This is a genomic window from Amycolatopsis sp. (assembly GCF_025464955.1).
Classification (GTDB): domain Bacteria; phylum Actinomycetota; class Actinomycetes; order Mycobacteriales; family Pseudonocardiaceae; genus Amycolatopsis.
This window is the reverse complement of the sequence record NZ_JAODNM010000030.1, coordinates 227,632-269,125: the sequence shown is the minus strand read 5'-3', so window position 1 is coordinate 269,125 and position 41,494 is coordinate 227,632. Positions and strand designations below refer to the sequence as shown.

Below are 41,494 nucleotides of genomic sequence, written 5' to 3'. Positions count from 1 at the left end.
GGCGAAGAACCTCTTCCCCGGCAGCTGCACGCAGTTCAACACAGTCAAGGCCGCCTGGGACGCGATCAGCGTGCCCGCCCAAGCCGGCGACCCGACCTGCAGCGCGACCGGCACCGTCACCGTGGCCAGCCCGGGCAACCAGTCCAGCTCCATCGGTACCGCGGTGAACGTGCCGCTTACGGCCAGCGGAGGCACCTCGCCGTACAGCTGGACCGCCAGCGGCCTGCCGGCCGGCCTGTCGATCAACGCCTCCACCGGCACCATCTCGGGCACCCCGACCACCGCCGCCACCTCGAACGTCACCGTGACCGCGACGGACAGCGCCGCCCACAGCGGTACCGCCACGTTCAGCTGGACGGTCGGCACCACCGGCGGCAGCTGCTCCGGCCAGAAGCTGGGTAACCCCGGCTTCGAATCTGGCAACACCGTGTGGACGGCCAGCAGCGGCGTCATCGGCCAGAACGGCACCAGCCAGCCGACCCACGGCGGCACCTGGAACGCCTGGCTCAACGGGTACGGCTCCGCACACACCGACACGCTCTCGCAGTCGGTGAGCATTCCGGCGGGCTGCCACGCCAGCTTGACCTACTACCTGCACATCGACACCGCTGAATCCGGGTCGACCGTGTATGACAAGTTGACCGTCACCGCGGGCACCACCACGGTGGCCAGCTACTCCAACGCCAACGCGGCCGCCGGCTACGTGCTCAAGACCGTCGACCTGTCCTCGTTCGCCGGACAGACCGTCGCCTTGAAGTTCGCCGGGGTCGAAGACAGCTCTGCGCAGACATCCTTCGTCCTTGACGACGGTGCTGTCACCCTGAGCTGATCCCCACAGTAGTTCGTAATTGTTCGTGAAGGCCACCTTCGCCGCGTCTCGCGCGGTGAAGGTGGCCTTCACGATTTCCGCGCTTGTGACGTAGTTTCCGCGCGAAGCGATGCATGTGCGGGTCAAAGTGCTCGACCGGCTCGGTCACCAATTCATCGAACGTCAGCCGACCTCACCGTGGCCACCGGGAGGCAGAACGAGACCGGATTTCCGATGCGACGAGAGAAGCATTGAGCCCTGAGCAGAGTCGAAGGGGACGAAGTAGGACACCAGGTGCATGGGCGGCTGATCCGGCGGCACGAGTCGGTACAACTGCCCACCCGAGTCGATTCAGTCAAGTACGGCGGCCCGATGCTCCGCCTCCACTGCGTCGACGGGCTCGATCAAAGCGACAGTCCGGGCGATCTCCTCGCGATATGCACGCACAATGCCAGACCCTAGTACTCCAGCCGTAGTTCGTGATGGTCATGGTTCGTGGGTCGATTGTCGCTGGTAGTGGCCCTGTTGGGCGCGGTATTGGTGACGTCTGCGCCACGTCGAGCAGCGGATCCGATGTGCGACATCAAGCACCGGTCGACTGATCAGGGTGGTGAACAGGTGGTGGATTTCGTTGCAGGTCAATGAGATCCACCCGACGGCCGCAGACTCGGGGCTGCGTTCGGCAGAAGCAACGACGGCAAGGAAGGCGTGGGCGAGCATCGCCATGACCGTCCAGCGGTGCCAGGAGGTCCACCGTCGGACCTGGTGCTGATCAAGCCCGGTGAGACCTTTGCCGGTCTGGAAGGATTCCTCGACCGTCCACCTCCTGCCCGCGACCTGCACCAGCATCCGCAGTGGCACCGGTTCGGGCGAGTAGCAGCGGTAGAACGCCAGTTCACCGGTGGTGCGGTGGCGGCGGATCAGCAACCACCGGCACCCGTTGGGCGCTTCGAGGTCGATGTCGGCGAAGGCCCAGTCGTAGTAGCGATACCCCTTCGCTCCAGCGCCGGCGGAGAGGCGTTGCCAGACGTGTTGAGGCAACCGCGCGGCTACACCATCAGCGCGCAACGTCCCTGCTGGGGTGCTGACGCGGCGGTCGCAGCCGATGGCGAGGACGTAGCCGACACCGCGCTTTTCGAGGTCCTCGCGCAGGCTGGGGTCGGCGCCGTAGACCTCATCCCCAGCGACCCACCCGGCCTGAACACCGGCGTCGAGGGCACGCCCGATCATGGTGGTCGCCAGCGCCGGTTTCGTCGCGAACCCAGTGTCGGCAGGGATTCCGGCGTCAGCGCAGCGGTCAGCATCGGTGGTCCAGGATTTCGGCAGGTACAAAGCCCGGTCGATGAACGCGTGCCCGGCGTCGGTGGCGTAGGTGAGGTAGACCGCGACCTGGGCGTTCTCGATGCGCCCCGCGGTGCCGGTGTACTGGCGCTGCACCCCGACGGTGTGGACGCCTTTCTTGAGGTCGCCGGTTTCGTCGACGACGAGCACCGCGCCGGTGTTGCCGAGGTGTTCGGTGACGTAGTCACGCAGATCGTCGCGGACCTTGTCGGCGTCCCAGACTGCTTTGCGCAGCAGGTGTTGCATGCCGTCGGGGGTGGCGTCGCCGCCGTGTTCGGAGATGGTCCAGCAGTTCTTGTTCGGCAGGTTTGAGAGGAGCCCGAGCAGGAGTGTTCGTGCTCGTTGGCGGGGTTCGACGCGGGTGAACCGGCCTGCGAAGCGGGTGACCATCTCCTCGAACATCACCGTCCATCGGTCAGGGTTTACGCTGGGGCCTGCGGCCACCAGCCGATCAGGGTTAGTCCACACAACCGACCATGATCAACTGGTGGCCGCACCTGCCTGCGGGCAGCCCACCAGCGACATCACGAAGTCCGGCTGGAGTATTAGGGTCTGCGCATGCGCTCCGGACTGTTGGTGCCGCGGGGGTGGTGGCTGGATCTCACGGGTCGCGGCCCGCCGGGCACCAGAACACCCTGATCGGCTTCGCCCTCAACGTCAAGGAGTGCTGGTAACCGATGGAACTGTACGCCCTGCCGGTTGGCGACTGCTCCTGTCCGTTCGAGGTGGTCGCGCCGGGCGTTTATGACGGGATGCGCGCGCACATCCCGGTCACCTCCTATCTGATCCGGCTGCCCGGTGACCAGCTGGCACTGGTGGACACCGGGATGAACCGGCTGCATGTGGACGATCCAGACCTGACGTGGCGAGGAAAACCGCAGGCGGCGATGCTCACGCCCGTGATGCGCCCGGAGGACAGCCTGCTGTACCGGCTGGCACAGCTGGATATCGCCCCGCAGGACATCGACTACGTGATCAACACGCACCTGCACTTCGACCACGCCGGCAACAACGACCTGCTGGGCAACGCCACGTTTTTCGTCCAGCGAGAGCAGTACGAGCTGGCGAAGGACAATCCTGCCTACCCCAACCAGTACTGGAACCTGCCGAGCCTGAGCTACGAACTACTCGACGGCGAGCAAGAGCTCTTCCCCGGTATCCGGGCGATCCCGACGTCCGGGCACACACCGGGCCACCAGTCGGTCCTGCTGCGCCTGCCCGAAACCGGCTCACTGATCCTCTGCGGCGATGCCGTCTACTGCCAGGAAAACTACGATCACGACTCATGGGGCAGCCAGGCGGACCCGAAGACCGCCCGGGAAAGCGCGCTGAAGCTACGTGCGCTGGCCGACGCCGAGCAGGCGACGATGTTCTACGGCCACGACCGCGAACAAGCCCGCACCATGCGCTGGGCACCGACCTCCTCGTACCGCTGAGCCTCCCCCATCGCCGATGTCCGAGGGCCGCTCGGCTCGGTCTTTCCCAGAGCTGGTCGACCCGGTCCAGACGCCGTCGCGCCACGGGACCGGCACCGTCCGCGCGTACCCGTCGCTCGCGAAGGCCATTCCGTTCGCACCACCGGCCACTGGGCACGTCCTGGTTTTCCTTACGGACAAACCTTTCCGCATCTCACACCCGGTCACCGGCCACCCCTTTCTCGCCGAGCGCCTCGGAGTGCGACTTCCATCATGCTCTAGGGTTGCGGCGATGCCTGACGAGCTGTGCGCTCGATGAACCGTCACTTGAATTCCCTTGCCCAGCCGCTCCGTCTGCGGCGGAATACCGGAGGAAGCACATGGCTCGCGCATTGGTGACCGGCGGCGCCCGTGGAATCGGCGCCGCGGTGGCGTCGGCACTGGCCGAAGCCGGGATGACCATCGCGGTCCACGCCCGGGCGGACATCGCCGCCGCGGAAGCCGTCGTGGCGAAGTTGCCGGGTGACGGGCACATCGTCGTCAGCGGAGACCTCGCCGATCCCGCCCAGGTCCGAGCATTCGTCACCGAGACGGCGTCCCGGCTCGGCGGGATCGACGTACTGATCAACAACGCGGGTATCTACACCGAACACCCGCTTCCCGTGACGTCCTACGAGGACTGGATCAGGAACTGGCAGCGTGTCATCGACGTCAACGTGCACGGCACCGCCAATGTCACGTGGTGCTTCGTGGAGCACCTGCGAACCCGCCCGGAAGGACCTGAAGGCGCCCGGATCGTCAACGTCGGCTCGCGCGGCGCGTACCGCGGCGAGCCCGACGCCCCAGCGTATGGCGCGAGCAAGGCCGCCGTACATTCGATGACCCAGTCACTCGCGGTTTCCCTTGCGCCATTGGGCGTCGTCGTAGCCGCGGTAGCACCGGGGTTCGTCAACACCGATCTGGCGGCCTCGGTCCTCGAAGGTGAACGCGGCGACGCTATCCGCGCGCAGAGCCCTTTCGGCCGGGTCGGCGAGCCCGAGGAGGTCGCCTCCGCTGTCGCGTGGCTCGCGACCCCGGGCGCCCGGTGGGCGAGCGGCGCCGTCCTTGACCTGAACGGCGCGTCCTACCTTCGGTAGCCGCCGGGTTCCCGAAGCCCCGCAGTCCTGGTGCGACGCACATCCCCACGCGGATCTGCTCGGCGTCTGCCCCCACGTCGCCCATCGGGCCCTCACCGGCGAACAGGCCCGCACCCTGCGCTGGGCCGCGGCCCAGCGCAGGCAACCGGCCACCACGGCCCGCAACTGCCCGGTCACAGCGCCCACTTGTCGATTTTACCGGGTTTAACGAAACGGAAACGACACGTTGCTAGCTTCCTGACATATCACAGTCCGGCCAATGATCTAGCAGGCTCAAAGCGGGACTTCAGGCAGTTCGGTCCCGCGCCGGACGACGTCGTCGGAACCAAAGGTGGAGCAGGCAATGCGCGCTACGACCGAGGGAAACCCGCCGGAACCCATCTCGCCCCGGCTCTCGCCGGGTGTGCCGCCGGCCTTGTCACGACGCCGCTTCCTGGCGATCGGCGGGGCTGCGGTCGGCGCGCTGGGAGCGACTTCGTTCCTCGCGGCCTGTGGAACCAGCTCAGGCAGCGCCGTCACCTCCAGCGGGCCGTCGGACACCCTGACCATGGGGTTGTACCAGGAACCGGACACACTCGACCCCGGTGCGTCCGGGCTCATCCTGTCCTCGCTGATCGCCTCCGCGATCTTCGACCCGCTGGTGTGGTGGCTGCCGACCAAGGACGGGGGAAAGCAGCTCTACCCCGGCCTCGCCACCAGCTGGCAGGTGTCGCCGGACGGCACCAGCTACACCTTCAAGCTGCGCCAGGACGTGGACTTCCACGACGGCACGCACTTCACCGCGGCCGCGGTGAAGGCGACGCTGGACCACATCACCGACCCCGCGACGAAGTCCCGCTCCGCGAAGGGCTCGCTGGGGCCGTATCAGGAGACCCGGATCGTCGACGACTACACCGCCGAGGTCCGCTTCAGCCAGCCCAACGCGGCGTTCCTGCACGAGATGACCACGGTCCTGTTCGGCATGTCCTCGCCGACCGCACTCAAGCAGTACGGGCCGACCGGCTTCGGCAGCCATCCGGTCGGTACCGGGCCGTTCAAGTTCCAGGAGTACGTGACCCAGGACCACATTTCCCTGGTGCGCAACGACAACTACAAATGGGGTCCCGCGGCCTTCGGCGCCGCCGCCCCGGCGAAGCTGAAGAACCTGAACTTCAAGATCCTGCTGGACGCCACCGCCCGTTACAACGCGCTGCGCACCGGGCAGCTCCAGATGGCCTGGAACCTCAACCCCAGCGACATCCAAAGCGTGCGCAGCACACAGGGACTCACGCACTACAACACGCCCTCCACCGGACAGCCCTACGGCTTCCCCATCAACGTCAAAAAGGGCCCCACCGACGACCTGCGGGTGCGGCAGGCGATCAACTTCGCGGTCGACCAGGACTCCCTCAACAAGACCGTGCTGCAGGGCGCTTACGAAGCCGCACACAACGTGCTGACTCCGTCGACCCCTGGCTACAACAAGGCCGACGACGCGATGTACGCCTACGACCCCGGCAAGGCGAAAGCATTGCTGGACCAGGCGGGCTGGACGGCCGCCGGCAGCGGCACCCGGACCAAGGGCGGTCAGCCACTCGAGGTGGAGATCCTGATCCAGTCCTCCAACGGCTTCGACCTGCCGACCCAGTATGTGGTCAGCCAGCTCAAGGCCGTCGGCATCGCGGCGAAGACCAGCTCGCAGCCGTTCCTCACCGCGGCCGCCTCCTACAACCAGGGCGTGCAGAACCTGTCCGCGATCTTCTACTACGACGTGGATCCCTACCTGCTGAACAACCTCGTGACTACCGAACAAATCCCCTCGGGGTTCAACTGGGCGCACTACAGCAATCCCGCTGTGGACAGTGGTATCGCGAAGGCCAACACGGTGGTGGCCGACGCCGCGCGTGTCGCGCAGTACCAGCAGGTCACGCACACCCTCATGGCGGACGCGGTGTTCCTGCCGCTGTGGAACGTCAGCGGGGTGTTCTCCGCGACGAGCAACCTGAAGGGACTCAACTTCGGGGTGACCGGATATCCGTTCTTCCACACGGCGGCACTGACCTGAGAGGAGCGGCCATGTCGCGGTTCGTCGCGTGGCGCCTGCTGATCGCGGTTCCCGTCCTGCTCGGCGTCAGCATCGTCGCGTTCCTCATCATCCATCTGATTCCCGGGAACCCGGCGCAGGCCATGCTTTTCGGGTCCAACCCGACACCGGCCCAGCTCCACGACCTCGAGGTCCGGCTCGGGCTGGACCAGCCACTGTGGCAGCAGTACGTCAAGTACCTCGGTGGGCTGTTCCACGGCGACCTCGGGACCTCGTTCGTGACCGGGCGTTCGGTCTTCGCCGAGATCGCGGCACGGGCACCGAGCACATTCCTGCTCAGCGGCGCCGCGCTGCTCATCGCGATCATCGTCGGTGTTCCGCTGGGCATTCTCGGCGGGGTCCGCCCGGGTTCGATCTGGGACCGGGTAGGCCGGGTGATTTCGGTGTCCGGTGTGGCGATTCCCTACTTCTGGCTCGCTCTGCTCTTCACGCTCATCTTCGCGGTACAGCTCAAGGTGCTGCCCGCCACCGGCACCCAGGGCTTCGGCTCCCTGATCATGCCGGCGGTCGCGCTCGGCTGGGGCTACGCGGCGATCCTCACCCGACTGGTCCGCAGCAGGCTGATCGAGGAGTACCAGGACGAGTACATCAAAACGGCCCGCGCGAAAGGCTGTGGCGAGGGCCGGGTGCTGCTCAACCACGCGCTGCGCAACGCGGTGATCCCCACGATCACCATGCTGGGCCTGCAGATCGGCAACATCCTCACCGGCGCGTCGGCGATCGAGGTGATCTTCGGCCGGCCAGGGCTGGGCAGTTTCCTGGTCCAGTCCATCGCCGCGAAGAACATCCCGGTCGTGCAGGGCGCGGTGTTGTTCATCGGTGTGGTGTACGTGCTCATCAACCTCGTGGTCGACGTGCTCGTGGGCGTGATCGATCCGCGGACGCGAAAGAAGGTGGCCGTGTGACGGCGACCGACCGGCAGGGCGCAGACGTGACGCCTGCCCCACTGCCCCGCCCGCCGGCCGCCCCGTCACGGCGCCGGTTCAGCGCCGCGACGGCGATGTTCGCCCGCGGTGGGCTGGTGTCCGGGGTCGTGCTCGCCGTGCTCGTGATCTTTCTCGTGGTGGTCGCGGTCTTTCCCGGGCTGATTGCCTCTGGCGATCCGACCGCTTCGGTTTCCGGAGCGTTCCAGCCGCCGAGTGGCGACCACTGGTTCGGCACCGACGACCTCGGCCGGGACGTGCTGACCCGCGCGGTGTGGGGAGCGCACCCGATCCTGCTGGCGAGTGTCGTCGGCATCCTGATCGCCACCGTCGCCGGAGTATCGCTTGGCCTGCTCGGCGGGCTGGCCCGTGGCTTCGTCAGCGGGCTGGTGATGCGCGTGCTCGACGTGATGCTCGCGCTGCCGGCGCTGCTGATCGCACTGATGGTGGTCGCGATCGTCGGCACCGGCGTGACGAGCATCGTGATCGCGGTCGGCGTGGCCTACATCCCCGCGTTCGCCCGCGTGGTCTACGGCTCGGTGCAACGCCTGCGCACCGCGGATTACGTCGCCGCCGCAAAGCTATTCGGCGCGAGCCGGCTGCGGACGGTGGTACGGCATCTGCTGCCCAACCTCGCCACCGAGATCGCCGTCGTGGCCAGCAGCGCGATCGGCTGGGCGGTACTGACGGCGGCGACCCTGAGCTTCCTCGGCTTCGGGGTGGCACTGCCGGCCCCGGACTGGGGCGTCGACCTCTCGTCGGGCGGGCAGTACCTGGAAACCGCTTGGTGGATCTCGACGTTCCCCGGACTGGCCATTACCGCGACCATCCTGCTCAGCAACTACCTCGGCGACTACGTGGGCTCGGTACTCGATCCCCGCCGCATGGTCCGCGTCCGGCGTGGATCGCTGCCGAACTAGAAGAGGGGAAATCGTGACTCTGCTCGAAGTCCGCGACCTGCGTACTCAGCTCCGGCGCGGGCGAGAGATCGTCACCGCTGTGGACGGCATCTCGTTCGACATCGCTCCCGGTGAGACCGTCGGCCTGGTGGGCGAGTCCGGCTGTGGCAAGACCATGACCGGCATGTCGCTCATGCGCCTGCTTCCCCCGCACGGCCGGATCACGGCGGGTTCGGTACGGCTGGCCGGGCGCGAGCTGACCGGGCTCCCCGAACGCGAGATGCGCCAGACCCGCGGGCGGGACGTGGCGATGGTGTTCCAGGACCCGATGACCTCGCTGAACCCGACGATGACCATCGGCAAGCAGGTCGCCGAGGCCGTCCGGCTGCATCGCAAAGCCAGTGCCGCCCAGGCGCGCGAACGTGCGGTCGAGGTGCTCGGGCTGGTCGGCATGCCGCAGCCGACACAAAAGCTGGGCGACTATCCGCATCAGCTCTCCGGCGGCATGCGGCAGCGGGCGATGATCGCGCTCGCACTGGCGTGTGAGCCGAAGCTGCTGATCGCCGACGAGCCGACCACCGCGCTCGACGTGACCATCCAGGCGCAGATCCTCGAACTGCTCGAGGAGTTGCGCGACCGGTTGTCGATGGGGGTCCTGCTGGTCACCCACGACCTCGGCGTCATCGCCGGTCGTGCCGACCGCGTGCTGGTGATGTACGCGGGGCGGATCGTGGAGTCCGGGCCCACCCGCGAGCTGTTCGCCCGGCCGCGCCATCCCTACACCGTGGCGCTGCTCGGTGCGATCCCCAGGCTGGACCAGGAACGGGGGGAGGAACTGCGCTCGATCCCAGGCATGCCACCGGATCTGGCCCGGCCACCCGCCGGCTGCCGGTTCGCGCCCCGGTGTGCGTTCGCGACCGACCAATGCCGCACTGAAGATCCTGCTCTCACCGGAGAAGCACACGCCTACGCCTGCTTCCATCCCCAACCAGCGAGGGAAGTGGCAACACGGACCGCGGGACGAAGCGAGCCCGCACGCGCGGCCGTGGAGCCGGGACAGCGGCCACTCCTCGAAGTGACCGACCTGCATCGGGAGTACCCGATGGCGGGCGGCCTGCTGCGGCGCCGAGCGGGTTCGGTCAAGGCGGTGTCCGGGATCTCGCTGGCGGTCGCACCCGGCGAGACCTTCGCGCTCGTCGGCGAGTCCGGCTGCGGGAAGTCGACCACCGGCCGCCTGATCGTCGGGCTGGACGAACCCACCGGGGGCACCGTCGCTTTCGACGGCGAAACACTGAACACGCGGCGCAACCGCATCCGTCCCAAGGACATGCAGCTCGTCTTCCAGGACCCGTCGGCTTCCTTGGACCCGCGGATGAAGGTCGGCGCGAGCCTGCTGGAACCGCTGGTGCTCCAGTACGAGGGTGACCGCCGGGACCGCGCGGCGCGGGTCGCCGAGATCCTCGACCAGGTGGGCCTGCCGTCACACGCGCTCGACCGCTACCCCCACGAGTTCTCCGGCGGCCAGCGCCAGCGGATCGGCCTCGCCCGAGCGCTCATGCTGCGCCCGCGGCTGGTGGTCGCCGACGAACCTGTGTCGGCGCTCGACGTGTCCGTACAGTCGCAGGTGCTCAATCTGATGAAGGCCTTGCAACGCGACATGGGCCTGACCTACGTGGTGATCAGTCACGACCTGTCCGTGGTCAGGTACCTCGCCGACCGGATCGGCGTGATGTACCTGGGCAAGCTGGTCGAGCTGGGCCCGGCGGAGCGGATCTACCGGCAGCCCGCCCACCCCTACACCGCCGGCCTGCTCGAAGCGATTCCCGAACCCGACCCGGACCGCGAGCAGGCCAAGGCGAAGCAGCCGATGCGAGGGGAACTGCCGTCGGCGATCGAGCCGCCGTCGGGTTGCCGGTTCCGCACGCGATGCCCGCTCGCGCAGGACATTTGCGCCACCGAGGAACCGCCGATGCGACCGATCGACGACGGCCAGACCACCGCCTGCCACTTCCCTTTGGTGGAACCGGCACCGGCTGCGCAGACCGTGGCTCCGCTCGCATGAGGAGCCCGGTCAGAAGAGCGACTGCAGCATCCCTCGTGAGGCGGAGATGTGCTGCCGCATCGCGCGCTCCGCCTTGTCCGCGTCACGGCTGCGGATGCCGGCGAGCAGATCGTCGTGGCTGAGCATCGCCGTGGGCCGCGCGGTCCGGGACGAGAAGTAGAAGCGCCAGAACCTGAGGTTGTGCATCAGCAGGCGCTCGACGGTGTCGGTCAGCAGCGAGTTCTTGAGCATGCGCACCAACGACAGGTGGAGCTCGTAGTCGGCCCTGAGGTAGCCCTCGGTCTGCGCGGCACTGCGGGCCTCGTCCGCGGTGGCAGCCAGCGCTTCCAGTTGCTCGATGTCCTCGTCGGTCGCGCGCCGGGCGGCGAGGTGAGTCGATCCGCACTCGATCGCCTCGCGTGCCTGGAAAAGGTCGAGGACGTCGTCGAGGGTGAACGCGGTGACCACGGTGCCCCGGCGGGGCAACACGGTCAGGAACCCGTCGTTGGCGAGCCTCGCCAGTGCCTCATGCACCGGCATCCGGCCGATCTCGAGCTCTTCGGCGAGCGACTGCTCGTTGACCACGCTGCCCGGCGACAGGCGCAGGTCGAGCAACATGTCCAATAGCTGCTGATACGCCCGGTCACTGGCACGTACCGTGCTGGTTGGCATTCCGGCCCCCTTGTCGACTTCGGTCATAACACTACGCAACGCCGGGTGCAGCCGTGCCGGGCAGCCACAGCCGGGCCACCTCGGCGGAGCCGGCGAGGTCGAACCGATGGCGCATCAACAACAACGAAGCCTCGTGCTGGCGGCGATCGTCGCTGGCGACGCAGTCTTCGACGACGACCACGTAGTAGTCGCTGAACAACGCGTCGCGGGCGGTGGACTCGACACAGCCCTCTGTCGTGCATCCGGTGACGAGCACGGTCTTGATCCCGTTGCTGCGCAGCAGCAGATCGAGATTGGTGCCGAAGAAGGCGCTTGAGCGCCACTTGGGCACCACGAGCTCATCGGGACGCGGCAGGAACTCCGCGGCGAACTCACGACCAGGTGAGCCGACTTCGGTGTAGCGCAGGGCCGGACCGTCGGCCCGGAGGGAGGAATGCATGCGCAGGTTGAACCTCAGCTGCGCCGGCGAGTCGCTGCCGCGACCTGGCAACGCGGACATCTGGATGTGCACGATCAGCACACCGGCCGAGCGCGCCGCCTCGAGCAAGGCGGCCAGCCGCGGCCGCATTGCCGGGTACATGCTCAAATCCGCACCGAGCCCCGCGAAAGCGCCGTCCTCGTCGATGAAATCCCGTTGCATGTCCACCAGGACCAAAGCCGCGTGCGCGGGATCGACCAGCTCCACGAGCTCGGTGAACACGACCTTGCCTTCGATCTCGATCAACCGTTGCTCCGCTCGGGCTAGCTCTGGGCCGCATCGTGCACTAGATTAACATGTCAACCTGCAAACTGTGATCTATCAGGTGCTGATCAGCTCATTCACCGGGAGGTTCCTCTTGCCGAACTCCGCTGTCGTCCTGAAGAACGGGATCGCGCTGACCGGCCCCGATCTCATCGAACGCCCGTTCCGGACACTGGTCCTGAGCGATGACACCATCGGCGAGTTCGACACCGGCGGGGACGGACGGGAGGTGGACCTCGACGGCGCCTACCTGGTGCCCGGTCTCGCCGACTGCCACGTGCATTTCGACCTCGCCGCCCACCCAATGCCCTACCTGCAGTGGGATCGGAGCGGCTTCGTCCGCTCGATCACCTGCCTGCACAACGGGTTGCTCGCGCTGCGCGCCGGGATCACGTCGGTCCGCGACCTCGGCTCGGTCGATCACCTCGTGCTCGAATACGCCGCCCACGTCCGCGCCGGCGCCGTGACCGGCCCACGCGTCACGGCCGCGGGCAGGCCCATCACCATCACCGGCGGGCACTGCGCCCAGTACGGGCTCGTCGCGGACGGCCCGGTGGCCGTGCGCACCGCAACGCGAGCACAGATCGCCGCGGGGGCAAGGGTGGTCAAGCTGATGGCGACCGGCGGCATTTCCACCCCGGGCAACCCCGGTGTGCCGGGACTGAACCTCGACGAGCTGACCGCGGCGGTCGAGGAGGCACACAAACTCGGCGCCCGGGTCGCCGCCCACGCCCACTCCCCCGCCGGCATCAAGGCCGCGCTGGCCGCGGGAGTGGACACCATCGAGCACGCCGCGTTCGCCGACGACGAAGCGCTCGACCTGCTCAAGACCAGCGACACCACGCTCGTGCCCACCGTGAGCGCGCTCAACAACATCGCGGCGGGCGTCGGCATCCCGGCCGACACCGTCGAAAAGAGCCTGGCCGCGCGGGAAACCTACCGGGCGAACACGGCGCGCGCGATCGGCGCCGGGGTGCGGATCGCCGCCGGCACGGACGCCGGCACCGCGTTCAACCCCATCGGCGGTCTCCTCGACGAGCTCGAGATGTACCGCACCGGGGGAATGAGCGCCTACGAGGCAGTCCGGTCGGCGACCGTCCGCACGGGACCGATCATGGGCACCCAGACGGGCGTCATCGCCCCGGGGTACCGCGCGGACCTTCTGGTGCTCGGGGAAGACCCGCGTGAGGACCTGGCCGCACTGCGGGAGCCCAGGCAGGTCATCAACCGGGGCAGGGTGCTGAATCGCGCCTGGCTCGACGAGACGCTCGAGGAATACGCCCGCGTCCTCGCCTCCGGCGGCGACGTCCCGGCAGGGAGGTAGTTCGTGATCATCGATATGCACATGCACATCGACGACGTGCCATCGCTGGGCTGGGAGCTTTCGGCCGAGACCTGCGTCCGCAGTATGGACGAGGCCGGCGTGGACAGCGCCGCCGTGATGACCATCGTCGACCTGCCGGGCGGGGGGAACCCGGGCGCGATGGAGCTGATCGCGCAGGCGTGCGACGACTTTCCTGGACGGCTCTACGGGTTCATCCGGCTCAGCCCACGGTTTCTCACCGAATCGCTGGAACTGCTCGAGCGGGCCGTGACCAAGTTGGGCTTCCGCGGCCTGAAGCAGCATCCGGTATCCACGCTGACCCATCCGGCGCATCCGGACTCCATCGCGCTGGTCCGCGCGGCGGGCGAGCTGGGCGTGCCGACGCTGTTCCACTGCGGCGACGAACCGCTGACCACCCCCTTGTCGATCGCGCCCGCCGCGGCCGCCTGCCCGGACGCGAAGATCATCCTGGGGCACATGGGCGGCTACCGGCACGTCGACGAGGCGATCGACGTCGCCGAACGGCATCCGAACATCATCCTGGAGACCTCCGCCATGCCCTATCCCCACAAGATCCGCGAGGCGATCGACCGGGTCGGCGTCGAGCGGGTGATCTTCGGCAGTGACGGGCCGGTCTGCTCGCCCGCCTTGGAACGGCAGAAGGTCGTGCAGGCGGGGCTGACGGACGACGAGCTGGCGCTGGTACTCGGCGGCACCGCCGCCACCCTGTTGGGGGTGTCCTGATGAGCATCGACGCGCTGTGCTTTCTCGGCGTCTCACGGTTCGGTTACCGGCTCGGCGCCGACGACGCGCGCCGCGCACTCGACGCGGAGGGCATCACCACCGCCGTCGTCGCGCCGATGCACACCGCAGACCGGGACATGGCCAAGGCCAACGCGGAGCTCGCCCGGGTCGTGGCGGGCTCGGGTGGCCGGTTCGCCGGCATCGCGCGGGTCGATCCGTGGGACGGGGAGGCCGCTCTGACGGAGCTGACGCGCGCGGTCACCGAGGACGGCGCGCTTGCCGTCCTGCTCCATCCCGACGAGGAACACTTCCAGATCAACGACATCCGGCTGCGCCCGATCGCGGAACGCGCCGGCGAGCTGGGCGTTCCGGTGATCGTCGCGACGGGGTACCACTGCGTGTCCGAGGCAGTGCAGGTCGGCCGGTTCGCGTCGTGGTGCCCCGGCGTGCCGGTGATCATGACCAACGGCGGGCAGCTCAACATCTCCGGGCTCGGGCAGTTCGACGCCGAGCTGGCGCTGGCTCTGCCCAACGTCTACATCCTCACCAGTGGGGTCTATCGCGATGACTTCCTGGAGCGGGCGGTGAAGACCTTCGGCGCCGAGCGACTGCTGTTCGCCAGCGCCGCTCCCCAGTTCGAGTTCGGGTACGAACTGCGGCGGGTGCGCCAGGTGCACATCACCGAGGACGAACGAAAGCTGCTGCTGTCCGGCAACGCCAGACGGCTGTTCGGGCTTGAGGAGGCCGCATGACGGGCACTGGCGCACTGGCCGGCAGGACAGCACTGGTCACCGGTGCGGCGAGTGGTATCGGGGCGGCGATCGCCGAGGCGTTCGCCGCCGCCGGGGCCAGGCTGTGCCTGGCGGACCGGGCCGCGGGCGAAGGCCTTGAGGCCGTGCGGGACCGATGTGCCGCCTACGGACAGCACGTCGTGGACATCCACGCCGACGTCGCCGTCGAAGCCGATGTGCGTCGGCTCTTTGCCGAAGCGGCCGAGCGGCTCGGCACCATCGACGTGCTGGTCAACAACGCGGGCATCCTCACCGAGCGCCACGTCGCGGACCTGCCGGTGGCGTTGTTCGATGACATGATCGCGGTCAACCTGCGCAGCGTGTTCCTGTGCTCGCAGGCGGTCCTGCCGGGAATGCTCGAACTCGGCTTCGGCCGCATCATCAACATCGCCTCGCAGGTCGGCCAGAAGGGCGGCGCGGGCCTCGCGCACTACGCGGCGGCCAAGGCGGGCGTCATCGGGTTCACCAAGTCGCTGGCCCGGGAGGTCGGCGGCCGGGGCATCACCGCGAACTGCATCGCACCCGGCCCGATCATCACCCCGCTGGGCGGCGGGCTGTCCGAGGAGTGGACCGGCCCGCTGCTCGCGGGCCTGCCGCTCGGCCGGTTCGGTCACCCCGAGGAGGTCGCGCCGACCGCGGTGCTGCTCGCGAGCGACCCCGGCGGGAACCTCTACACAGGACAGACGCTGGGCCCCAACTCAGGCGACGTCATGTTCTGACCGGCTCACGGTCCCCGCCGGCAGTCCTCAAGCCGGCGGGGGCCGACAGGACGCGACGCTAAGTCGGCCAGGCGATGGTCAGGCCGCCGTCGACGACCAGGGTCTGGCCCGTGATGTAGCGGGCACCGCCGGAGAGCAGGAAGCAGACGACCTCGGCGACGTCGTCGGGAACCCCCACCCGCCCGAGAGGCACGCGCTCCGCCGATCGCACCAGGCCCGCTTCCCCCGCGGAGTTCACCGGGTCACGCGACTGCGGAGAGGCGATCACACCGGGCAGCACCGCATTGACCCGGATCCCGCGCGGTGCGAGTTCGAGCGCACTGCTGCGAACCAGGCCGAGCACCCCGGCCTTCGACGCGGCGTAAGGTGTATGCCCTGCCGAGCCCACTACACCACCGGCAATGCTCGAAACGCAGACGATCGCCCCGCCGTCCCCCATGACCGCGCTACCCGCCCGGATGGTGCGCATCACGCCGGTCAGGTCGATGTCGAGCAGGCGGTGCCACAGCTCGTCGGGAAGCTCGTCGAGCGGCTGGCGCTGGAGCACACCCGCATTGGCCACCACAGCGTCGAGACCACCAAACCGCTCGGCCGCCTCGGCCGCGGCCCTCGTCATCTGGTCGGTGTCGCGGACATCGGCCGGCAGGACGAAACCCTGCCCGCCCACCGCTTCCACGGCCCGCAGCGTCTCTTGTGGATCGTGCGGGTCACCCTCGAACGTGCCGATCGCCACCGGGGAACCGGTCCTGGCGAGCGCGACCGCGGTGGCTGCGCCGATCCCGCTCGCGGCACCGGTGATCAACGTCTTCATGGCATTCACGTCCTCACTGTTGCGCCGAGGGTCTGTCAGAGGTCACGGGTGGGACCGCGCCCGACGAGCCGTCCACGGCCTTGTCCGGCGACGACGGCGCCCTCGGAATACACCACCTCGCCGCGGCTGATCGTCTGCGCCGGGGCCCCGACCACGTCCCAGCCCTCGTAGAGGCTGTACCCGGCACGGCTCAGTCCCTGCGCGCCGACCACGGGGCGCCGCAGCTCCGGGTCCCACACGACGAGGTCTGCGTCACTGCCGACGGCGATCGTCCCCTTCTGCGGATACAGACCGAACAGCTTGGCCGCATTGGTGGAGGTCACCTCGATGAACCGCGACAGCGACAGCCGCCCCTTGCGGACCCCCTCGGAAAAGAGCACGGGCATCAGGGTTTCCAGCTCCGACATTCCGGGACGGGCGGTGTCGACCGTCAGCTCCGGGTCGAGCTTGTCGGCGAGCGTCCACGCCGCGTGGTCGGTGCAGCAGGTATCGACGTGACCGGCGGCCAGGCCGGCCCACAGCGCGTCCCGGTCCCTGGCGCCGCGCAGCGGCGGGTTGCCGACGAACAGCGGACCGTCCTCGCCGGCGAACTTCTCGTCGGTGAAGTACAGGTAGATGGGTCGGGTCTCGACGTACACGCGTTGTCCGCGGCCCCGGGCGGCGCGGGCCTCCGACAGCGCGCCTTCACTGCCGAGATGGACGATGTAGATCGGCGCGCCGACCGTCTCGGCGAAGGCGATCATCCGGCTGACCGCCACCTGCTCGGACCGGGTCGGGCGGCTCTCGCCGTAGTGACGAAGCCCGGTGCGGCCTTGCGCGCGCAGCTCCGCGGTGGCTTGTTCGATGACGCAGGAATCCTCGCAGTGCACCATCGTGAGCATGCCCTGCTTGCCGGCCTCGCCCAGTGCCTCGACGAACCCGGGCAGCTTCGTGTCGAAGTCCCCGATGCTCATGAAGATCTTGAGGCTCGTGTGGCCGAGCTCGGCGAGCCGGGCGATGTCGTTGGCGGTCTGCGCGTCCGGCTCCATCAACACGGGGTGGATCACGAAGTCGACGACGCTGTCCCTGGCCGCTTCGGCGGCCAGTCGCGCGACCAGCTCGGGCAGGCGTTCGGCCGGCCTGGGGAAACCGATGTTGCCGATCGTGGTCACACCGCCCGCCGCCGCGGCACGGGAGCCGCTGGTGAAGTCGTCCGCCCAGGGCACCGATTCCCCGTCCATTTCCACCGGCGACAGGTGCACGTGCATGTCCACTCCACCGGGCAGCACCAGCTTTCCGGTCGCGTCGATCTCCCGCTCGCCCGACATGTCACCACCGATCTGGGCGATCCGTCCGTCCGCGACCCCGATGTCGGCCACCGACTCGGCGCCGGCGGTGACCACCAGGCCGCCGCGCACCACGAGGTCGTATGCCGTGGTCATGATGCCTCCGCGAAGTGACAGGCCGCCCAGTGCTCGGGTCGGACTTCGCGCAACAGCGGGGTTTCCTCGGCACAGATGGACTCGGCCTTCCAGCAGCGGGTGCGGAACCGGCAGCCGGACGGCGGGTCGAGCGGGCTCGGCACCTCGCCACTGAGGACGATGCGTTCCCGACGGCCGGGGGTCTCGGCGCCGGGGACGGCGGAGAGCAGCGCCTGCGTGTAAGGCATCCGCGCATCCGCGTAGAGGTCCTCGGCCTTCGCCACCTCGACGAGCTTGCCCAGGTACATCACGCCGACCCGGTCGCTGATGTACTCCACGACCGACAGGTCGTGGGCGATGAACAGGTACGTGAGCCCGAAATCCGCCTGCAGCTCGCGGAGCAGGTTGAGCACCTGTGACTGGACCGACATGTCGAGCGCCGACACCGGCTCGTCGGCCAGCACGAACTTGGGCCGCAGGGCGAGCGCCCGGGCGATGCCGATCCGCTGACGCTGCCCGCCGCTGAACTCGTGCGGGTGGCGGTTCAGATGCTCCTCGCGCAGGCCGACGAGCGATGCGAGTTCGCGCACGCGGTGCGTGCGTTCCTCCTTCCCGACGGTGCCCTGCCAAACCAGCCCTTCGGCGATGATGTCCCGCACCTTCATCCGGGGATCGAGGCTGCCCAGCGGGTCCTGGAAGATGACCTGGAGGTCCTGGCGCAGGCGCTTGAGGTCACGGCCCTTGCGAGCCAGCACGTCCTTGCCCTCGAACAGCACCTCGCCGGCGTGCGCCTTCTCCAGGCGCACGACCGACCGGCCGAGGGTGGACTTGCCGCAGCCCGACTCGCCGACCAGGCCGAAGGTCTCGCCCCGGCGGATCGAGAACGAAACATCGTCGACGGCACGCACCCAGGACCGTCGGCCGAGTACGCCAGAGCGGGCGGGGTAATACGTCTTGAGGTTCCGGACGTCGAGCAGGACGTCGTCCTCGGTGCCGGTGTCGGTGTCGGTCATGGCCACACTCCTCATCGGTCGGCGGTGCCGGAGTACAGCCAGCAGGCGAGCTGGCGCCCGTCGCCGGCGTCCTCGAGTTCCGGTCGGGTCGAGCAGATGTCCATCGCCTTCGGGCATCGTGGCTGGAACGGGCAGCCGGGCGGCATGTGCAGCGGGTTCGGCACCGTGCCGCCGATCGTGTTCAGCTCGCGCCCCTTCATCGCCGGTGTCGGAATCGAGTCGAGCAGCCCCACGCTGTACGGATGTTTGGGGTCCTTCGTGATCTGAGCCACTGTCCCGCGCTCCATGACCCGGCCGCCGTACATGACGACGATCTCCTCGCAGATCTCCGCGACGACGCCGATGTCGTGGCTGATCAGCAGGACCGCGGTGTTGACGCGGCGTCGCAGGTCCCGGACGAGGTCGAGGATCTGCGCCTGGATGGTCATGTCGAGCGCCGTCGTGGGCTCGTCGAGGATGAGCAGGCTCGGGTCATTGGCGAGTGCCATCGCGATCGTGACGCGCTGGCGCATCCCGCCACTGAGCTTGTGCGGGTATTCGTCCACGCGGCGCTCGGGTGCGGGGATCCCGACCAGGGTGAACAGCTCCACCACACGCTCGCGGGCGTGGCGCCGGCTCAGCTTCTGGTGTGCCTGCAACGCTTCGGCCACCTGCTTGCCGACGGGGTAGACAGGGTTGAGCGCGCTCATCGGGTCCTGGAACACCAGCGCGAGATCCTTGCCCCGGATCGCGCGGAACTCGCGTTCGGACAACTCCGCGATGTCCCGGCCCTGGAACAGGATCCTCCCGCCGGCGTGGAACCCGGGTGCGCCCACCAGCCGCATGATCGACAACGACGTGACGCTCTTGCCCGAGCCGGACTCGCCCACGATGCCGACACTGCCGCCGGCAGGCACCGTGAAACTGACCCCGTCGACGGCGCGGACCAGCCCGGCCCGGGTCCGGAAGTGGGTCTGCAGGTCGTCGACCCGCAGCAGTACGTCGCTGATCATGACCGTACCGCCGGGCCTGCGCGCAGCCGGTCGAGCTCGTCCAGATTGGACAGTGCACGCTCGCGTGCACCGTCCTCGATCTCGTGGATCATCCGCACCACCTGCCGGGTCAGGGTCATCGGGAGACCGTGGGCGACGCCGATCTCGGCCACCGCGCCGATCTGGTGGTCCACTTCGGTCCGGCGCCTGCGGACCGCGAGGTCACGCCAGATTCCGCTGTGTGTCTTGCGATCCGCTTTCCGCCGCGCGACAAGCCGGTCCAGAGACACGGTGATGGCCGGCCAGTCCCGGGTTTCGCGGGGCACGTACAGCGAGGGTTCGACGTCGTCGAAACCGACCGGTTCGACCCCTTCCAGGGCGGCCGTTTCGTAGACCTCGGCAGCGAGGTCCACCACGAGCTCGCGGCGTGAGTCGATGACGTCGGCCATCGTCTCGTCGGTGAGCGCCGAACCGAACAGCACGTTGGCGTATCCCAGCTTTCCCCAGAGATAGCCCCAGATGTTGCCGGTGATCTCGACGGTGCCGAACGGCTGCAGCAGATCACGCAGCCGCGCGAGTCGCGGCGAGGCCGTGCCGTCCAGCTCGCCGAGCCGGACCGTGCCCGGCCCGCCGTAGGTGATCACCCCCGGCTCGAGGTAGTCGGCGGAGAAGTTCACCAGGCAGCCGACCGTTCGCTCCGCCCCGGCAAGACCGGCGATCGTCCGCTCACAAAGGCCGTTCTGCAGTGAGACGATCACGGAGTCCTCGTCCAGCAGGGGCAGCAGGGCCCGGACGGTGTCCTCGGTGTCCTGGGCCTTCACGGCAAGCAGCACGACGCCCAGCGGGCCGGTGAGCTCGCCGGGAGTGGCGGCGTCGACGGCCACGGTGAACGGGCCGCCGTAGCCCTCGATCCGCAGGCCCGTCTTCCGCATCGCGGCGACGTGCTCGGTGACTCTGTCGACGAGCCGCACGGCCACCCCGGCGCGGGTGAGATGGGCGCCGATCGTGCCACCGATCGCACCGGCGCCGACTACCGTGACCACGTCGGTCATCCCGCCACCCGGCGAACCTCGCCACCCTGCAGCACGAGCCTGACATCGTCCAAAGCGGACAGATTCGCCAGCGGGTCGCCACCGACCACGAGCACGTCGGCCGCCAGGCCCGCCCGCAGCGTGCCGAACTCACCGGCCACACCCATCGTCTCGGCCGCGGTGCCGGTGGCCGCGGCCAGTGCCTCGGTGCTCGACATGCCGATCCGCTCCAGCAACCTGATCTCCTCGGGCAGGCCGTCGAACGGGGTGAACCGCCACCCGGCGTCGGTCCCCGCGATGACGCGGACACCCGCCTGGTACAGCTGGGTGAACTGGTTCAGGTTGTCGTCGAGCATCGTCTGCCAGTGATCGAGGAACTCCTGCTCGGCAACGGTCAGCTCGGCTTTGGCCTGCATCTCCCGCACCGCGAAGGCGCCCACGGCGAGCGTGCTGGTGACGGCCACCCCGGCCTTGGCGACCTTGTCCGCGACGGCCGGGTCGAACTGCTGGTTGCCCGCTTCGTCCACGATGAACCCGGCATGCTCCAGCTGGTCGACTCCCGCCTCCACGGCGATCTCGATCGCCTCGGCACACAGGCAGTGGGCCGTCACCCGGCGGCCGAGCCGGTGTGCCTCGTCGACGATCGCATGCATCTCGGCGGGACTGAAGGACGGGCGGTAGGAGATGGTGTTGAGGGTGCCGCCGCCACTGGCCATCACCTTGATCGCATCCGCGCCGAGTTTGCACATCGAGCGGACCTTCTTGCGCAGCCCGTCCACCCCGTCGGCCTCGCCGCCCAGGTACCAGGTATGCCCGCCGGTGATGGTGATCGGCTGGCCGCAGGCCCGGATCCTCGGCCCGGTGCCGTGCCCCAGCTGCAGTGCGCGCCGCACGTCGAACACCGTGCTGTGCACACAACCGGTATCGCGGACGGTGGTGATGCCCGCCGCCAGCGCCTTGCCCGCGGACAACGTCGCGGTTGCGACCAGCACTCCCTCGGGCTCGGTCATGATCTCCTCGAGCAGCAGGCCGTTGCCCGGGAAGTTCAGGTGCACGTGCGAGTCGATGAGCCCCGGCAGGATGGTGCAGCCGGGCAGGTCGAACACCTCCGCGTCGGCGGGCACGAGTCCCTCCGGTGGCCGGCCCGCGAACACCCCGGTGATCTTCCCCTGGTCCAGGATCAGCACCGGGTCCGGCACCGGGGCGGCGCCGGTGCCGTCGACGAGCAGGTCCGCGTGAATGACGGTGGTCAAGGTCGGGCTCCGTTCCTTCGGATCACGTTCGGGCGGGTCACTTCGTCATCGAGGCGGCGCCGAAGTACTCGAAACCACCGCCGGAGTACTGCAAACCCGTCAGCTTCTTCGAGGTCATCACCAGGTCGACGTTCTCATGGATGGGCATCAGCACGGCCTGGTCCATGATGATCTTCTGCGCCTGCGCGTAGATGGACAGCCGCTTCGCCGGATCGGACTCCTGCTGGCCCTGGCTGATCAGCGCAGTCAGGGCCGGGTCGGTGAAGTGGCTCCAGTTGAAGTACTGGCCCGGCAGGAACCACAGGTGCAGTGCGTCGGGGTCGACCGCGATGTACTGCAGCGGGGTCAGCGACATGTTGCCCTGGATGTTGGCCGCCAGCCAGGCCGGCGTCGCGAGCTGGGTCACCGTCGCGTCCATCCCGACGGCCCGCAGATAGCCCTGAATCGCCTGGGCGATCAGCGGATACTCGGGCACCGAGGAGATCGCGGTGATGTTGATGGCCAGCGGTTTGCCGTCCTTCTGATAAATTCCGCCGACCTTCGTCCAGCCACCGGCTTGCAGCGTCGCCTCGGCCTTGGCGGGGTTGTAGGTGTACGAGTTCTCCAGCGACGAGTCATAACCCGTCATGCCCTTCTGCAACGGCGTGTTGCTCGGCGCGAAGACGCCGTCGTCGGCGACCTTGACGGCGCCGGCCTTGTCGACCGCATACATGATCGCCTTGCGCACGGCCGGGTCGCTGGTGGGCCAGCTGCCGGCGTTGATCGGCGAGAAGATGCCCATCCCGCTGATCGGGAACCGGACCGCGTTGTATTTTCCGCTCTTCTGCAGGGTGTTCCAGAAGATGCCCGGTGTCTCCTGCATGAAGTCCGATTGTCCACTTTGGAACTGGCTGACCCTGGACTGTGAGCTCGGCACGATCTGGAACGTCAGCTGCGCGATGTCCGGCGGTCCCGGGTGGCTGGTGGCCGCGGGACCCCACTGGTAACCCTCGTTGCGCTTGAGCACGACGCTCTGGTTGGGGGTGTAGCTGACGAAGGCGAACGGCCCGGTGCCGACGGGGTGCAGGCCCAGGTCCTTGCCGTACTGCTTGATCGCGGCCGGCGACTGCACGCCAAGGTAAGGCTCACCGAGCTGGGCGAGCAGCGGGGCGTAGGGCGTCGAGCAGGCAAGGGTGACGGTGAACTGCGCGGTTGCCTTCGCCGTGGTACACGGACCGAGCAGGCCTAGCGCGATGTTGGACTGCGTCGCCTTGTCGGTGATGTAGTTGACGTTGGCGACGACGGCAGCGGCGTCGAACGGCGTGCCGTCGTGGAACTTCACGCCCTGGCGCAGCGTGAACGTGTACGTCTTGTTGTCCGGCGAGACCTCCCACTTGGTGGCGAGGTCGGGCGTCACCTTGAAGTCCGGCGTGAGCCAGACGAGGGTGTCGAAGATGTTCGAGTCGATCGGGCCGACGTCGCGGTTGCCGGTCGTGGCCGGGTTCAGGGTGTCGACCGGTTCGGCCCAGCCCAGGGTGAGCTTGGCCGTCTTGTCGAGAGGGCCGGCGGCACCCGTGGAGGCACCGGATCCGCCGCAGGCGGCGAGTGCCGCCACCAGCAGCATCGAAAGTGCCGTCAACGGCACCGATTTCCGTGTGAACCTCACTTGCGGAACTCCTTAGCTGGAGGACGGATTTCGGGAGAGGGTGGGGTCGAGTTCGTCGCGCAGGCCGTCGCCGAGCAGGTTCACACCGACCACGAACAAAGCCAGAAAGACGCCGGGGAACACGGTGATCCACCAGGCGACCGTGATGTAGTTGGCGCCGTCGTTGAGGATCGCGCCCCATTCCGCGGTGGGCGGTTGCACGCCGAGCCCGATGAAGCCGAGCGCGGCGATCCAGAGCGCGGCGATGCCCAGCCACGACGTGGTCAGCACGATGATTCCGGACGCGACATTGGGCAGGATGTGCCTGCGGATGATCTGCCAGGGACCGGCGCCGAGTGTCACCGCCGCGTCCACATACGGCAGGTGGAGCACCTCGACCGTGGCGCCCTCGACCAGGCGGGCGTACACCGGCACGAGGATGACCGCGACCGCGATAACGCCGTTGGACAGCCCTGGCCCGAGCACGGCGGCGACAGCCAGTGCGAGCAGGATGCCGGGAAACGCGAGCAGCAGGTCGACCAGCCGCATGATGACGAACCCGGCCACACCACCGAAATACCCGGCCACGAGGCCGAGCGCGGTGCCGATCACCCCACCCAGCACCACCACGCACAGGCTCGCGATCATCGTTGTGCGGCCGCCGTAGAGCACTCTCGCGAGCAGGTCACGACCGAAGGAGTCGGCGCCCATCAGATGCGCCCCGGATGGGGACGCGAAGGCGGACAAGGGATCCTGTATGTCGGGGTCGGCGGAGGTCAGCAGCGGGGCGAGGAGCACCAGCGCCACCAGGACGAGACAGAGCACGGTGCCCGTAAACAGACTGCGGTGCCGCAGTGCCTGTAGTACCCGCCGCCGCCCCGATACCCCTGACGGGACCGGTTCGGCGGCAAGTCGCCCGTCCGGCTCCGGGGTGACGAGTGGTGCGATGTTCGGCTGCATGGCTTCTCCTTCCGCTACCGGTTCGCGACGCGGGGATCGAGCACGGGATAGAGCAGGTCGACCACGAAGTTGGTCAGCGCGTAGAACACCGCGATGATGAGTACGACCGCCTGCACCGTCAGGTAGTCCTTGGCCAGGATCGACTGCACCAGCAGACGCCCGATCCCCGGTCGCGAGAACACTGTCTCCACGAGCACCACGCCCGAGATCAGCTGGCCGACCTGCAAGCCGGTGATGGTCAGGATCGGCAGCAGCGCGTTGCGCAGGACGTGGCGGCGGAAGACCTGTGGACCGGTGATCCCCTTCGCCTGCGCGGTGATGACGTGGTTCTGCTGCTGGGCATTGATCACGCTGGAACGCACGAACCGCGCGTTGAAGCCGATGCTGCCCAGTGCGAGCGTCACCGCCGGCAGGACCAGTCCCTTGAGCGAGGTGCCACCGACCACGTCGAAGATCGGAATCTGTACCGCGAAGAGCAGGATCAGCAGCAGCCCCAGCCAGAAACTGGGAATCGACATACAGGTCAGCGCGAACCCCATGGCGACGGTGTCGGCCGCCCGGTTGCGTCGGAGCGCGGCCACGATGCCGATCAAGCCGCCGAAGACCAGCGACAGCGCGAGGCCGGCCACCGTCAGCTCGAGGGTGGCCGGGAAGTTCGCCGCCAGCAACGAGCCGACCGACTGCTGGCTGCCGTAGGAGTAACCGAAGTCCCCGTGCAGAACGCCGCCCACCCACCGCAGGTACTGCGCGGGCATCGACTCGTCGAGCCCGAGCTGCTGGTGCAGGCGGGCGACCAGCGCCGGGTCACCCGCGTTGGTGCCCAGCAGCGACAGCGCGGGATCGCCCGGGATCAGCCTGATGATCAGGAAGACGAGGATGCTGATGCCGATGGCGAGCGCGACGATGGAAAGCACCCTGCGCAGGACGTACACGCTCATGCCGGGTGGCCCCTCCCCGCCGCCGCGACACCATGCGGGCCGTCCGGCCGCAGCGCCGTGGTACCCGCGCGAGCCTCCAGCGCACTGGCGGCGTCGATGACGGCGTTCTCGCGCAGCGGCGCGCCAGCGAACTGGATCCCGGTGGGCAGCCCGTCCCGGCCGAGGCCGTTGAGGACGGAGATCGTCGGGGTTCCGGACAGCACACCGGCAAAGTTCAGTGGCCGCGGGAAAGCACCGGGGAGCATGTATTCGAAGTCCTCGCCGCGGCCGGTGGCCACCACGCCGAGGGTGGGCGCCACGAGCGCGTCGTAGCGGCCGGCGAGCTCGCCGAACTCGGTGGCGATCACGCGGCGAATGCGTTGTGCGCGCAGGTAGTCGTGCGCCGGCAGGACGGCACCGGCGAGCCGGTGGGTGTGTGCCTTCGCCGCGGTGAGCCCGCCGGTGCCGCCTGCCGCGATGAACTCGTCGAAGGCCGCATACGCCTCGGCACCGATCACGATCTCCGCCACGTCGTCGTAGGGCAGCTCCGGCAGTTCGACCTCTTCGATCGTGCCGATCTCCCCCAGCAGCGCCAAAGATCCCGCGAAGTTCGCCCGCACCTCGGGTTCCACGCCCTCATCGGCGCCGGCGACGACACCGAACCGGAACCCGTCGCGGCGAGGGCGCGCCCGGCGGTATTGGTAGCCCTCGCCGAGTGTCGAAGGGTCTCGCGGATCCGGTCCGGCGATGGCCTCCAGCACGAGGCCGCAGTCGTCGGCACAGCGGCACAGAGGCCCCAGCCGGTCCAGCGTCCAGCACAACGTCATCGCGCCGGCGCGGCTCACGCGGCCGTAGGTCGCGCGGAGCCCGGCCGTGCCCGTGAAGGCGGCAGGCAGCAGGATCGACCCACCGGTGTCGCTGCCGATCGCGAACGGAAGCACGCCCGCACCGACCACCGCGCCAGGCCCGCTCGACGAGCCGTTCGTCCATCTTCCGGTGTGCCAAGGGTTTCCGGGTGCGCCGGTGATCGACGCGTCGGGGTTGCCGTAGCCCATCCCGCCAGCCAGCTCGATGGTGGCCACCTTCGCGAGCAGGACGGCTCCGGCGTCACGCAGCTTGCGCGTCACCGTCGCCTCCTGCTCGAAACGCTGGTCCGGGAACGCACCCCAGGTCGTCGGCGCACCGGTGGCGCTGATGATGTCCTTGAGCCCGTAGGGAATTCCGTGCAGCGGCCCGCGATCCAAGCCGGCGCGCAGCTCTGTCTCGGCCAGTGCCGCCTCGCGGTACGCCACGTCCTCGGTCACGGTGACGACGGCGTTGAGCCGGCGGCCGATATCGTCGAGGCGCCGCAGGCACAGCTCGGTGAGCTTCGTCGGCGAGAGATCGCCCGCACGCAGCAGGGCGCCGAGCTCCCGGATGTTCAGGAAGGCGATTTCGTCCTTGGTCATCCGGGGAATCCGGCATTCACCGTGAACATCGGCTCCCGGTCGTTGGCGAGGGGAAACCGGTGCAGCCGTTCCGCCGCCGCCACCTGCGCCGTGACACAGATCCGGACCGCGTCCAACTGCGCCGGCGAAAGGGTCTCGCCGTGATAGAGCGAGACGATCCCGGCGAGCCGCCGGACGATCTCCGCGGACACCTCCGCGGTCGGCTGCGGGTACTTCGAGCCGCTGGTACTCCCGATCGGTCGCATGCGGGAAAACTAAGGCAAAGGTTTGCCTACGGCAATCCTCTCGTAGTAAATCGTTTGTTTCGTGAACCGCGCGGCCGAAACGAGCCGGAAACTTGTCGCCATCAGTGCACGACAGATGACCGGGGGTGACCGTCGGGAAACCGCGAAACTGCAGGTCAGAGACGCAGCCGACGCGCCGGCCTTGGTTCGGCGGCAGAGGCGCGCTCGACGAGGACCAGCGGATCCGACAGCAGCACATCGGTACCGGACCCGCCGTTGACCCGTTCGATCAGTGCGCGCACCGCGGCCGCGCCGAGCGCCTCCAGCGGCATACTCACGCTGGTGACCGGGACCTCGAGGTAACCGAGGCAGTCGTCCTCGTCGAAGCTGACGAGCGACATGTCCTCCGGCACCGACGCGCCCCGCTCCCGCAACGCCTTCATGGCGCCGAAGAGCTGGTTCAGGTTCCCGATTCCGATGGCCGTCGGCACGTCACGCCGGGCGAGCAGCCCCATCGTGGCGTCGTATCCGCCGGCCTCGGTGTCCTCGGCGTGCACGAAGGCAGCGGACATGCCGTGCTCAGCGCACAGCCGCCGGATCGCGGTCGTGCGGCGGTACACGGTGTCGATGGTCTTGAACCCGTCGAGCACGCCGAGCCGTCGGTGCCCGAGGCCGGACAGCCGTTCGACGAACAGGCGCATCGCCTTTTCCTCGTCCATCACGACGTTGTTGCCCGGCCGCGGGCCGCGCCGATTGAGGTAGACGTGCGGCACGGTGGGCGTACGGGACCGTTCGCCGGCCGACCGCTGGGCGGTCGCGATCAGCAGCCCGTCCGCCCTGCTCTCCTCGACGAGGTACTGGTAATCCGCCGGAGGACGGGCATGGTCCGGCGGCTCCTCGAGGATCATCACGACCTGGCCGCCATCAACCGCGGCCTGGAGCGCACCGCGCTGGATGCTCGCCCAGATCGGGTTGCGCAGCAGGGGAACGACCATGGCCAGCGCCCCGGTGCGAGCCTGTTTCAGGCCTCTGGCCATCGCGTTGGGGCGGTATCGCTGGCGCCGAGCGGTGGCCAGGATGCGATCGCGTGTCTCCGGCCTGATCGAGAGACTCGCGTCGTCGTTGAGCACCCGCGAAACCGTCGAAACGTGCAGGCCCACAGCCTCCGCGATATCGGCCAGGCGTGGGCGCCGGTTCTCGGAACCCTTACCCCCGTGGTTAATGGCCGGATTCTCCCCACTGTGCACGCGGACACGCGGGCCGGACGCCGATCGGCGGCCGCCATCGGAGCGAGAAAGCGCATGTCACGTCGTGACTGTACAAGACCGGACTGAATGGTCGATACCGTCTTACCCGAGCGACCGGGTCACGTCGCTGTCCATAGGGGATCGTCACCGCCGCACAGTGCCGACTCCACCCACGCGGCGGCGGCCAGAAGGGCCATGTCGGTACCGGGCGGTGACGACAGCTGCAGCCCGACCGGCAGGCCGCCGGAGCCGCGGCCACAGGGCAGGACCAGGGCCGGATCCCCGGTGAGGTTGAAGATCCCGGTGAACTGGCCCTCCGCGGCGCCTTCCGGCGTGTCGACCGGCGGCGTCGTGACCGGCGCTACGAACGGAGCCGCCGGAGTCAGCAGGACGTCGATGCCGGCGTAGACCTCGGTCGCGGCGGGCAGCAGCCGTGCCCTCGTCGCGACCGCGGCCTCGTACGTTTCCTCGCGGATCTCCGCGGCGGAACGCAGCAACCGCAGGGTTTCCGGACCGTAGTGACCTGGCCGCTCCCGCACTCGCGCGCCGTGGACCTGCCACGCCTCGAACAGCAGAATGGCAGAGAAGGTCTCCTCCAGCTCCGCGAAGACCGATCCGTCCACGTCCTCGACCGTGCAGCCGGAGTCGCGCAGGCGCGCCGTCGCAGCCCGCACCGCGCCGGCCACGTCGTCTTCGACCGCCGGGTGCGCCAGCTGACCGGGGACGACGCCGATCCGGAGCGGGCCGGCCGGCGGAGCGGCCTGCCTGGACGTCAAGGCCGAGAAGACCTGGTTGGTGGTGGCGAGATCACGGGCGAGCAGGCCGACGTGGTCGAGTGTCGGCGCGAGCGGTTCGATCCCGTCGAGTGGCAGCGCACCGTGGCTCGGCTTGAACCCGACCGTCCCGCAGTAGTGGGCGGGCAACCGGATCGAACCCCCGGTGTCCGTGCCGAGCGCTACCGGGCACACTCCGGCACCGACCAATGCCGCGGAACCGCCGCTCGATCCACCCGCGGTCCGGCCCGGATGGTGCGGGTTCATCGCTTCCGGCAGCTCGGGATGGACCGCGCCGGCGGCGTATTCGAGCAGCGAGGCAGCCACGAAGACGTCCGCGCCCGCTGTCCGAAGTCTGGTGATGATCTCGGCGTCGGCCGCGGCGGGCACGGTGACCGCGGGATTGCCGTTGCCCCGCTGGTGTCCCGCGATGTCGATCATGTCCTTCACGGCGACCTGGACCCCGTGCAGTGGCCCCGAAGATGCCCGCCGGGGTGCGGGGAACACCTCGACGACCGCGCCTAGGGGGCGGCCGAGCCGCTCCGCCCGTTCGGTGGCCGCGAGCAGCTCCAGGTTCGCGACCTCACAGGTGCGTTCACCGCGCTCGATCGCCTTGATGAGTGCCCCGGTGTAGGTGGTCAGCGGCCCGTCGAGGTCACGAAGGAGCTCGTCCACCTCGGTTTTGCGGTGGCGGATCATCAAGTCCCGGTAGACGCCGCTGTGCGACTTGGCGCTCGCGCGGTTGAACGCGACCAACCGGTCGAGCGAGCCGGGCAGGTCCTGCGGGTCGAACCCGTCGAACCCCTCCGGTTTCACCGGCGCCTGAGCGAGAACCTCCCGCGCCAGCGCGAGCATCAGCGGCCGCCACCGCGGCCCCTCCAGGGTGTCGGCGATCGACAGGTCGGAGACCGCGCCCGCGTAGAGCATGGCTCCGTAAGCTTCCTTGCCCCATAAGAAGCCCAAAATATTGTCCGTGGGCTGGGCGTACGGCAGCGCTTCGGCGAGCTCGGTCAGGCGCGGGGTGATCTCCCCCGTCAGCTCCCCCAAGCGAAAGGTGCCGACGTTTCCTTGCATGATCCGGCCCGGACCGAGTACATCCGCCCCGAAGTTGACAAAGCCGACGATCAGACGAGCCTGCCCCACCACGTCGGAAAGCGTATTCGCGGTCAGCCCGTTCTGGAAACTGACCACGTAGCCCGTCGGCGACAGCCGGTCGCGGAGCAGCTCCGCGGCCTGCGCGGTGTGCTGGCTCTTCACCGCGACCGCGACATGGTCCAAGCCACCGGGCAGGTCTTCCGGGGTGACCGCTCGCGCGGGCACGGTGAAGTTCTCGACCGGACCTTCGATGGTCAGCCCGCCGGCGTTGATCGCCGCGACGTGCGCGGGATCCGCGTCACACAGCAACACCTCGTGACCGGACCGGATCAGATGAGCGCCGATGGTGCCGCCGATCGCGCCGGCGCCGATGATCGTCAATCGCATGGGCCCGCCTCGGGGTCGTTCCCCGCTCTGGGCGAGGGTTCCGAAATCGACACTACCCAAATCGAGTGGAGTGATCTAGCCTTCGTTTTCATTGCGGATGATGCCGAACCGGGCCATCACGCTTTACGTATGTCAGGAACTGGTACGTAATCTCTTCGAAACGTGCTGATGCTTCAATGCTGATCGCTGCTCCGTGCCGGGCCCGGAGCGCGCCGCGGAACCGTGATCTTACAAAGGAGCCGGTATGTCCGATCAGAGTGCCGAAGCCCCGAATCCCGCCCCCACAAGGATTCCGGCCGAGCTTCGGGTACCGGCGATCAGCCGGCGGCGGATGCTCCAGCTGGGCGCACTGGGAGTCGGCGCCTTCGCGGCCACACCTCTGCTCGCCGCATGTGGTTCGTCCTCATCGGGCGGTTCGGGCGGAAACGGCGGTGACCTCGTCATCGTGCGGGCCCAGGACTCGGTGGACATGGACAAGACCATGGTGTTCAGCAACGCGTCGCTGTGGGTGTACCAGCAGATGTACGAATGCCTCGTGGCAATGACCGACGATGGTCAGGGCGTCAAGCCGTGGCTCGCCGAGAGCTACCAGATGTCGCCGGACAACCTCACCTGCACGCTCAAGCTGCGCCAGGGCGTCAAGTTCCACAATGGACAACCGTTGACATCGGCGGACGTGAAGTTCTCCATCGACGAGTCGAGCAAGACCCACGGCGGCTGGGAGTTCATCAACTCCGCCATCAAAGAGGTGTCCACACCGGACGCGAGCACCGTGGTCGTGACAACCAATTACCCCTGGGCCCCACTGCTGGCCGATCTGAGCTGCCCCAACAACGGCATCGTCCCGAAGGACTACGGCGGCAAGAGCAAGGCCGCCTTCTACGCCGCGCCGGTCGCCACCGGACCCTTCAGGTGGGACACGTGGCAGAAGGGCAACCTCATCCGGCTCAAGAAGAACCCGACCTACTGGCAGCCCGGCAAGCCGGGCGTCGACACCGTGACCTGGAAGGTCGTGCCGGACGACAACTCGCGCGCAATCCAGCTGCAGGGCGGCCAGGCGCAGATCAACGAGGCGCCGCCCTTCTCCAGCATCAGCCAGCTCAAGGCCCAGCCCGGCGTGCAGGTCGACCTCTTCCCGTCGACCCGGACCGACTACATCCTGATGAACCAGAACAAGACCCCGTACGCGGACATCCACGTACGGCGCGCCATCTCCTACGCGTTGGACCGCGAATCGATGGTCAAGAACATCCTGTTCGGGAACGGCCAGCCGGCGAACTCGTTCATGATGCCCTCGGCGCCCTACTACGACAAGAACTGCCAGGGCATCACCTACAACATGGACAAGGCCCGCCAGGAGCTCGCGCAGTCCAGCGTGCCGCACGGTTTCACCACGACCTACCTCGCAATGTCGGGCGACTCCGTCGACTCGGCGATCGCACAGATCCTGCAGGCGTCACTGAAAGAGCTCGGCATCACGATGAACATCCAGAACGTCGACTCGAGCGCGCAGCACGACCTGACCACGAAGCTCGACTACGAGATCGCGCACTCGTACTGGACGATGGACCTGGCCGATCCCGACGAACTGGTGCAGTTCGCGCTCGACCCGACCTCCGGCGGGCACTCGTTCGACACCGCCTACAACAACCCGCAGCTGATCGAGCTGCTGCACCAGGCACAGCGGGAGTTCGACAAGGGCAAACGGCAGACGCTGTACAACCAGATCCAGCAGCAGGCCGCCGACTCGGCGTTCCTCGGGTTCCTCTTCTACACCCCGTTCCCGTATTCGGCCTCGGACAAGGTGAAGGGCTTCAAGGTGCTGCCCACCGGCTACTACCACCTCGAAGACGTCACGCTGTAACGGAACGAGCGCCCGATGACCTACGTGATCTACACCCTTCGGCGGCTGGTGTCGCTGATCCCGGTACTGCTCGGTATCAGCCTGATCGTGTTCTTTCTGATCCGGCTGATACCCGGCGATCCGGCGGCGACACTGCTCGGCAGCCACGCTACTCCGCAGGCGGTGCAGGAGCTGCGCGCTCAGCTGGGGCTCGACCAGCCACTGTGGACGCAGTACCTGACGTTCCTGAGCCACCTGTTCCATGGCAACTTCGGATACTCCTATGTGTACGACAGCTCGGTGAGCGGGCTGATCTCCACCAGTCTGCCGACGACACTGTGGCTCTTGGTGTCGGGCACCGTGTGCACGCTGCTGATCGCGGTGCCGCTCGCCGTACTGGCCGCGGCCCGGAGGGGTGGCGCTGCCGACGCCGTCATCCGCGCTGTCCCCGTCGTCGGTCTCGGCCTGCCGGCTTTCTGGCTCGGCATCATGCTGATCCTCGTGTTCGGCCTGAAACTGGGCTGGTTCCCGGTGGGCGGATTCGGCGACGACCTGGCCGGTCACATCCGGAGCATGGTGCTGCCGGGAATCACGATCTCGCTCACGCTGGCCCCGATCCTGATCCGCAGCCTGCGGGCCAGCATGATCGACGTGCTCGGCAGCGACTACATCGTGACCGCGCACGCCAAGGGGATCAGCACCGCTCGGGTGGTGTTCGGGCATGCGTTGCGCAACGCCGCGGTCTCCTCGGTCACGGTCCTGGGTGTGAACATCGCCTACCTCACCGGATCCACCCTGGTCGTCGAGCGCGTCTTCTCCCTGCCGGGCATCGGCCAGCAGATGATCAACTCCATTCTCGGAAGGGATTTCCCCACTGTGCAGGGAATCACGCTGGTCTTCGCGATCATGGTCGTCGCGGTGAACCTGCTCACCGACGTGACGCACGCCGCCCTCGACCCCCGGGTCAAGCTCGCATGACCCCTACGATCCTCGAACCCGCCGCGCCGGTGGCCGCCCGCCGGCGACGCGACCGGTGGAACGCGCCGCTCGTCTCGGGCCTGGTCCTGTTCGGCCTCATCGTGCTGTGCGCCCTGTGCGCGCCGCTGCTCACGAAGTACGACCCCACCGCCCAGAACCTCGCCGGCGCGTTCCTCCCGCCCGGCTCGCCGGGTCACCTGTTCGGCACCGACTCGCTCGGCCGCGACGTGCTGTCCCGGTTGCTCTACGGGGCCCGGGTCGACCTCCGTATCGGTGTGCTGGCGGTCGTCTCGCCATTCATCCTCGGCAGCCTGATCGGCTTGGTCGCCGGCTGGTTCGGCGGCTGGCTCGACACCGTCATCGGGCGCATCGTGGACATGGTGATCGCATTCCCGTTCCTGGTACTGGTCATCGCGCTCGTGTTCGCGATGGGACCGGGGACCTCCAGCATCTACACCGCCATCACGCTCGTGGGCTGGGTCGCCTACTGCCGCATCGTGCGCGCTCAGGTGCTGGTCGCCAAGGAACAGGAGTACGCGCTGGCGGCCAGGGCCAGCGGCCTGCCGACCTGGCGGATCCTGATCCGGCACCTGCTGCCGAACGTGATCCTGCAGCCGTTCGTGTTCTCCATGAGCGACATCGTGCTCACCCTGCTGGCGATCGTGACTCTCGGCTTTCTCGGCCTCGGCGTGCCACCACCCAACCCGGATTGGGGCACGATGATCCAGGAAGGACAACAGTTCATCCTCACGAAGTGGTACATGTCCACGATTCCGGGACTCGCGGTGGTACTCACGGGGCTCGCGCTGGCGCTGATCGCCGACGGCATCGTCGACAAGGCGAACCGATGACCGCGCCGGTGCTCGAAGTCCGGGACCTGCACGTGGAGATTCCGTTGCCGCACGGCCGGTTGCACGCCGTGCGCGGTGTTTCGCTGGCCGTGGACGCCGGAGAGTCCGTCGGCCTGGTCGGCGAGTCGGGCTCCGGCAAGAGCCTGACGTTGCGTGCCCTGCTGGGCCTGCTGCCGCGGCCGGCGAAGATCACGTCGGGCACGGTGCTGATCGACGGCGAGGACGTCACGGGGTTGCCCGCGAAACGGTTGCGCCGCAAGCTGACCGACACGATGGCCATGATCTTCCAGGACTCCCTGACCGCGCTCAACCCCGTGCACCGGGTGGGTGACCAGATCGCGGAGACCCCGCTGCGCAGGCTCGGCAAGTCGCGTGGCGAAGCCAAGTCCATCGCTGTCGACCTGATGCGCGAGGTGGGCATTGCCGACCCGGAGCGCCGCTACGAGCTGTACCCGCACGAGCTGTCCGGCGGGATGCGCCAACGGATCTGCATCGCGATCGCGTTGTCCACCAAGCCACGGCTGATCCTCGCCGACGAGCCGACCACCGCGCTCGACGTGACCATCCAGGCCCAGGTGCTCGCCCTGCTCCGGCAACTCCGCCGCGACGAGCACGTCGGGCTTCTGCTCGTGAGCCACGATCTCGCGGTCGTGAGCCAGACCTGTTCCCGGCTCTATGTCATGTACGCGGGCAAGATTGCGGAGTCGGGCAGGCTGCCCGACCTGATCACCGCCCCCGAACACCCATACACGTTCTCCCTGCTGCGTTCGGTACCCGATCCGGACCACCGGGCCGCGCGGCTGCTCGCCATCCCTGGGCAGCCGCCCGACCTCAGTGAAACCGTGCTCGGTTGCTCGTTCGCGCCGCGCTGCCCCTTCGTGGCGGACGAGTGCCGTACGGCGGAGCCCGAACCCGTGCCGACCGCGAGCGGCCACAGCGCCTGCCTGCGGACCGAAACCGCGCGAACCTGGCCGATGCTGATCACCGGGGAAGGAGCGGCCCAGTGGTGACTACCGGAAGCGAGATCCTCTCGGTCGAAGGCCTGTCCCGACATTTCACCTCCCCGGTCTCGGTCACCGACCGGCTCTTCGGCCGGAAGCCCACGGCCAACAAGGCCGTCGACGGGGTGGATCTGGTGCTGCACCGGGGAGAAACACTCGGCCTGGTGGGCGAGTCCGGCTGCGGGAAGTCAACTTTGGCGCGAAGTCTGGTCGGTCTCCATCCGCTGACCGCCGGGGTCGTCCGGTACCAGGGCACGGCGCTACCCGCGCGGCGCACCAGGGCCCAGCAACGCGCGCTGCAGATGGTGTTCCAGGATCCCTACAGCTCGCTGAACCCGCGGATGACGGTCGGCCAGATGCTCGCCGAACTGCTGCGGTACCACAACCTCGTGCCCCGCGACCAAGTCGCCGCGCGCTGTCGAGAGCTGATGCACCTGGTGGGGCTGCCCCAGCGGGCGCTGGAACAGCGACCGCGCCAGTTCTCGGGCGGGCAGCGGCAGCGCGTCGGGATCGCCCGCGCGCTCGCCCTGGAACCCGAGGTGCTGATCGCGGACGAACCGGTGTCGGCGCTCGACGTCTCGGTACAGGCCAACATCATCAACCTGCTCTCCGATCTCCAGCGGACCCTGGAGCTGTCGGTGATCTTCGTATCGCACAACATGGCGGTGGTCCGCCAGATCAGCGACCGGACGGCGGTGATGTACCGCGGCCGGATCGTCGAAACCGGGGCGACCGACACGGTCTTCGACGACCCCGTTCATCCCTACACCAAACTGCTCCTCAGTTCGGTCCCCCGGCTCGACGCGACGAGCGAGACGGCGGACACCGGGGACCCGCCTGGGGACCCGGGAGTCATTACACGAGAAGAGGTTTCGATGTCCGCGAAGTCCGCCGGCACCAGCCCGTGCCGGTATCTCGACCGATGCCCGGCGATCGTGGCGGGATGCGTCGACGAGCCGAGTCTGCTGGACGACCCGCGTGCGGCAGGCCGGAGCGCGGCGTGTGTCCACGTCACCGCCCGCACCACCGGGGTGATCGCATGAGCCGGCCCATCGTCATCGGGAGCGAGCGCAGCGAGGCCGGGCTGCCGGCCGCGATGGCGATCCTCGCCCGCGGCGGCTCCGCGCTGGACGCGGTCGAAACCGCGCTGCGGTGCTGTGAGGACAATGTGGACGATCACTATGTCGGTACCGGCGGCCTGCCGAACGCGCAGGGCGTGGTGGAGCTCGACGCATCGGTGATGATCGGTTCGACGAGGGCCTTCGGCGCGGTCGGTGCGGTGCGGGGCTTCCCGAACCCGATTTCGATCGCGCGGGCCGTGCTGGAACGCCTGCCACAGCACAGCCTGCTCGTCGGTCCGGGCGCGGAGCTGTTCGCCGAAGAGAACGGGTTCGAACGGGCGGAGCTGCTGACCGACGCGGCGAAGAAGCTGTTCCACACGGCGCTGCAGACTTCGGGCGAGTCCGTCGAAGGGGAGCAGACCGCGGCCCAGCAGGGCGACGCACGGTACCGGCAGAGCGCACTCGAACTGGTCAACCACTTCGCGCCGCACGACGGGCCGTGGGGCACCATCAACGTGCTGGCGCTGGACAGCTCGGGTGAACTGGTCGTTGGCGTGTCCACCAGCGGCTATCCGTGGAAGTATCCGGGCCGGGTCGGCGATTCCGCGCTACCGGGCGCGGGCAACTACGCCGACGTGCGGTACGGCGGATCGGCCTGCACCGGTCGCGGCGAGCTGAGCATGCGTTCGGTCGGCGCCCGCGCGATCGTCACCGAGCTCGCGCGCGGGCTCGACCCCACCGAAGCCTGCCTGGCGATGCTGGCGGACGCGGCGACCCTGCCGGACGACTTCCGCGCCGAACTGCGGTGTCTCGCACTCACCCCGGACGGGCGGCACGGGGCGGCGTCCGGCCAGGACGGCTCGGTCTACGTGGTCATGACGGACTCCTCCACCGAGCCCGAGTTCCTCCCCCGGAGCGTGCTATGAAGACGTCGTCGCGACCGGTGGCGGCATCGGCGCTGTGCCAAGGACCGGCCGAATGAAAATCGTCGACGTACTCACCCTGCCGGTTCGCTCGGGGTTCTTCACCGACGACCAGGCGGCCATCAGAGCCGGCGCCGCCCACGACGGGTTCGGCTACCTCGGCGACCCGCACACCGAAGGCTTCACCGCGGTCCGGCAGGCCGGTGAGGCGCTGTCGGTGCTGTTGCTGCTCGAAGACGGCTCCTTCGCCCACGGCGACTGCGCGGAGGTGCAGTACAGCGGCGTCGGCGGGCGGGATCCGGTGTTCAAGGCGGAGTCCGCGCGCCTGGACATCACACGGGAGCTCACGCCATTGCTCAAGGGCGCCGAGCTCAGTTCCTTCCGCGAACTGGCACGCGCTGTCGACGCGCGCCCCCTGCACACCGCGATTCGTTACGGGGTAACGCAGGCGGTCCTCGACGCCGTCGCCCGCGCACGTAGCCTCACCATGGCCGAGGTCGTTCGCGACGAGTACACCACCGGTGTGGAGCTGACTCCGGTGCCTGTGTTCGCCCAATGCGGGGAAGACCGCTACAACGGCGTCGACAAGATGATCCTCAAGCGGGTGGACGTGCTGCCGCACGGCCTGATCAATCAGGTCGACGGCTTGCTGGGCCGCCGCGGCGAACTGTTGCAGGACTACGTGCGCTGGGTCGTCGACCGGATCGCGAAGCTGCGCGGCGACGACACCTACCTGCCCCGGCTTTACTTCGACACCTACGGCACCATCGGGCTGGCCTTCGACGGGGACGTGACCGCGGTGGCGGACTATCTCGCCCGGCTGGGCGAAATCGCCGCGCCGCACGACCTGGTCGTCGAGCACCCGATCGACGCCGGCAACCGGGACGCCCAGATCGACACCTACGTGCGGCTGCGGGCGGCGTTGCGGCGGATCGGCTCACCCGTGCGCATCGCCGTCGACGAATGGTGCAACACGTTCGAGGACATCGAGCTGTTCACCGGTGCGGGCGCCGCGGACGTCATCCACGTCAAGACTCCCGACCTGGGCGGGCTCACCAACACGGTCGAGGCGATGCTGCTTGTCCGCGAGCGGGGGCTGCTCGCTTACTGCGGGGGAACCTGCAACGAGACCGAGCGCTCGGCACAGGTCACCGCCCAGCTCGCGATGGCCTGTGGCGCAGCGCAGGTCCTGGCGAAACCGGGGATGGGCGTGGACGAAGGACTCATGATCGTGGGCAACGAAATGGAACGGGTAGCCGCGATCGCCGCGGCGAGGGCCACGACGGCGGCCCGGCCGTGATCCGCCCGGCGAGGTCATTGGTCTGCTTTGGACAGCAACTCCGCCACCACGTTCCCCGGTTCGACGCCGATGAGGCTGAGCGAGGTCTCGGTGCGCAGCACCCCGTCGATCTCCCAGATGCGCTTGAGCAGCTGGCGAAGGTGGGCGTGATCGCGCACGCGCAGCCGTGCGAGCATGTCGATCGCCCCGGTGACGACGTCGAGCGCCTCCAACTCCGGGATCTCCGCGATCTGCTCGACGATGGCGCTCTGCTGGAAACCCTGCGCGGCGGTGATGGTCAGGTACACCGCCATCGGATAGCCGATCGCGCTCCAGTCGACGCGCACGCCGTAGCCGCGGATGACGCCGAGGCGTTCCAGCCGCGCCACCCGCTCGCCGACGGCCGGCGCGGACATGCCGAGCTCACGCGCGAGCGCCCGCTGGGAACGCCGGGAATCCTGGCTCACCAGCACGAGGATCTGACGGTCCACATCGTCCAGTGGTACGGGCGTGGACTGTTCCGGCGCCACGTCCATCAGGCTGCCCAACGGCGAGGACGAGGTGGCTGAACCGGCGCTTCGGCGGCGAGCTGGCATGGCGGACAGGCTACCTGACGCCACGACCGCACACGGGCGGCGAAACACCGCCCCGCGAACAGGATGGGAGAGCTGATGCGGGTCTTCGACAGCAACTGGATGACGGTCGCGTCCTATCTCGAACACGACGACCGAGTCGTGCTCCCGGTGGGCTCCACCGAGCAGCACGGGTACCTCTCGCTCGGCACCGACGCGCTGCTGGCCGAGCGGGTCTCGGTGGAGGCGGCTGAACCTCTGGGTATCCCGGTGCTCCCGGTCGTGCCCTTCGGCATGGCGCCCTACTTCACCCGATACCCGGGCAGTATGAGCCTGCGGATGAGCACCTATGTGGAAGTGCTGCGGGATCTGCTGGACTGCCTGTACGGCCAGGGTTTCCGGCGGATCGCGGTGGTCAACGGCCACGGCGGCAACACACCGGTGACGGGTTTCGTCCGGGAATGGATCTGCCAGCCGCGCGAGGAACCCGCGCAGGTGCTGTTCCACAGCTGGTACAACGCGCCGCGCACGGCCGCGGCCGCGAGCTTGTTCGACGCCGACCAGTACCACGGATCGTGGCTGGAGAACTTCCCGTGGACCAGGGTCGCTGGGGCCGAGATCCCCGCCGGCAGCGCGCCGGTGCTGCCGAGGGACCTGGTGAACACCCTGACCCCGGAGGAGATGAAGGAACTCGCGCCGGACGGGAGCCTGGGAGGCGCCTACCAGCGCAGCGACGAAGACATGCAGGTCGTGTGGGACGCGGGTGTAGAGGAAGTCCGCGACCTGCTGGAGAAAGGATGGCGAGCACAGTGACAACGCCGCGGGTGGCGGTCGTGACCGGCACCGCACACGGGATCGGGGCGGCGATCGTGTCCGCACTGGACGCGGAGGGAATCGAGGTGCACGGCATCGACAAGGACACCGTCGACGTCACCGACACCGCCGCCGTGACGGACTTCTTCACCGGACTCGGCGAGGTCGATATCCTGGTCAACAACGCCGGCGGGGTGGTCGGCCAGTCGTACCGGCCGATCGAGGACATCACCGGCGCACAGTGGTCCGCGATCGTCGACGCCAACCTCACCAGTACCTTCCTGTGCACCAGGGCGGTCGTACCCGGCATGAAAAAGCAGGGCTGGGGCCGGATCGTCAACATCTCCTCCGGTGCGGGCCGCAGCGTCAGCCTGACCGGAATCCAGGCCTACGCCAGCGCGAAGGCCGGCCAGATCGGCTTCACCCGGCAGATGGCACATGAGCTCGGGCAGTTCGGGATCACGGTCAACTGCATCGCCCCGGGCTTCGTGCTGTCGAATCCCACGACCGTGCAGCAGTGGGAAGGCTACGGCGAACAGGGCCAGGCCGCGCTCGTGGACAACATCGCGATGCGCCGCCTCGGCGCGCCGGAGGACATCGCGCACGGCGTGCGCTTCTTCGTCTCCGAACAATCGTCCTGGATCACAGGTCAGACTATTTCGATTGATGGTGGTCATGCTCTCTTTTGATGCGTCCGACGCGGAATACCTCGACGAGCTCGCCGGCTACGTCGCGATCCCGAGCGTGAGCCGCGACGCGACGCCGGAAACGATGCAGGCCGCCGCCGAGTGGCTCGCGGCACAGCTTTCCTTTGCCGAGGCCAGGGTTGAGCCCACTACCGGCCACCCCGTGGTGCGGGCGGACTGGCTCGGAGCGCCGGGTTCGCCGACGATCCTGGTCTACGGGCACTACGACGTGCAGCCGACCGGTGCTCTCACCGAGTGGCGGACCCCGCCGTTCGAGCTCACCGTCGACGGCGATGTGGTGCGCGGGCGCGGCGTCACCGACGACAAGGGCCCGGTGTTCATCGTGCTCAAGGTGGCGCAGGCCTTTCTCGCCCAGGAGGAGGCGCTGCCGCTGAACATCAAATTCCTCTTCGAGGGCGAGGAGGAAATCGGCAGCCCGCATCTACCCGCCTATGTCCGTGAGCACGCCGAGGAGCTGGCGGCCGACCTCGTGATCTCGGCTGACGGGGCGATGTGGCGACCGAGCGAGCCTTCGCTGTCGATCGCCTCCAAGGGCCTGCTGACGATGAACATCGAGGTCACCGGCGCGGACGGCGACCTGCATTCCGGGCGGTTCGGCGGCACGGTCGCCAACCCGCTGCACGCGCTGAGCGAGATCCTGGCGTCACTGCATTCGGCAGACGGCCGGGTCGCGG

At 68.3% G+C, this 41,494-nt stretch carries 38 protein-coding genes (1 of these 38 cut by a window edge); 21 read left to right on the top strand and 17 right to left on the bottom strand.

Translation table 11 applies throughout. The features are described 5' to 3' along the window. Nucleotides 1-829: putative Ig domain-containing protein (locus tag JWQ81_RS06015; RefSeq protein WP_297538383.1), on the top strand; the 829-nt coding region annotated here is incomplete at its 5' end. A gap of 465 nt (nt 830-1,294) precedes the next feature. On the opposite strand, the gene JWQ81_RS06010 is transcribed toward JWQ81_RS06015, so the two are convergent. Further along, a complete protein-coding gene (locus JWQ81_RS06010) occupies nt 1,295-2,551 on the bottom strand; it encodes an IS701 family transposase (RefSeq protein ID WP_297538381.1) in 1,257 nt (418 codons plus the stop codon). Between the two features lie 275 nt (nt 2,552-2,826). Here JWQ81_RS06010 and JWQ81_RS06005 point away from each other — a divergent pair, with 275 nt between their 5' ends. The 6 genes from JWQ81_RS06005 (at nt 2,827) to JWQ81_RS05980 (ending at nt 10,667) form a co-directional block, all read left to right on the top strand. Further along, nucleotides 2,827-3,585 (top strand): N-acyl homoserine lactonase family protein, encoded by a 759-nt coding sequence (locus tag JWQ81_RS06005; RefSeq protein WP_297538379.1) that lies wholly within the window; start codon nt 2,827-2,829, stop codon nt 3,583-3,585. 359 nt (nt 3,586-3,944) lie between these two features. Continuing rightward, nucleotides 3,945-4,700, top strand: coding sequence for an SDR family oxidoreductase (locus JWQ81_RS06000; RefSeq protein ID WP_297538377.1), 756 nt, complete (start codon nt 3,945-3,947; stop codon nt 4,698-4,700). A 343-nt stretch (nt 4,701-5,043) separates the two neighbouring features. Next, the gene (locus JWQ81_RS05995) at nt 5,044-6,744 is read left to right on the top strand and encodes an ABC transporter substrate-binding protein (RefSeq protein WP_297538375.1); all 1,701 of its coding nucleotides are present in this window, start codon (nt 5,044-5,046) and stop codon (nt 6,742-6,744) included. An 11-nt stretch (nt 6,745-6,755) separates the two neighbouring features. After that, entirely contained in the window at nt 6,756-7,688 is a 933-nt protein-coding gene (locus tag JWQ81_RS05990; RefSeq protein WP_297538373.1) for an ABC transporter permease, read from the top strand. Continuing rightward, complete coding sequence (locus JWQ81_RS05985) at nt 7,685-8,626, top strand: ABC transporter permease (RefSeq protein ID WP_297538371.1); 942 nt, start codon at nt 7,685-7,687, stop codon at nt 8,624-8,626. The genes JWQ81_RS05990 and JWQ81_RS05985 overlap by 4 nt, the downstream gene beginning before the upstream one ends. 13 nt (nt 8,627-8,639) lie before the next feature. Continuing rightward, nucleotides 8,640-10,667, top strand: coding sequence for an ABC transporter ATP-binding protein (locus tag JWQ81_RS05980; RefSeq protein WP_297538369.1), 2,028 nt, complete (start codon nt 8,640-8,642; stop codon nt 10,665-10,667). 9 nt (nt 10,668-10,676) lie between these two features. Here JWQ81_RS05980 and JWQ81_RS05975 read toward each other — a convergent pair whose 3' ends face one another. Together JWQ81_RS05975 and JWQ81_RS05970 are read right to left on the bottom strand one after the other, a co-directional pair. Then, a complete protein-coding gene (locus tag JWQ81_RS05975) occupies nt 10,677-11,318 on the bottom strand; it encodes a GntR family transcriptional regulator (protein ID WP_297538367.1) in 642 nt (213 codons plus the stop codon). A 31-nt stretch (nt 11,319-11,349) separates the two neighbouring features. Beyond that, nucleotides 11,350-12,042: an isochorismatase family cysteine hydrolase gene (locus JWQ81_RS05970; RefSeq protein ID WP_297538365.1), complete on the bottom strand. Its 693-nt coding sequence runs from the start codon at nt 12,040-12,042 to the stop codon at nt 11,350-11,352. Nucleotides 12,043-12,109: 67 nt separating this feature from the next. Between JWQ81_RS05970 and JWQ81_RS05965 the strand changes: the two genes are divergently transcribed. From JWQ81_RS05965 to JWQ81_RS05950, 4 genes are read left to right on the top strand one after another with little or no spacing between them, the layout of a single operon-like run. Then, the gene (locus tag JWQ81_RS05965; protein WP_297538363.1) at nt 12,110-13,384 is read left to right on the top strand and encodes an amidohydrolase family protein; all 1,275 of its coding nucleotides are present in this window, start codon (nt 12,110-12,112) and stop codon (nt 13,382-13,384) included. A 3-nt stretch (nt 13,385-13,387) separates the two neighbouring features. Next, complete coding sequence (locus JWQ81_RS05960; protein ID WP_297538361.1) at nt 13,388-14,128, top strand: amidohydrolase family protein; 741 nt, start codon at nt 13,388-13,390, stop codon at nt 14,126-14,128. Further along, nucleotides 14,128-14,880, top strand: a complete 753-nt coding sequence (locus tag JWQ81_RS05955; RefSeq protein WP_297538359.1) for an amidohydrolase family protein — start codon at nt 14,128-14,130, stop codon at nt 14,878-14,880. The genes JWQ81_RS05960 and JWQ81_RS05955 overlap by 1 nt, the downstream gene beginning before the upstream one ends. Then, entirely contained in the window at nt 14,877-15,638 is a 762-nt protein-coding gene (locus JWQ81_RS05950) for an SDR family oxidoreductase (protein WP_297538357.1), read from the top strand. The genes JWQ81_RS05955 and JWQ81_RS05950 overlap by 4 nt, the downstream gene beginning before the upstream one ends. A 58-nt stretch (nt 15,639-15,696) precedes the next feature. On the opposite strand, the gene JWQ81_RS05945 is transcribed toward JWQ81_RS05950, so the two are convergent. The 13 genes from JWQ81_RS05945 to JWQ81_RS05885 all read right to left on the bottom strand — a co-directional run bounded on the left by JWQ81_RS05945 (nt 15,697) and on the right by JWQ81_RS05885 (nt 30,792). Next, a complete protein-coding gene (locus JWQ81_RS05945; protein ID WP_297538355.1) occupies nt 15,697-16,449 on the bottom strand; it encodes an SDR family NAD(P)-dependent oxidoreductase in 753 nt (250 codons plus the stop codon). A 35-nt stretch (nt 16,450-16,484) separates the two neighbouring features. Next, on the bottom strand, nt 16,485-17,870 hold the full coding sequence (locus JWQ81_RS05940; RefSeq protein ID WP_297538353.1) for an amidohydrolase family protein: 1,386 nt from the start codon (nt 17,868-17,870) through the stop codon (nt 16,485-16,487). Then, nucleotides 17,867-18,862, bottom strand: coding sequence for an ABC transporter ATP-binding protein (locus tag JWQ81_RS05935; RefSeq protein ID WP_297538351.1), 996 nt, complete (start codon nt 18,860-18,862; stop codon nt 17,867-17,869). Before JWQ81_RS05935 ends, JWQ81_RS05940 begins: the two co-directional genes overlap by 4 nt. A gap of 11 nt (nt 18,863-18,873) precedes the next feature. Continuing rightward, nucleotides 18,874-19,854: an ABC transporter ATP-binding protein gene (locus tag JWQ81_RS05930; RefSeq protein WP_297538349.1), complete on the bottom strand. Its 981-nt coding sequence runs from the start codon at nt 19,852-19,854 to the stop codon at nt 18,874-18,876. Continuing rightward, entirely contained in the window at nt 19,851-20,885 is a 1,035-nt protein-coding gene (locus tag JWQ81_RS05925) for a ketopantoate reductase family protein (protein WP_297538347.1), read from the bottom strand. Before JWQ81_RS05925 ends, JWQ81_RS05930 begins: the two co-directional genes overlap by 4 nt. After that, nucleotides 20,882-22,117, bottom strand: a complete 1,236-nt coding sequence (locus tag JWQ81_RS05920; protein WP_297538344.1) for an amidohydrolase family protein — start codon at nt 22,115-22,117, stop codon at nt 20,882-20,884. The genes JWQ81_RS05925 and JWQ81_RS05920 overlap by 4 nt, the downstream gene beginning before the upstream one ends. Before the next feature lie 37 nt (nt 22,118-22,154). Then, nucleotides 22,155-23,762: an ABC transporter substrate-binding protein gene (locus JWQ81_RS05915; protein WP_297538342.1), complete on the bottom strand. Its 1,608-nt coding sequence runs from the start codon at nt 23,760-23,762 to the stop codon at nt 22,155-22,157. A 12-nt stretch (nt 23,763-23,774) separates the two neighbouring features. Next, on the bottom strand, nt 23,775-24,701 hold the full coding sequence (locus JWQ81_RS05910) for an ABC transporter permease (RefSeq protein WP_297538340.1): 927 nt from the start codon (nt 24,699-24,701) through the stop codon (nt 23,775-23,777). A gap of 14 nt (nt 24,702-24,715) precedes the next feature. Beyond that, complete coding sequence (locus tag JWQ81_RS05905; protein WP_297538338.1) at nt 24,716-25,639, bottom strand: ABC transporter permease; 924 nt, start codon at nt 25,637-25,639, stop codon at nt 24,716-24,718. Then, on the bottom strand, nt 25,636-27,066 hold the full coding sequence (locus tag JWQ81_RS05900) for an amidase (RefSeq protein ID WP_297538336.1): 1,431 nt from the start codon (nt 27,064-27,066) through the stop codon (nt 25,636-25,638). The genes JWQ81_RS05905 and JWQ81_RS05900 overlap by 4 nt, the downstream gene beginning before the upstream one ends. Then, complete coding sequence (locus tag JWQ81_RS05895) at nt 27,063-27,311, bottom strand: hypothetical protein (RefSeq protein ID WP_297538334.1); 249 nt, start codon at nt 27,309-27,311, stop codon at nt 27,063-27,065. Before JWQ81_RS05895 ends, JWQ81_RS05900 begins: the two co-directional genes overlap by 4 nt. Before the next feature lie 155 nt (nt 27,312-27,466). Then, nucleotides 27,467-28,537, bottom strand: coding sequence for a LacI family DNA-binding transcriptional regulator (locus JWQ81_RS05890; RefSeq protein WP_297538332.1), 1,071 nt, complete (start codon nt 28,535-28,537; stop codon nt 27,467-27,469). Between the two features lie 119 nt (nt 28,538-28,656). Continuing rightward, on the bottom strand, nt 28,657-30,792 hold the full coding sequence (locus JWQ81_RS05885) for an amidase family protein (RefSeq protein ID WP_297538331.1): 2,136 nt from the start codon (nt 30,790-30,792) through the stop codon (nt 28,657-28,659). Nucleotides 30,793-31,036: 244 nt separating this feature from the next. On the opposite strand from JWQ81_RS05885, the gene JWQ81_RS05880 reads away from it, so the two are divergent. From JWQ81_RS05880 to JWQ81_RS05850, 7 genes are read left to right on the top strand one after another with little or no spacing between them, the layout of a single operon-like run. After that, nucleotides 31,037-32,656 (top strand): ABC transporter substrate-binding protein, encoded by a 1,620-nt coding sequence (locus JWQ81_RS05880; protein WP_297538329.1) that lies wholly within the window; start codon nt 31,037-31,039, stop codon nt 32,654-32,656. A gap of 15 nt (nt 32,657-32,671) precedes the next feature. Next, nucleotides 32,672-33,613 carry an ABC transporter permease gene (locus JWQ81_RS05875; RefSeq protein ID WP_297538327.1) on the top strand — a complete coding sequence of 314 codons (942 nt, stop codon included), beginning with the start codon at nt 32,672-32,674 and terminating at the stop codon, nt 33,611-33,613. Further along, nucleotides 33,610-34,464: an ABC transporter permease gene (locus JWQ81_RS05870; protein WP_297538326.1), complete on the top strand. Its 855-nt coding sequence runs from the start codon at nt 33,610-33,612 to the stop codon at nt 34,462-34,464. The genes JWQ81_RS05875 and JWQ81_RS05870 overlap by 4 nt, the downstream gene beginning before the upstream one ends. Continuing rightward, the gene (locus JWQ81_RS05865; RefSeq protein ID WP_297538323.1) at nt 34,461-35,474 is read left to right on the top strand and encodes an ABC transporter ATP-binding protein; all 1,014 of its coding nucleotides are present in this window, start codon (nt 34,461-34,463) and stop codon (nt 35,472-35,474) included. Before JWQ81_RS05870 ends, JWQ81_RS05865 begins: the two co-directional genes overlap by 4 nt. Next, the gene (locus JWQ81_RS05860) at nt 35,471-36,508 is read left to right on the top strand and encodes an oligopeptide/dipeptide ABC transporter ATP-binding protein (RefSeq protein WP_297538321.1); all 1,038 of its coding nucleotides are present in this window, start codon (nt 35,471-35,473) and stop codon (nt 36,506-36,508) included. The genes JWQ81_RS05865 and JWQ81_RS05860 overlap by 4 nt, the downstream gene beginning before the upstream one ends. Next, nucleotides 36,505-37,452 carry a N(4)-(beta-N-acetylglucosaminyl)-L-asparaginase gene (locus JWQ81_RS05855; RefSeq protein ID WP_297538319.1) on the top strand — a complete coding sequence of 316 codons (948 nt, stop codon included), beginning with the start codon at nt 36,505-36,507 and terminating at the stop codon, nt 37,450-37,452. Before JWQ81_RS05860 ends, JWQ81_RS05855 begins: the two co-directional genes overlap by 4 nt. A 52-nt stretch (nt 37,453-37,504) precedes the next feature. Continuing rightward, nucleotides 37,505-38,749 (top strand): methylaspartate ammonia-lyase, encoded by a 1,245-nt coding sequence (locus JWQ81_RS05850; RefSeq protein ID WP_297538317.1) that lies wholly within the window; start codon nt 37,505-37,507, stop codon nt 38,747-38,749. A gap of 14 nt (nt 38,750-38,763) precedes the next feature. On the opposite strand, the gene JWQ81_RS05845 is transcribed toward JWQ81_RS05850, so the two are convergent. Beyond that, nucleotides 38,764-39,324 (bottom strand): Lrp/AsnC family transcriptional regulator, encoded by a 561-nt coding sequence (locus JWQ81_RS05845; RefSeq protein ID WP_297538315.1) that lies wholly within the window; start codon nt 39,322-39,324, stop codon nt 38,764-38,766. A gap of 75 nt (nt 39,325-39,399) precedes the next feature. Between JWQ81_RS05845 and JWQ81_RS05840 the strand changes: the two genes are divergently transcribed. The 3 genes in view from JWQ81_RS05840 to JWQ81_RS05830 are tightly spaced (each overlapping or abutting the next) and all read left to right on the top strand, a layout consistent with a single transcriptional unit that may run on beyond the window. After that, nucleotides 39,400-40,113, top strand: a complete 714-nt coding sequence (locus tag JWQ81_RS05840; RefSeq protein WP_297538313.1) for a creatininase family protein — start codon at nt 39,400-39,402, stop codon at nt 40,111-40,113. Next, nucleotides 40,098-40,802: an SDR family NAD(P)-dependent oxidoreductase gene (locus tag JWQ81_RS05835; RefSeq protein WP_297538312.1), complete on the top strand. Its 705-nt coding sequence runs from the start codon at nt 40,098-40,100 to the stop codon at nt 40,800-40,802. The genes JWQ81_RS05840 and JWQ81_RS05835 overlap by 16 nt, the downstream gene beginning before the upstream one ends. Further along, nucleotides 40,789-41,494, top strand: the 5' portion of a protein-coding gene (locus JWQ81_RS05830; protein WP_297538310.1) for a dipeptidase. It continues 650 nt past the right edge of the window; the window shows 706 of its 1,356 coding nt (coding positions 1-706); it begins with the start codon at nt 40,789-40,791; its stop codon lies beyond the right edge, outside the window. Before JWQ81_RS05835 ends, JWQ81_RS05830 begins: the two co-directional genes overlap by 14 nt.

Coding starts and splice junctions, on each gene's coding strand:
- JWQ81_RS06010 (WP_297538381.1), bottom strand. CDS start 2,551: ATGTTCGAGGAGATGGTCACCCGCTTCGCAGGCCGGTTCACCCGCGTC.
- JWQ81_RS06005 (WP_297538379.1), top strand. CDS start 2,827: ATGGAACTGTACGCCCTGCCGGTTGGCGACTGCTCCTGTCCGTTCGAG.
- JWQ81_RS06000 (WP_297538377.1), top strand. CDS start 3,945: ATGGCTCGCGCATTGGTGACCGGCGGCGCCCGTGGAATCGGCGCCGCG.
- JWQ81_RS05995 (WP_297538375.1), top strand. CDS start 5,044: ATGCGCGCTACGACCGAGGGAAACCCGCCGGAACCCATCTCGCCCCGG.
- JWQ81_RS05990 (WP_297538373.1), top strand. CDS start 6,756: ATGTCGCGGTTCGTCGCGTGGCGCCTGCTGATCGCGGTTCCCGTCCTG.
- JWQ81_RS05975 (WP_297538367.1), bottom strand. CDS start 11,318: ATGCCAACCAGCACGGTACGTGCCAGTGACCGGGCGTATCAGCAGCTA.
- JWQ81_RS05955 (WP_297538359.1), top strand. CDS start 14,128: ATGAGCATCGACGCGCTGTGCTTTCTCGGCGTCTCACGGTTCGGTTAC.
- JWQ81_RS05950 (WP_297538357.1), top strand. CDS start 14,877: ATGACGGGCACTGGCGCACTGGCCGGCAGGACAGCACTGGTCACCGGT.
- JWQ81_RS05945 (WP_297538355.1), bottom strand. CDS start 16,449: ATGAAGACGTTGATCACCGGTGCCGCGAGCGGGATCGGCGCAGCCACC.
- JWQ81_RS05940 (WP_297538353.1), bottom strand. CDS start 17,870: ATGACCACGGCATACGACCTCGTGGTGCGCGGCGGCCTGGTGGTCACC.
- JWQ81_RS05935 (WP_297538351.1), bottom strand. CDS start 18,862: ATGACCGACACCGACACCGGCACCGAGGACGACGTCCTGCTCGACGTC.
- JWQ81_RS05930 (WP_297538349.1), bottom strand. CDS start 19,854: ATGATCAGCGACGTACTGCTGCGGGTCGACGACCTGCAGACCCACTTC.
- JWQ81_RS05925 (WP_297538347.1), bottom strand. CDS start 20,885: ATGACCGACGTGGTCACGGTAGTCGGCGCCGGTGCGATCGGTGGCACG.
- JWQ81_RS05910 (WP_297538340.1), bottom strand. CDS start 24,701: ATGCAGCCGAACATCGCACCACTCGTCACCCCGGAGCCGGACGGGCGA.
- JWQ81_RS05905 (WP_297538338.1), bottom strand. CDS start 25,639: ATGAGCGTGTACGTCCTGCGCAGGGTGCTTTCCATCGTCGCGCTCGCC.
- JWQ81_RS05900 (WP_297538336.1), bottom strand. CDS start 27,066: ATGACCAAGGACGAAATCGCCTTCCTGAACATCCGGGAGCTCGGCGCC.
- JWQ81_RS05895 (WP_297538334.1), bottom strand. CDS start 27,311: ATGCGACCGATCGGGAGTACCAGCGGCTCGAAGTACCCGCAGCCGACC.
- JWQ81_RS05885 (WP_297538331.1), bottom strand. CDS start 30,792: ATGCGATTGACGATCATCGGCGCCGGCGCGATCGGCGGCACCATCGGC.
- JWQ81_RS05880 (WP_297538329.1), top strand. CDS start 31,037: ATGTCCGATCAGAGTGCCGAAGCCCCGAATCCCGCCCCCACAAGGATT.
- JWQ81_RS05875 (WP_297538327.1), top strand. CDS start 32,672: ATGACCTACGTGATCTACACCCTTCGGCGGCTGGTGTCGCTGATCCCG.
- JWQ81_RS05870 (WP_297538326.1), top strand. CDS start 33,610: ATGACCCCTACGATCCTCGAACCCGCCGCGCCGGTGGCCGCCCGCCGG.
- JWQ81_RS05865 (WP_297538323.1), top strand. CDS start 34,461: ATGACCGCGCCGGTGCTCGAAGTCCGGGACCTGCACGTGGAGATTCCG.
- JWQ81_RS05855 (WP_297538319.1), top strand. CDS start 36,505: ATGAGCCGGCCCATCGTCATCGGGAGCGAGCGCAGCGAGGCCGGGCTG.
- JWQ81_RS05850 (WP_297538317.1), top strand. CDS start 37,505: ATGAAAATCGTCGACGTACTCACCCTGCCGGTTCGCTCGGGGTTCTTC.
- JWQ81_RS05845 (WP_297538315.1), bottom strand. CDS start 39,324: ATGCCAGCTCGCCGCCGAAGCGCCGGTTCAGCCACCTCGTCCTCGCCG.
- JWQ81_RS05840 (WP_297538313.1), top strand. CDS start 39,400: ATGCGGGTCTTCGACAGCAACTGGATGACGGTCGCGTCCTATCTCGAA.
- JWQ81_RS05835 (WP_297538312.1), top strand. CDS start 40,098: ATGGCGAGCACAGTGACAACGCCGCGGGTGGCGGTCGTGACCGGCACC.